At 60.4% G+C, this 53,393-nt stretch carries 60 protein-coding genes (1 of these 60 cut by a window edge); 30 read left to right on the forward strand and 30 right to left on the reverse strand.

The features are described 5' to 3' along the window. Both pgl and M5B97_RS24760 read left to right on the forward strand, forming a co-directional pair. A protein-coding gene (gene pgl / locus M5B97_RS24755) for a 6-phosphogluconolactonase (RefSeq protein WP_248732953.1) crosses the window boundary here: on the forward strand, nucleotides 1-29 show its end. The gene continues 685 nt to the left of window position 1, outside the view; only the last 29 of its 714 coding nucleotides appear in the window; the start codon falls outside the window, past its left edge; its stop codon occupies nucleotides 27-29. A gap of 17 nt (nucleotides 30-46) precedes the next feature. Next, nucleotides 47-712: a bifunctional 4-hydroxy-2-oxoglutarate aldolase/2-dehydro-3-deoxy-phosphogluconate aldolase gene (locus tag M5B97_RS24760; protein WP_248732954.1), complete on the forward strand. Its 666-nt coding sequence runs from the start codon at nucleotides 47-49 to the stop codon at nucleotides 710-712. A 93-nt stretch (nucleotides 713-805) separates the two neighbouring features. Here the strand turns inward: M5B97_RS24760 and M5B97_RS24765 are convergent, their stop codons facing one another. Both M5B97_RS24765 and M5B97_RS24770 read right to left on the reverse strand, forming a co-directional pair. Next, entirely contained in the window at nucleotides 806-1,981 is a 1,176-nt protein-coding gene (locus M5B97_RS24765) for an aminotransferase class V-fold PLP-dependent enzyme (RefSeq protein WP_248732955.1), read from the reverse strand. A 10-nt stretch (nucleotides 1,982-1,991) separates the two neighbouring features. Next, nucleotides 1,992-2,228, reverse strand: a complete 237-nt coding sequence (locus M5B97_RS24770; protein ID WP_017139191.1) for a DUF3820 family protein — start codon at nucleotides 2,226-2,228, stop codon at nucleotides 1,992-1,994. A 217-nt stretch (nucleotides 2,229-2,445) separates the two neighbouring features. On the opposite strand from M5B97_RS24770, the gene M5B97_RS24775 reads away from it, so the two are divergent. Further along, nucleotides 2,446-2,913, forward strand: a complete 468-nt coding sequence (locus M5B97_RS24775) for a PA2169 family four-helix-bundle protein (RefSeq protein WP_248732956.1) — start codon at nucleotides 2,446-2,448, stop codon at nucleotides 2,911-2,913. A gap of 145 nt (nucleotides 2,914-3,058) precedes the next feature. Here the strand turns inward: M5B97_RS24775 and M5B97_RS24780 are convergent, their stop codons facing one another. Continuing rightward, complete coding sequence (locus tag M5B97_RS24780) at nucleotides 3,059-3,529, reverse strand: MaoC family dehydratase (RefSeq protein WP_123715656.1); 471 nt, start codon at nucleotides 3,527-3,529, stop codon at nucleotides 3,059-3,061. Nucleotides 3,530-3,597: 68 nt separating this feature from the next. Next, nucleotides 3,598-4,542 (reverse strand): alpha/beta hydrolase, encoded by a 945-nt coding sequence (locus M5B97_RS24785; protein WP_248732957.1) that lies wholly within the window; start codon nucleotides 4,540-4,542, stop codon nucleotides 3,598-3,600. Between the two features lie 233 nt (nucleotides 4,543-4,775). Between M5B97_RS24785 and fadD2 the strand changes: the two genes are divergently transcribed. Beyond that, nucleotides 4,776-6,464, forward strand: coding sequence for a long-chain-fatty-acid--CoA ligase FadD2 (gene fadD2, locus M5B97_RS24790; protein ID WP_123715653.1), 1,689 nt, complete (start codon nucleotides 4,776-4,778; stop codon nucleotides 6,462-6,464). Nucleotides 6,465-6,918: 454 nt separating this feature from the next. Further along, nucleotides 6,919-8,610 carry a long-chain-fatty-acid--CoA ligase FadD1 gene (gene fadD1 / locus M5B97_RS24795; protein WP_134660077.1) on the forward strand — a complete coding sequence of 564 codons (1,692 nt, stop codon included), beginning with the start codon at nucleotides 6,919-6,921 and terminating at the stop codon, nucleotides 8,608-8,610. A 165-nt stretch (nucleotides 8,611-8,775) separates the two neighbouring features. Here the strand turns inward: fadD1 and M5B97_RS24800 are convergent, their stop codons facing one another. Next, on the reverse strand, nucleotides 8,776-9,153 hold the full coding sequence (locus M5B97_RS24800; protein ID WP_134660076.1) for a hypothetical protein: 378 nt from the start codon (nucleotides 9,151-9,153) through the stop codon (nucleotides 8,776-8,778). A 199-nt stretch (nucleotides 9,154-9,352) separates the two neighbouring features. Between M5B97_RS24800 and M5B97_RS24805 the strand changes: the two genes are divergently transcribed. The 3 genes from M5B97_RS24805 to def all read left to right on the forward strand — a co-directional run bounded on the left by M5B97_RS24805 (nucleotide 9,353) and on the right by def (nucleotide 11,211). Then, the gene (locus M5B97_RS24805; RefSeq protein WP_123715649.1) at nucleotides 9,353-9,538 is read left to right on the forward strand and encodes a CsbD family protein; all 186 of its coding nucleotides are present in this window, start codon (nucleotides 9,353-9,355) and stop codon (nucleotides 9,536-9,538) included. Nucleotides 9,539-9,717: 179 nt separating this feature from the next. After that, nucleotides 9,718-10,668 (forward strand): YihY/virulence factor BrkB family protein, encoded by a 951-nt coding sequence (locus M5B97_RS24810; protein ID WP_123715648.1) that lies wholly within the window; start codon nucleotides 9,718-9,720, stop codon nucleotides 10,666-10,668. 3 nt (nucleotides 10,669-10,671) lie between these two features. Then, nucleotides 10,672-11,211: a peptide deformylase gene (gene def, locus M5B97_RS24815; protein ID WP_123715647.1), complete on the forward strand. Its 540-nt coding sequence runs from the start codon at nucleotides 10,672-10,674 to the stop codon at nucleotides 11,209-11,211. 67 nt (nucleotides 11,212-11,278) lie between these two features. On the opposite strand, the gene M5B97_RS24820 is transcribed toward def, so the two are convergent. Together M5B97_RS24820 and M5B97_RS24825 are read right to left on the reverse strand one after the other, a co-directional pair. Beyond that, a complete protein-coding gene (locus tag M5B97_RS24820) occupies nucleotides 11,279-12,097 on the reverse strand; it encodes a methyltransferase (protein WP_248732958.1) in 819 nt (272 codons plus the stop codon). 59 nt (nucleotides 12,098-12,156) lie between these two features. Beyond that, complete coding sequence (locus M5B97_RS24825; protein ID WP_248732959.1) at nucleotides 12,157-12,585, reverse strand: GNAT family N-acetyltransferase; 429 nt, start codon at nucleotides 12,583-12,585, stop codon at nucleotides 12,157-12,159. Between the two features lie 133 nt (nucleotides 12,586-12,718). Here M5B97_RS24825 and M5B97_RS24830 point away from each other — a divergent pair, with 133 nt between their 5' ends. The 5 genes from M5B97_RS24830 (at nucleotide 12,719) to M5B97_RS24850 (ending at nucleotide 17,125) form a co-directional block, all read left to right on the forward strand. Then, entirely contained in the window at nucleotides 12,719-13,648 is a 930-nt protein-coding gene (locus M5B97_RS24830) for a fatty acid desaturase (RefSeq protein ID WP_248732960.1), read from the forward strand. A 9-nt stretch (nucleotides 13,649-13,657) separates the two neighbouring features. Next, complete coding sequence (locus M5B97_RS24835; RefSeq protein ID WP_248732961.1) at nucleotides 13,658-14,449, forward strand: PhnD/SsuA/transferrin family substrate-binding protein; 792 nt, start codon at nucleotides 13,658-13,660, stop codon at nucleotides 14,447-14,449. A 108-nt stretch (nucleotides 14,450-14,557) separates the two neighbouring features. Further along, a complete protein-coding gene (locus M5B97_RS24840; protein WP_248732962.1) occupies nucleotides 14,558-15,085 on the forward strand; it encodes a sigma-70 family RNA polymerase sigma factor in 528 nt (175 codons plus the stop codon). Between the two features lie 100 nt (nucleotides 15,086-15,185). Then, entirely contained in the window at nucleotides 15,186-16,199 is a 1,014-nt protein-coding gene (locus M5B97_RS24845; RefSeq protein WP_134660070.1) for an ABC transporter substrate-binding protein, read from the forward strand. Continuing rightward, nucleotides 16,199-17,125, forward strand: a complete 927-nt coding sequence (locus M5B97_RS24850; protein ID WP_248732963.1) for an aliphatic sulfonate ABC transporter substrate-binding protein — start codon at nucleotides 16,199-16,201, stop codon at nucleotides 17,123-17,125. Before M5B97_RS24845 ends, M5B97_RS24850 begins: the two co-directional genes overlap by 1 nt. A gap of 129 nt (nucleotides 17,126-17,254) precedes the next feature. Here M5B97_RS24850 and gstA read toward each other — a convergent pair whose 3' ends face one another. Then, nucleotides 17,255-17,857 carry a glutathione transferase GstA gene (gene gstA / locus M5B97_RS24855; protein ID WP_248732964.1) on the reverse strand — a complete coding sequence of 201 codons (603 nt, stop codon included), beginning with the start codon at nucleotides 17,855-17,857 and terminating at the stop codon, nucleotides 17,255-17,257. A gap of 96 nt (nucleotides 17,858-17,953) precedes the next feature. Between gstA and M5B97_RS24860 the strand changes: the two genes are divergently transcribed. Next, a complete protein-coding gene (locus M5B97_RS24860; RefSeq protein WP_248732965.1) occupies nucleotides 17,954-18,823 on the forward strand; it encodes a LysR family transcriptional regulator in 870 nt (289 codons plus the stop codon). A 58-nt stretch (nucleotides 18,824-18,881) separates the two neighbouring features. Here the strand turns inward: M5B97_RS24860 and M5B97_RS24865 are convergent, their stop codons facing one another. The 5 genes from M5B97_RS24865 to M5B97_RS24885 form a co-directional block, all read right to left on the reverse strand. Next, nucleotides 18,882-19,394 carry a hypothetical protein gene (locus tag M5B97_RS24865; protein WP_248732966.1) on the reverse strand — a complete coding sequence of 171 codons (513 nt, stop codon included), beginning with the start codon at nucleotides 19,392-19,394 and terminating at the stop codon, nucleotides 18,882-18,884. 133 nt (nucleotides 19,395-19,527) lie between these two features. Next, nucleotides 19,528-20,937, reverse strand: a complete 1,410-nt coding sequence (locus tag M5B97_RS24870; protein ID WP_248732967.1) for an MFS transporter — start codon at nucleotides 20,935-20,937, stop codon at nucleotides 19,528-19,530. A 33-nt stretch (nucleotides 20,938-20,970) separates the two neighbouring features. Then, nucleotides 20,971-21,603, reverse strand: coding sequence for a glutathione S-transferase (locus M5B97_RS24875; RefSeq protein WP_123715636.1), 633 nt, complete (start codon nucleotides 21,601-21,603; stop codon nucleotides 20,971-20,973). Nucleotides 21,604-21,841: 238 nt separating this feature from the next. Then, nucleotides 21,842-22,081, reverse strand: a complete 240-nt coding sequence (locus tag M5B97_RS24880; RefSeq protein WP_248732968.1) for a DUF6124 family protein — start codon at nucleotides 22,079-22,081, stop codon at nucleotides 21,842-21,844. A gap of 314 nt (nucleotides 22,082-22,395) precedes the next feature. After that, complete coding sequence (locus tag M5B97_RS24885; RefSeq protein ID WP_248733000.1) at nucleotides 22,396-23,427, reverse strand: LacI family DNA-binding transcriptional regulator; 1,032 nt, start codon at nucleotides 23,425-23,427, stop codon at nucleotides 22,396-22,398. Between the two features lie 213 nt (nucleotides 23,428-23,640). Between M5B97_RS24885 and M5B97_RS24890 the strand changes: the two genes are divergently transcribed. Beyond that, complete coding sequence (locus M5B97_RS24890) at nucleotides 23,641-24,174, forward strand: gluconokinase (RefSeq protein ID WP_060754088.1); 534 nt, start codon at nucleotides 23,641-23,643, stop codon at nucleotides 24,172-24,174. Nucleotides 24,175-24,258: 84 nt separating this feature from the next. Next, the gene (locus tag M5B97_RS24895; RefSeq protein ID WP_134660063.1) at nucleotides 24,259-25,611 is read left to right on the forward strand and encodes a GntP family permease; all 1,353 of its coding nucleotides are present in this window, start codon (nucleotides 24,259-24,261) and stop codon (nucleotides 25,609-25,611) included. Between the two features lie 93 nt (nucleotides 25,612-25,704). Here M5B97_RS24895 and alaC read toward each other — a convergent pair whose 3' ends face one another. Further along, nucleotides 25,705-26,916, reverse strand: coding sequence for an alanine transaminase (gene alaC / locus M5B97_RS24900; protein ID WP_123715633.1), 1,212 nt, complete (start codon nucleotides 26,914-26,916; stop codon nucleotides 25,705-25,707). 194 nt (nucleotides 26,917-27,110) lie between these two features. On the opposite strand from alaC, the gene M5B97_RS24905 reads away from it, so the two are divergent. Beyond that, nucleotides 27,111-27,593, forward strand: a complete 483-nt coding sequence (locus tag M5B97_RS24905; RefSeq protein ID WP_248732969.1) for a GyrI-like domain-containing protein — start codon at nucleotides 27,111-27,113, stop codon at nucleotides 27,591-27,593. A 59-nt stretch (nucleotides 27,594-27,652) separates the two neighbouring features. On the opposite strand, the gene M5B97_RS24910 is transcribed toward M5B97_RS24905, so the two are convergent. Next, nucleotides 27,653-28,153, reverse strand: coding sequence for a GNAT family N-acetyltransferase (locus M5B97_RS24910; protein WP_248732970.1), 501 nt, complete (start codon nucleotides 28,151-28,153; stop codon nucleotides 27,653-27,655). 146 nt (nucleotides 28,154-28,299) lie between these two features. Between M5B97_RS24910 and M5B97_RS24915 the strand changes: the two genes are divergently transcribed. From M5B97_RS24915 to M5B97_RS24930, 4 genes are read left to right on the forward strand one after another with little or no spacing between them, the layout of a single operon-like run. Continuing rightward, nucleotides 28,300-28,719 carry a nuclear transport factor 2 family protein gene (locus M5B97_RS24915; RefSeq protein WP_248732971.1) on the forward strand — a complete coding sequence of 140 codons (420 nt, stop codon included), beginning with the start codon at nucleotides 28,300-28,302 and terminating at the stop codon, nucleotides 28,717-28,719. Between the two features lie 42 nt (nucleotides 28,720-28,761). Further along, on the forward strand, nucleotides 28,762-29,106 hold the full coding sequence (locus M5B97_RS24920; protein ID WP_123715629.1) for a YciI family protein: 345 nt from the start codon (nucleotides 28,762-28,764) through the stop codon (nucleotides 29,104-29,106). Nucleotides 29,107-29,140: 34 nt separating this feature from the next. Beyond that, a complete protein-coding gene (locus M5B97_RS24925) occupies nucleotides 29,141-29,614 on the forward strand; it encodes an SRPBCC family protein (RefSeq protein WP_248732972.1) in 474 nt (157 codons plus the stop codon). Further along, on the forward strand, nucleotides 29,611-30,834 hold the full coding sequence (locus M5B97_RS24930; protein ID WP_248732973.1) for an RNA polymerase sigma factor: 1,224 nt from the start codon (nucleotides 29,611-29,613) through the stop codon (nucleotides 30,832-30,834). Before M5B97_RS24925 ends, M5B97_RS24930 begins: the two co-directional genes overlap by 4 nt. A 20-nt stretch (nucleotides 30,835-30,854) precedes the next feature. Here M5B97_RS24930 and M5B97_RS24935 read toward each other — a convergent pair whose 3' ends face one another. Continuing rightward, entirely contained in the window at nucleotides 30,855-31,709 is an 855-nt protein-coding gene (locus M5B97_RS24935) for a LysR family transcriptional regulator (RefSeq protein WP_248732974.1), read from the reverse strand. An 89-nt stretch (nucleotides 31,710-31,798) separates the two neighbouring features. Between M5B97_RS24935 and M5B97_RS24940 the strand changes: the two genes are divergently transcribed. Beyond that, nucleotides 31,799-32,242, forward strand: a complete 444-nt coding sequence (locus M5B97_RS24940; protein ID WP_248733001.1) for a multidrug/biocide efflux PACE transporter — start codon at nucleotides 31,799-31,801, stop codon at nucleotides 32,240-32,242. A gap of 111 nt (nucleotides 32,243-32,353) precedes the next feature. Here the strand turns inward: M5B97_RS24940 and M5B97_RS24945 are convergent, their stop codons facing one another. Continuing rightward, nucleotides 32,354-33,259, reverse strand: a complete 906-nt coding sequence (locus M5B97_RS24945) for a LysR family transcriptional regulator (RefSeq protein ID WP_248732975.1) — start codon at nucleotides 33,257-33,259, stop codon at nucleotides 32,354-32,356. A 112-nt stretch (nucleotides 33,260-33,371) separates the two neighbouring features. Here M5B97_RS24945 and M5B97_RS24950 point away from each other — a divergent pair, with 112 nt between their 5' ends. Further along, nucleotides 33,372-34,223, forward strand: a complete 852-nt coding sequence (locus tag M5B97_RS24950) for an NmrA family NAD(P)-binding protein (protein ID WP_248732976.1) — start codon at nucleotides 33,372-33,374, stop codon at nucleotides 34,221-34,223. A gap of 3 nt (nucleotides 34,224-34,226) precedes the next feature. Here M5B97_RS24950 and M5B97_RS24955 read toward each other — a convergent pair whose 3' ends face one another. Beyond that, nucleotides 34,227-34,985, reverse strand: coding sequence for an SDR family oxidoreductase (locus tag M5B97_RS24955; protein ID WP_248732977.1), 759 nt, complete (start codon nucleotides 34,983-34,985; stop codon nucleotides 34,227-34,229). 111 nt (nucleotides 34,986-35,096) lie between these two features. On the opposite strand from M5B97_RS24955, the gene M5B97_RS24960 reads away from it, so the two are divergent. Then, a complete protein-coding gene (locus M5B97_RS24960; protein WP_123715623.1) occupies nucleotides 35,097-35,993 on the forward strand; it encodes a LysR family transcriptional regulator in 897 nt (298 codons plus the stop codon). On the opposite strand, the gene M5B97_RS24965 is transcribed toward M5B97_RS24960, so the two are convergent. Further along, complete coding sequence (locus M5B97_RS24965; RefSeq protein WP_248732978.1) at nucleotides 35,990-36,907, reverse strand: LysR family transcriptional regulator; 918 nt, start codon at nucleotides 36,905-36,907, stop codon at nucleotides 35,990-35,992. The genes M5B97_RS24960 and M5B97_RS24965 overlap by 4 nt on opposite strands. A gap of 103 nt (nucleotides 36,908-37,010) precedes the next feature. On the opposite strand from M5B97_RS24965, the gene M5B97_RS24970 reads away from it, so the two are divergent. The 3 genes from M5B97_RS24970 to M5B97_RS24980 are packed head-to-tail and all read left to right on the forward strand — an operon-like array spanning nucleotide 37,011 to nucleotide 39,673. Then, nucleotides 37,011-37,769 carry a 5-oxoprolinase subunit PxpA gene (locus M5B97_RS24970; protein WP_123715621.1) on the forward strand — a complete coding sequence of 253 codons (759 nt, stop codon included), beginning with the start codon at nucleotides 37,011-37,013 and terminating at the stop codon, nucleotides 37,767-37,769. A gap of 54 nt (nucleotides 37,770-37,823) precedes the next feature. Further along, entirely contained in the window at nucleotides 37,824-38,690 is an 867-nt protein-coding gene (locus tag M5B97_RS24975) for an allophanate hydrolase subunit 1 (protein WP_248732979.1), read from the forward strand. Between the two features lie 8 nt (nucleotides 38,691-38,698). Then, a complete protein-coding gene (locus M5B97_RS24980) occupies nucleotides 38,699-39,673 on the forward strand; it encodes a biotin-dependent carboxyltransferase family protein (protein ID WP_248732980.1) in 975 nt (324 codons plus the stop codon). Nucleotides 39,674-39,752: 79 nt separating this feature from the next. Here the strand turns inward: M5B97_RS24980 and M5B97_RS24985 are convergent, their stop codons facing one another. From M5B97_RS24985 to M5B97_RS25005, 5 genes are all read right to left on the reverse strand, one after another. Beyond that, nucleotides 39,753-41,369, reverse strand: a complete 1,617-nt coding sequence (locus tag M5B97_RS24985) for an inorganic phosphate transporter (RefSeq protein ID WP_248732981.1) — start codon at nucleotides 41,367-41,369, stop codon at nucleotides 39,753-39,755. A gap of 102 nt (nucleotides 41,370-41,471) precedes the next feature. Further along, nucleotides 41,472-42,494: a transporter gene (locus M5B97_RS24990; protein WP_248732982.1), complete on the reverse strand. Its 1,023-nt coding sequence runs from the start codon at nucleotides 42,492-42,494 to the stop codon at nucleotides 41,472-41,474. 158 nt (nucleotides 42,495-42,652) lie between these two features. After that, complete coding sequence (locus tag M5B97_RS24995) at nucleotides 42,653-43,825, reverse strand: GAF domain-containing sensor histidine kinase (protein ID WP_248732983.1); 1,173 nt, start codon at nucleotides 43,823-43,825, stop codon at nucleotides 42,653-42,655. A gap of 178 nt (nucleotides 43,826-44,003) precedes the next feature. Further along, complete coding sequence (locus tag M5B97_RS25000) at nucleotides 44,004-44,309, reverse strand: PepSY domain-containing protein (RefSeq protein ID WP_123715616.1); 306 nt, start codon at nucleotides 44,307-44,309, stop codon at nucleotides 44,004-44,006. A gap of 83 nt (nucleotides 44,310-44,392) precedes the next feature. Further along, the gene (locus M5B97_RS25005; protein ID WP_248732984.1) at nucleotides 44,393-45,544 is read right to left on the reverse strand and encodes a glycerophosphodiester phosphodiesterase; all 1,152 of its coding nucleotides are present in this window, start codon (nucleotides 45,542-45,544) and stop codon (nucleotides 44,393-44,395) included. A gap of 229 nt (nucleotides 45,545-45,773) precedes the next feature. On the opposite strand from M5B97_RS25005, the gene M5B97_RS25010 reads away from it, so the two are divergent. Further along, nucleotides 45,774-46,097 carry a DUF2025 family protein gene (locus M5B97_RS25010; protein ID WP_248732985.1) on the forward strand — a complete coding sequence of 108 codons (324 nt, stop codon included), beginning with the start codon at nucleotides 45,774-45,776 and terminating at the stop codon, nucleotides 46,095-46,097. Here M5B97_RS25010 and M5B97_RS25015 read toward each other — a convergent pair. Both M5B97_RS25015 and M5B97_RS25020 read right to left on the reverse strand, forming a co-directional pair. Next, nucleotides 46,094-46,417, reverse strand: a complete 324-nt coding sequence (locus M5B97_RS25015; RefSeq protein ID WP_248732986.1) for an antibiotic biosynthesis monooxygenase — start codon at nucleotides 46,415-46,417, stop codon at nucleotides 46,094-46,096. The two genes, M5B97_RS25010 and M5B97_RS25015, sit on opposite strands and share 4 nt — an antisense overlap. Further along, complete coding sequence (locus M5B97_RS25020; RefSeq protein ID WP_248732987.1) at nucleotides 46,414-47,121, reverse strand: CTP synthase; 708 nt, start codon at nucleotides 47,119-47,121, stop codon at nucleotides 46,414-46,416. Before M5B97_RS25020 ends, M5B97_RS25015 begins: the two co-directional genes overlap by 4 nt. Nucleotides 47,122-47,201: 80 nt before the next feature. Here M5B97_RS25020 and M5B97_RS25025 point away from each other — a divergent pair, with 80 nt between their 5' ends. Then, nucleotides 47,202-48,086 (forward strand): LysR family transcriptional regulator, encoded by an 885-nt coding sequence (locus M5B97_RS25025; protein ID WP_248732988.1) that lies wholly within the window; start codon nucleotides 47,202-47,204, stop codon nucleotides 48,084-48,086. Here M5B97_RS25025 and M5B97_RS25030 read toward each other — a convergent pair. The 4 genes from M5B97_RS25030 to M5B97_RS25045 all read right to left on the reverse strand — a co-directional run bounded on the left by M5B97_RS25030 (nucleotide 48,083) and on the right by M5B97_RS25045 (nucleotide 52,135). Next, complete coding sequence (locus M5B97_RS25030) at nucleotides 48,083-48,601, reverse strand: DUF1003 domain-containing protein (RefSeq protein WP_123715610.1); 519 nt, start codon at nucleotides 48,599-48,601, stop codon at nucleotides 48,083-48,085. The genes M5B97_RS25025 and M5B97_RS25030 overlap by 4 nt on opposite strands. Before the next feature lie 75 nt (nucleotides 48,602-48,676). After that, the gene (locus tag M5B97_RS25035) at nucleotides 48,677-49,996 is read right to left on the reverse strand and encodes a PAS domain-containing methyl-accepting chemotaxis protein (RefSeq protein WP_248733002.1); all 1,320 of its coding nucleotides are present in this window, start codon (nucleotides 49,994-49,996) and stop codon (nucleotides 48,677-48,679) included. Nucleotides 49,997-50,259: 263 nt separating this feature from the next. Continuing rightward, complete coding sequence (locus tag M5B97_RS25040) at nucleotides 50,260-51,318, reverse strand: diguanylate cyclase (protein ID WP_123715608.1); 1,059 nt, start codon at nucleotides 51,316-51,318, stop codon at nucleotides 50,260-50,262. Nucleotides 51,319-51,517: 199 nt separating this feature from the next. After that, the gene (locus M5B97_RS25045) at nucleotides 51,518-52,135 is read right to left on the reverse strand and encodes a TetR/AcrR family transcriptional regulator (RefSeq protein WP_123715607.1); all 618 of its coding nucleotides are present in this window, start codon (nucleotides 52,133-52,135) and stop codon (nucleotides 51,518-51,520) included. Between the two features lie 157 nt (nucleotides 52,136-52,292). Between M5B97_RS25045 and M5B97_RS25050 the strand changes: the two genes are divergently transcribed. After that, nucleotides 52,293-53,351: an MBL fold metallo-hydrolase gene (locus M5B97_RS25050; protein ID WP_248732989.1), complete on the forward strand. Its 1,059-nt coding sequence runs from the start codon at nucleotides 52,293-52,295 to the stop codon at nucleotides 53,349-53,351. Nucleotides 53,352-53,393: the final 42 nt, after the last annotated feature.

The raw sequence follows: 53,393 nt of genomic DNA on the forward strand, positions 1-53,393 counted from the left end.
CTACTCTAGAGATTTACTGGTGCCCATGAGCCAAGGATCAGCCGCTATGAACAGCCCTCAACCGACCGTATCCATGGCGGATAAAGTTGCCCTGATCGACAGCCTCTGCGCCAAGGCGCGGATTCTGCCGGTGATCACCATCGCCCGCGAACAGGACATCCTGCCGCTGGCCGATGCCCTGGCCGCCGGTGGTCTGACCGCATTGGAAGTGACCCTGCGTTCCGAGTTCGGCCTCAAGGCCATTCAGGTATTGCGCGAGCAACGCCCTGAACTGTGCACCGGTGCCGGCACCGTACTCGACCGCCATATGCTCGAAGCGGCTGAAGTGGCCGGCTCGCAATTTATCGTCACTCCAGGCATTACCCGCGACCTGCTGGAAGCCTCGGTGCACAGCCCGATCCCGCTGCTGCCAGGCATCAGCAACGCTTCCGGCATCATGGAAGGTTATGGCCTGGGGTATCGCCGCTTCAAGCTGTTCCCGGCCGAAGTCAGCGGTGGCGTTGCCGCCATCAAGGCCCTCGGCGGCCCGTTCAGCGAAGTGAAATTCTGCCCGACCGGCGGTGTAGGCCCGGCCAACATCAAAAACTACATGGCGTTGAAAAACGTGATGTGCGTGGGCGGTAGCTGGATGCTGGACCCGGAGTGGGTCAAGAACGGCGACTGGGCCCGCATCCAGGAAGTTACCGCGCAAGCGCTGGCGCTGCTGGATTGATCTGCTTTTACTGAATCGTTGTTGCTGTGCTTAACGGCATTTTTGCGGTGCACTTGGTCGGTGTACCGCTTTTTTTTGCCTGTAGAAAAATGCCTAGTCGACACTCAGCTCGGTAATCGCGTTGACCAGCACATCGATGTCCGCCGCTGAGGTCGCCAACCCCGGCGTCACGCGAATACAGCTGCCAAATGCCGCCCCTGCACGGGTCGTCGTGAACAGGCCGTAGTCCTTGAGCAAGCGGTCCGCCATCACCTGCTGATCCCGCCCGATGAACTTGAATGCCGTGATCCCGCAATACAGGCGCGGATCGTCCGGCGTCAGCACTTCTATTCCCGGCAAGGTTCGCGCCTGGCTTACCCACCGGTTACGCAGGTAATTGACCCGTGCACCTTTGGCCGCCGAACCTCCTGCTGCACGATGCTCTTGCAGCACCAGCGGCAAGGTCATCAAGGCCGGAAAGTTCGGCGTGCTGTAGGACGTACGCGCGCGCACGTCGGTGGCGGGGTAGTGGAATTCGCCCATGTCCGGGTCGATATCGGCCAGGCGTTCCGGGGCGATGTACAGAAAGCCCAGGGTCAGCGGGGCGCCGATCCATTTATGCAGGTTGAAGCCGGCAAACTGGATGCCCAGTTGCGCGAGGTTGAACTCGATCTGGCCCAAGGCGTGGGCGCCATCGAGGATCACATCGATGCCCTGTTCGCGTGCGGCCATGGCAATGGCCTGGACAGGCATCACCAGGCCGGTACGGTGGGTGACATGGGTCAGGGCCATCAGCTTGAGGCGAGGGTACTGAGTAAACGCTTGTTGATACGTCTGCACCAGGCTGTCGAAACTGGCCGGGTGTGCATGGGACACTTCGATCACTTCCACGCCACGATAACCTGCCAACCAACGCATGGCTCCCTTGACCGTGTCGTACTCCAGGTCGCTGATCAGCACCTGATCGCCCGGTTGCAGGCGATTGTAGTTGCGGATCAGCGACTGCAAGGCTTCTGTTGCATTGCGAGTGAAGGCAATCGAGTCGGGCTCTGCATCGATCAGCCCGGCCAGTTGGCGGCGTATCTCGACATTTTCGCCTTGTTCGAACTGCTGGCGCACATGCAACGAGTTACTGCGGTTGATAAAGGCGACGTGCTCCAGATAGTGCGCGCATACCGCACGGCTCATGCGCCCGAAGTAGCCGTTTTCCAGATTGATCGGGCCGGGTTCCAGCTCATAGCGCTGGGCGATGGTCTGCCAATGGTGTTCGTCGTGCGCAGTATGTGGCATGGCTAGGCTCTTAATGACGAGGGGCGGGTTTACCGTGTTTCACGCGCAGCGGCTCGAGCAATTCGGACAGACCGTTGTGGTCGATTTCCTGCATCAATGCCAGTAAGCCGCCCAGCTCGCCGTGGGGAAAACCCTCACGTGCGAACCAGTTCAAGTAGGGGCCCGGCAGGTCGGCGATGATGCGTCCCTTGTATTTGCCGAAGGGCATTTCACGGGTGATCAGCAGTTCGAGTTTTTCCGGGTTCATGGGCTTCAGGTAATCAAGTCGAGAGCTTGGAAAATACAGGTATTTTGCACGAAGGCAAAATGACAGATCATGCAAACAACCTAGATACAGATGGTTCAATAATTCGTAACTTATTGAAATTTAAAAGAAAAACATTTTTCAAAAACCTGGCACGGGCGATGCAATTACTTAAGCAAGCTTAAACAAGCTTCTTTAAACCTGCCCAAGGAATTGAAAAATGACTGACATCAATAAAGAATCGATCTCTGTACTCAATGACCTGATCGAAACCAGCATCGACGGTCAGAAAGGCTTTAAAGAGTGCGCTGAAGATATCAAGCATCCAGAACTCAAGGCGCTGTTCGCGAAGCGCTCCGCTGACTGCGCCACGGCCGCTGCCGAACTGAAAACTGCCGTGCGTGCCCTGGGCGGTGATCCGGAAGATTCCGGCAGCGTTGCCGGTGCACTGCACCGTGGTTGGGTCGACGTCAAATCGATGCTCACCGGTAAGGATGAAGAGGCGGTACTGAACGAAGCCGAGCGCGGTGAAGATCACGCACTGAAGGCTTACCGGGAAGCGATCGAGAAGATCAACAAGCACAACCTGCTGGGTATCCGTGATCTGGTTGAGCGTCAGTTCCACGGCGCACAACGCAACCACGACCAGGTAAAAGCCTTGCGTAACCAGGCTCGCGCTAAGTCGTAAGTTCTGCCTTGCAATAGCGGTAGAAGGGGGCTTGCTCCCAATAACAGAGGGTCAGTCACTTTATCGGGTGACTGACCCTTTGCTATTAGGGCAAAACCTTGTAGGCGCGAGCAAGCTCGCTCCTACAGACGGCGACTTACGTGTGTCAGCCGATGCTGATCGGCGGCAGTTCGGTCAGCGTCACCACCTGCTGCTTGCGGGGTGCAAGGATTTCCGCCTCGCCATCCACTACCAACTCATCGTTCTGGTTGAAGACGCGCGTGGCGATGCGTACACGGAATTTCGGCAGTTTCTCAAGGATTTCCAGGCGAACGGTCAGGGTGTCGCCGATTTTCACCGGTTTCTGGAAACTCATCTGCTGGCCGATATAGATGGTGCCCGGTCCAGGCAGCTCGCAGGCTACCGCCGCGCTGATCAGGGCGCCGCTGAACATGCCGTGGGCGATGCGCTCCTTGAACATGGTGGCTTTGGCGTACTCGGCATCCAGGTGTACCGGGTTGTGGTCGCCGGACATCGCGGCGAACAACTGGATATCGCGCTCTTCGACGGTCTTGCTGTAGCTGGCGGTCTGGCCGACTTCGAGGGCTTCGTACGGGGTGTTGGTAACCTGGGTCATCTAAAGGTGCATCCTGTGGCTAATCGGTAATTTAACAAATTGATTTTAAACAACTTATTATCAAAAGGTTACTCGCAGCGAGTCGGTCGGCATAACGTCAGGGCCTGGTCGAGCCACGTGAGCACATCCGCGGTGACTTCATTACGGTTGGTTTCATTGAACACTTCATGACGCGCCTGCGGGTAGATATTCAATTGCAGGTGCTGGCAGCCGGCCTCGCGCAGCGCATGGGCCAGGCTTTTGAGACGCTTGCCTTCACTCACCGGATCACATTCGCCGCCCATCACCAGAATCGGCAGGCCCGGGTCGATCTGGGCGAGATTGGACGCTTTGCTGATTTGCTGCAAGCCGCCCAGCAGGTCGACCCACAGCTGGTTGGTGCAACGGAAACCACACAGCGGGTCGTTGATGTACTTATCGACTTCATCCGGGTCCCGGCTGAGCCAGTCAAATGCGGTGCGGTTGGGCTTGAATGCCTTGTTGAATGAACCGAACGATAAAAACTCGATCAGTGCACTGCGCCCTCGCAAACCCTGGCGCGCCCGCTCGATGCGCGCAATCACCGCTGCGGCACGGTACAAGGCCACCGGCTGGAAATTCGATCCGCTGAGGATGGCCCCATCCAGGCTGGCACTGTGGTGCAGCAGGTACGCCTGGGCGATGTAGCTGCCCATGCTGTGGCCCAGCAAAATGATCGGCAGCCCCGGCTGTTGATGGGCGATATGCTGATTGAGACTGGCGAGATCACCGACGACTTTGTTCCAGCCGTCGTGCTCGGCGTACAACCCCAAGGTGCCTTCATCGGCCGTACGGCCATGGCCACGCTGGTCAGGCGCATACAAACCGTAACCGGCTGCGCACAAGGCTTGGGCCAGGCGTGCGTAGCGACCACTGTGCTCGGCCATGCCATGGGACAGCATGATTATGGCCTTGGCGGGGCCGTCCGGCAGCCATTGATTGACGTACAGGCGGCTGTGGTCATTCGCGGTCAGCCAGAAGGTGCTGTGGTTCATGGCGCTTCCTTTGCTCGGGATCGATGCAATGTATAGCTCATTCCCCGAGGGTGGGACATCTGCCTACGCCTCAGAGACAAGATTCATACAATCAATGAAACGGTTTGGCATATTTGCCGGATTGGCCATAGCTGCTAACGTCCCCGAAGCTCCGCTTTTTATAGCAGCCTGCTTTTTATAACTGCAGTTATCGCTACAGCGGCCAGACACACTCAGGTAAGAGGACAAGAATAATGCAACCTGATTTCTGGAATGACAAACGTGCGGCGGGCGTTCCCAATGACATCGACCTCACCACCTACAAATCGGTGATCGAAGTCTTTGAACGTTCCTGCAAAGCCTTTGCCGACCGTCCTGCGTTCAGCAACATGGGCATTACCCTGACCTACGCCGAGCTTGAGCGCCAGAGTGCGGCGTTCGCCGGTTACCTGCAACAGCATACCGACCTCAAGCCTGGCGAGCGCATCGCGGTGCAGATGCCCAACGTGTTGCATTACCCCATCGCCGTGTTCGGCGCGCTGCGCGCCGGGCTGATCGTGGTCAACACCAACCCGCTCTACACTCCGCGCGAGATGCGCCACCAGTTCAAGGACGCCGGCGTGCGTGCGCTGGTCTACCTCAACCTGTTCGGCTCGCGGGTGCAGGAAGTGTGCGGCGACACCGAGATCGACTACCTGATTGAAGCCAGGATGGGCGACTTCATGCCCGCCGCCAAAGGCTGGCTGGTCAACACCGTGGTCGACAAGGTCAAGAAGATGGTCCCGGCCTACAGCCTGCCACGGGCCGTGTCCTTCAAGCGGGCTCTGCGCATGGGCGCGGGCCTGGGCGTGACGCGCCATCCGGTGAGCCTGGACGACATCGCCGTGCTGCAATACACCGGTGGCACCACCGGCCTGGCCAAGGGCGCGATGCTCACCCATGGCAACCTGGTGGCGAACATGCAACAGGTGCGGGCATGCATGTCCCAGGTCACTGATGACGGCCAGCCACTGGTGAAGGAAGGGCAGGAAGTGATGATCGCTCCTCTGCCGCTCTACCATATCTATGCCTTTACGGCGAACTGCATGTGCATGATGGTGACCGGTAACCACAATGTGCTGATCACCAACCCACGGGACATCGGCGGCTTCATCAAGGAACTGAAGAAGTGGCGATTCTCCTGCCTGCTGGGGCTCAACACGCTGTTTGTGGCATTGATGGACCACCCGGACTTCAAGACCCTGGACTTCTCGCACCTCAAGATCACCAATTCCGGCGGTACCGCCCTGGTCAAGGCCACGGCCGAGCGCTGGAAGGCGCTTACCGGGTGCTCTATCGGCGAAGGCTATGGCCTGACCGAAACCTCACCCGTAGCGAGCACCAATCCCTATGGCAGCCATTCGCGACTGGGCACCGTGGGAATCCCGGTGCCGGGTACCGCAATGAAGGTCATCGACGATGAAGGCCGTGAATTGCCATTGGGCGAACGGGGCGAGTTGTGCATCAAGGGGCCGCAGGTGATGAAAGGCTACTGGCAACAGCCGGTGGCCACTGCCGAGACCCTGGACGCCGAGGGTTGGCTCAAGACCGGCGACATTGCGGTAATCGACATCGATGGTTTCGTCAGCATCGTCGACCGCAAGAAAGACCTGATTATCGTCTCGGGTTTCAACGTCTATCCCAACGAGATCGAAGACGTGGTGATGGCGCATCCTGCGGTGGCCAACTGTGCAGTGATCGGCGTGCCGGATGAACGTACGGGGGAGGCCGTGAAACTGTTTGTGGTCGCACGGGCCCAGGGCGTGAGCCTTGAAGAGTTGAAGGCGTACTGCAAGACCAACTTCACGGGGTACAAGGTGCCCAAGCATATTGTGCTGCGGGAGTCGTTGCCGATGACGCCGGTGGGCAAGATTTTACGGCGCGAGCTTCGCGACATCGCCTGACTTGAAATGGCTCTATGTGGAGGTGGGCTTGCTGTGGCGAGCAAGCTTGCTTGCGCTGGGGGGCGAAGCGCCCCCCCATAAAGCCGGAGACTGCTGCGCAGTCAACGGGAGCAAGCTCCCTCGCCACAGCAAGCTCCCTCGCCACAGCAATCTCCCTCGCCACAGCAAGCCCCCTTCCATATTGTTTTTATTTGCCCTGAGAGGCCTATTCCAGAGCCTTTCTCTGAAGTATGCGGTCACTATTTCAAATGTGACTAAATATTGTAGGACAGTCGTGTTTATGACTGTAGGACTCTCTTTTGGCTCTAGGCGGCCCTTGGCAAAGCTGCTACTCTCGGCGCGCTTTGTGACTTCTCGGCCTGCTTGAAAGCGCCAGACTCACCTAAAAAACATACACCAATAATAATCGCATCAAATGCGATGATGAATTCGCGTCGCTGAGGAGTGGGCTTCCATGAACGAAGACTTTTGGAAGGATAAGTACCCCGCCGGGATTGCTGCAGAAATCAATCCAGACGAGTATCAGAATATTCAGGCGGTACTGAAACAGTCCTGCCAGCGCTTCGCCGACAAACCGGCTTTCAGCAACCTGGGCAAGACCATCACCTACGGTGAATTGTACGAATTGTCCGGTGCCTTCGCCGCCTACCTGCAACAGCACACCGACTTGAAGCCCGGCGATCGAATCGCCGTGCAACTGCCCAACGTCCTGCAATACCCGGTCGCGGTATTCGGCGCCATCCGTGCCGGCCTGATCGTGGTCAACACCAACCCGCTGTACACCGCGCGGGAAATGGAACACCAATTCAATGATTCCGGGGCCAAGGCCCTGGTCTGCCTGGCCAACATGGCCCACCTGGCGGAAAAGGTCGTACCCAAGACCTCCGTCAAGCACGTGATCGTCACTGAAGTCGCTGACCTGCTGTCGCCATTCAAGCGCCTGCTGATCAACAGCGTCATCAAGTACGTGAAGAAGATGGTCCCTGCCTATCACTTGCCCAAGGCGATCAAGTTCAATGACGTGCTGGCCAAGGGGCAGGGGCAACCGGTCAATGACGTCAGCCCGGCCAGCGGCGACGTGGCGGTCTTGCAATACACCGGCGGCACCACCGGCGTGGCCAAGGGCGCGATGCTGACCCACCGTAACCTGGTCGCCAACATGCTGCAGTGCAAGGCGCTGATGGGCTCCAACCTCAACGAGGGCTGCGAGATCCTGATCACGCCGCTGCCGCTGTACCACATCTACGCGTTCACCTTTCATTGCATGGCGATGATGTTGATCGGCAACCACAACATCCTGATCAGCAACCCGCGCGACTTGCCGGCAATGGTCAAGGAACTGTCGAAGTGGAAGTTCAGTGGTTTTGTCGGGCTGAATACCCTGTTCGTGGCGCTGTGCAACAACGAAGGCTTCCGCAAGCTGGACTTCTCTGCGCTGAAAGTCACCCTGTCGGGCGGCATGGCCTTGCAACTTGCCGCTGCCGAACGCTGGAAGGCCGTCACCGGCTGCAACATCTGCGAAGGTTACGGCATGACCGAAACCAGCCCGGTGGCCACGGTCAACCCGAGCCAGAGCATTCAGATCGGCACTATCGGTATTCCGGTACCGTCGACGGTATGCAAGGTCATCGCCGATGACGGCACCGAGCTGCCGTTGGGCGAAACCGGCGAGCTGTGCATCAAGGGCCCGCAGGTCATGAAGGGCTACTGGCAACGCGAAGACGCCACTGCCGAGATCCTCGACAGCGAAGGCTGGCTGAAGACCGGTGATATCGCGATCATCCAGCAAGACGGCTACATGCGCATCGTGGACCGCAAGAAGGACATGATTCTGGTCTCCGGTTTCAACGTCTACCCCAATGAGCTGGAAGACGTGCTGGCGGCCCTGCCGGGCGTGCTGCAATGCGCGGCCATCGGTGTGCCTGACGAGAAGTCCGGGGAACACATCAAGATCTTCATCGTGGTCAAGCCGGGGGCCACCCTGACCAAGGACCAGGTGATGGAACACATGCGCGCCAACGTCACCGGCTACAAGGTGCCCAAGGCCGTGGAGTTCCGCGATGCGTTGCCGACCACCAACGTGGGCAAGATCCTGCGTCGTGAGTTGCGCGATGAAGAACTGAAGAAACTCGGCCTCAAAAAGTAAGCAGTCCAGCGGTTTCAACCAAGCCCGTACTTCGATGAAGTACGGGTTTTTTATTGGCTGCTATTTAATGTGATGCGTGTTTACGTTGATTGCATATAGCCATTGCTGTGGAAGAAATATGCACAATATGGCTTTTTTACGCGCCCTTACTTAAATGGCGAGCCATTAGCAGGCGAACTGCGCGAAGCTCACACCCGCACCCGCCGGGCGTACATCCTTCAGGAACGAATCCTTGTCCGCGCTCAGTTCCAGGGTGATCTCCGGCTTGCGCTTGCCCGCGTTGCGCACCACCAGCCCTTCGAGCTTCTCGCGCAGGAACGCCGTCGGTACCTTCAGGTGCAGCAACTGGTCGGTCTCGGCGTTGTGCATCAGCAGGTGAATCCACTCGTACTGGCCCACGGCAATGCGGCCTACCGGCAGGTCGAACCACCAGATGTTGCGCTTGCGGTCCAGGTCGGTGAAGTGGCAGTTGTTGACGCCGAGTACGGCACCGCCCAGTTCGGTGTTTCGGCGGGCGATGGCCTGTGCTTTATTGAGTTTCATAACCTTCCTACGGGATCTGTTATTCAGCGTTATAGCCTGAATGTGCCGGGCATTCTCGTGGGTTGGTCGCAAAACATAAAGTCAAACCTGCCGCTTTCGATGAAATGCGCATCGAAAAATAATTGAAACTCTGCCGTACCGCTTCGGGTCAATCTTCAGGCAATGCCCAAAACACCTGATTGTTCTTCGGAGAAATACCATGAGCAGCACATCGGATAAGGCAAAAGGTTTGAAAGACGAGGTCGTCGGCAACGTCAAGCAAGGCGTCGGCAAGGTCACCGGCAACGACAAACTGCGCGCTGAAGGCGTCGTGCAGGAAAAGAAAGGCCAGGTCGAAAAAGCCGTCGGTGATACCAAGGACGCGGTCAAGAAAGCGACCAAGTAGTCCTGAATCGCTGGCGGGTTATCGCAGCTCGACGGCCATCCACGGATGGCCGTTTTTGTGTCACGTGATGCGTTTAAAGTTTCGAAATTGTTTCAGGGTCGCCAAATGGGCTACCTTGATGTAGAAAACGGCCCCTGAGTCGCCCACGAACTCAACTTTTTGCGGCGAAAGGAGACGCTATGATTTTTCCGGTACTAAATGGTCTCAAGCTCCACAAAGTGCTGGTGCGCACCGTGACGGAATTCGTCGATGACGAAATGCCTACGTACGCCTCGGCACTGGCCTATCAGATGCTGTTTTCACTGTTCCCCTTCCTGCTGTTCCTGATAGCCCTGATCGGTTTCCTGCACCTGCCGGACTTCTTCAGCTGGCTGCGCCTGCAGTCGGAGCTGGTGTTGCCGCCCCAGGCGCTGGAGCAGGTCAACCCGGTGATCGACCAGTTGCAGCAGTCCAAAGGTGGCTTGCTCTCGGTGGGTATCGTGATCGCCTTGTGGACCGCCTCGGCCGGCGTGCGCCTGATGATGAGCGCGATGAACGCCGCCTACGACGTTGTCGAAGGCCGGCCGATCTGGAAGCGTTTCCCTCTGTCGATTCTCTACACCGTTGGCATCGCCGGCATGCTCCTCGCCGCCGCCGCGTTGATGGTGCTGGGCCCGCAAGTGATGGAGTGGGTCGCCGGGCAGATCGGCATGGAGGAGTTCGTGGTCACCCTGTGGACCATCCTGCGCTGGCCGGTGATCGTGATCCTGCTGATGTTCGCCGTGGCCCTCATGTATTACGTGATGCCCGATGTGCAGCAGAAATTTCGTTTCATCACCCCAGGCTCGGTACTGGCCGTCGTGGTGTGGATTGTCGCTTCGCTGGGCTTTGGCTATTACGTGAAAACCTTCGCCGACTACAACGCCATGTATGGCAGTATCGGTGCGATCATCGTCCTGCTCCTGTACTTCTACATTTCTGCCGCCGTGCTATTGCTGGGCGCGGAGATGAACGCGGTGATCGAGCACATGTCGGCCGAAGGCAAGGATCCTGGGGAAAAGCAGTTCGATGGGCAGACTCACACGGATGAAAAACAGCATGTCTCAGGCCTGGGCCGGGACCACTCCAAACCCACTACCGACGAAGTCTGATCGATGATCCGTGAAATCCTGAAAATGGGCGACGAGCGCCTGCTGCGTATCGCGCAACCGGTTCCGCCGGAAATGTTCGACAGCCCCGAGCTGTGGCAACTGATCGACGACATGTTCCAGACCATGGAACACGTTGGCGGTGTCGGCCTGGCCGCGCCGCAGATTGGCGTTGATCTGCAACTGGTGATCTTTGGTTTCGAGGCCAGTGAACGCTACCCGGACGCGCCGCCGGTGCCGCAGACCATCCTGATCAATCCGTTGATTACACCGCTCAGCCCGGTTCTGGAAGAAGGTTATGAAGGCTGCCTGTCCGTACCTGGCCTGCGTGGTGCGGTGAACCGTTACCAACAGATTCGCTACGAAGGTTTCGACCCCAAGGGCGAGCCGATTGTGCGGTTTGCCGACGGATTCCACGCGCGGGTGGTGCAGCATGAATGCGATCACCTGATCGGTCGGCTTTACCCGTCTCGGATTACCGACTTCAGCAAATTCGGTTTTATCGAGGTGATGTTTCCTGAGATGGACCCCGCAGCCGACGACTGACGGCAGCCTCGTTGAGATCAACTTGTGGGAGGGGCCGCCTCCCACATGCATGGCCTCTCAAGTCGGATTATTTGGCGGGTTTGACGAACCGCAACGTCATCCGATCCGACTCCCCGATTGCCAGATACCTGGCTTTGTCCTGCTCGCCCAATTTCAACGTCGGCGGCAAGGTCCACACGCCATCGGGGTAGTCCTTGGTGTCCTTCGGGTTGGCATTCACTTCACTTTGCCCCGCCAGTTGGAACCCGGCATCTGTCGCCAGCTTCACCACCTGTGCGGTCGTCAGGTAACCACTGTTCTTGATCGCCTCTAGGTCCGCTCCATCCTTGGCCCGGTGATCCTCCACACCCAGCACACCGCCCGGTTTCAGCACTTTATAGAACGCACTGAAGGTCGCTGCCGCCGTGTCGGCCGCTACCCAGTTATGCACATTGCGAAAGGTCAGCACCGCATCGGCCGAGGCTGGTTTGCCGAAGACCGGTGCCTTGGGGTCGAACTCGACCACCGCGGCCTTGCCGTAGCGTGCTGGGTCGGCTGTGAATTTCTTCTTCAGGTTTTCTTCGGATATGCGCGCATAGGCACTGCTGCTCGCCGCCTGTACGGCTGCGATGTACTGCCCGTGATCCTTGAGCAGCGGCGCCAGCACTTCGCTGTACCAGCCGCTCCCTGGGGTGATTTCGATCACCCTCTGGTTGGCGCGCAAGCCGAAGAACTCCAGGGTCTGCTGAGGATGGCGATAGCCGTCGCGCGCGCTGTTGGCCGGGTCGCGCCAACTGCCGGCGAGCACGCTGGAATATTGCCGGGCACTGATCTGAGCATCGGCTGCCTGGCTCACGACCGGCAAGAGGAGGGCGGTGAGGGAAAGAATTGCGAGCGTCGTTTTCATGATCATCCTGTGAAGAGCCACTGTGCCCTCGAGGCTAGCACGGGCCCTGCATGCACTGATCACACATTATCCGAGGTCGACCTCACCAAACGATCTAAGCCCATCGCGATCATCGGTTTGTTGCGCTTGTAGCGCACCAACCGTTCGCTGAGGGACTGCGGCAGCAGCGTGTCCTGGGTGAACCCCATGCGTTGATAGAACCCTTCGAGGTCCGGATGACACAGCAACCACACAGTGCCTTCGCAAGCCGCCACCGCTTGAAGAATCAGCTTCGCCGCCAACCCCTGGCCACGATACGCCGGGTCCACGAACACGCCGGTCAGCCATTGCCCGCCGACCACCGGCGACAGGCACAAGCCGGCGACGATTTCGCTCTCCCGCGCCACCCATAAGCGCCCGCCCTTGAGCGCCTTCATCGATGAATTGTGGCTGCGATAAAACTTGTTCAGCAGAGGCCACAGAGGTTCTGCCAGCAATTGGATAAGCATGTTCAAACCAGTGAGAGGGCGAGGGCGGCCATTGTAGCGGTTGATGCATGTGCTTCTAAGCTCAGCACCAAACGATCTACAAGATTTTCGCGCCTCGTTGCACAGAGCAGGAAACACCTGCTGTGAGCTGCCGATGGCCAATTACCTTGATCCGATCCAACGCCGGGAAATCGAAGCCCTGGCCACGACCTTTACTGCAAGAACCGAATGGCCGACCTGGCTGCTGTTGATCGGCGTGTATGCCGGCTGGTTCGCCGTGATACTTGGCAGCCGCTGGTTGGGCGTGTGGTTGAGCACGCTGTTGCTGATCCCGATCGTGACGTTGTGGCTGTCGGTGCAACATGAACTGCTGCATGGCCATCCCACCCGTTCGGCGCTGTTCAATAAAATCCTCGGCTATGCGCCATTCGCCGTGTGGTACCCCTACACGCTGTATCGCGACAGCCACTTGCTGCACCACAACGATGAAGACCTGACGTTGCCAGGTATCGACCCGGAAAGCCGCTACCTTAACCAGCAGCAATGGGACAACAGCTCACTGTTCGAACGTGGTGTGCATTGGCTGACCAAGACCGTGCTCGGCCGCTTCCTGCTGGCAGCGCCCTTGGCGATTGGCCGTCTGGCCCGCCATGAGTGCCGGCGCCTGCCCCAGGTCTGGACGATGTGGCTGGCCCACGGCGCGGTTACCGTGCTGATGCTGAGTTTCGTCGCCCACTGCAGCGCGCTGTCGGTGTGGCACTACCTGCTGCTGGTCAGCGTACCGGCCTTGTCCCTGGCGTCGATTCGTTCCTACTATGAACATCGCCCGCACCCGCAACCGGAGCAACGCACCGTGCTCAATGAAGCGTCCTGGCCGTGGACCTGGCTGTTTCTCAACAACAACCTGCACCTGGTGCACCACGACTTGCCCAAATTGCCCTGGTACTTGCTGCCCACGGTCTACCGCGCCCGGCGTAAGCAGTGGGTGGCGCGCAGCGGTGGTTTCCTGGTGCAAGGCTACGGCCAGTTGATCAGCCGCCACGGTCTCAAGGCCATCGACAGTCCCCGGCACCCTTTTGCGTGAGAGCTGACCATGAGTGACCACTATGCCGAGCTGCTGATGTATGTCGCGCCCGAGCCGATCCGGCAGGCCAGCCACCAATGGCTGACGCGCATCCTCGAACGCCTGGGGCTGCGCCGTCTCAACGCCGATCACCTGGACTTGCCCGGCCTGTGGCTCGCGCCCGAGTTGCTGGTGACTCAAACCTGCGGCTATCCACTGATGACGCAATTGCGCGGCCATGTCCGTGTGATCGGCCGCCCCCGCTATGAGTTGCCCCACAGCAGTCAGGGCGAACACTGCAGCCTTCTGCTGACCCGGGACGACAACCCGCGCCACACGTTGGCGGACTTTTACGACAGCCGTGGCGTGATCAACGGCCACGACTCCAACAGCGGCATGAACCTACTGCGCCAACGCCTGGCACCGCTGCAGCGCAATGGGCGTTTCTTCGCCAGCGTGGACATCAGCGGCGCCCATCGCGAGAGCCTGCGCCGGCTGCGGGAAGATCGCGCCGACCTCGCCGCCGTCGACAGCGTCACCTACGACTACCTTGCCCGCTTTGCGCCGCAGGAAGTGGCGGGGCTGCGCATCGTGACCCGCAGCGCGCCGAGCCCGACCTTGCCCTATATCGGCCCATTGGGCTTGAGCGATGAACAGGTTATTCAGATCCGTCAGGCAATGAACCAGGCGCTGCAGGATTTACCCCAGGTGGCCGAAACACTGGGCCTGCAGGAGGTGCTTGCCGCTAGTGAAGACGACTACAGAATGCTTTTGGACTACCAGCAAGAGGCCGTCAGCGCCGGCTACGCTGAGCTTCGATAAGGTTATATAAAAATACCTTTTAGATATTATTAAAGAATAAGCAGCCTTGCTAGGATCGCTTCACCGGAACACCGGACATAACGTGCAACCTACTCAGATGGAGCCACTATGTCCGGCGCCGACACTACTCACCGCGATTACGTGGGCGGATTGTTCCGCAGTCATTACGACTGGCTGTGCAACCGTCTGCACCGTCACCTCGATTCGCGCGCCCACGCCGAAGACATTGCCGCCGATACCTTTGTCCAGTTGCTGAGTGCGCCGGGTGCAGGCCCCATCCGCCAGCCTCGCGCGTTGCTTACCACTATCGCCCAGCGCCTGATGTACCAGCTGTGGCGTCGCCGTGACCTGGAGCGCGCCTACCTTGAAGCGCTCGACAGCGAAGAAACCTGCAGCGCGCCGTCTGCGCAAGAGCTGGCGCAGATGCTCGAGGCGCTGCAAGCCATCGACCAATTGCTCGACGGCTTGCCGGCCAAGGTCAAGGCGACCTTTCTACTGTCGCAGCTCAATGGCCTGACCTACCCGGAAATCGCCACCGAACTGGGGATTTCCCGGCGCTCGGTCAGTGACTACATGACCCGTGCCTTCAATCGCTGCCTGCGGTTCCACCACACGCGGCCCAGTTATGACTTTTAACCCCTCTTGAATACCGCAGAGATCAAATGTGGGAGCGGGCAAGCCCGTTCCGACACTGGGTCTTCTGTGTTCCAGGAAATGATTAGCCACGAGGTTCTGCATGAAAAGACTTAAAACCCTGCTGGGTGGCTCGCTGCTGGCACTGGCCGCTTTATCGCAGCCAACAACGGCCGCCGAAACCGTCAAACCCATCCATTTCGGTGACATCACCTGGGAAAGCGGCAGCCTGATCACCGAGGTGCTGCGCCTGATCGTCGAGAAAGGCTATGGCCTGCCCACCGACACCTTGCCCGGCAGTACCGTCAGCCTGGAAGCCGCCCTGGCCAAGGATGATATCCAAGTGATCGGTGAAGAGTGGGCCGGGCGCAGTCCGGCGTGGGTCAAGGCGGAAAACGAAGGCAAAGTGTTCGGCCTTGGCGACACCGTAAAAGGTGCCACCGAAGGCTGGTGGGTGCCGGAGTTCGTGATCAAGGGCGATGCCGAGCGCGGCATCAAACCCCTGGCGCCGGACCTGAAGTCAGTGGCCGACCTGCCGCGCTACAAGGACGTGTTCCGCGACCCTGAAGACCCGACCCGTGGGCGCTTCCTCAACAGCCCTACCGGCTGGACCTCGGAGATCGTCAACAGCCAGAAACTCAAGGCTTACAAACTGACCGACAGTTTCGTCAACTTCCGCAGCGGCTCCGGCGCGGCGCTGGATGCGGAAGTCGCGTCGTCGATCCGTCGTGGCAAGCCGGTGTTGTTCTACTACTGGTCGCCGACACCGCTGCTGGGCCGTTTCAAGCTGGTCAAGCTGGAGGAACCGCCGTTCAACGCCGAAGCCTGGAAAACCCTGTCCGACGCGAAAAACCCGAACCCCATCGGTACCCGCTCGATGCCGGCCCGCCTGGCGATTGGCGTGTCGGCACCCTTCAAAGCGCAGTATCCGCAACTGGTCAGCGTGTTTGAAAAGGTCGACCTACCCATTGATTTGCTCAACGGCATCCTCGGTGAAATGAGCGAGAAGCGCACACCGCCACGTCAGGTGGCTCAAGCGTTCCTCAAGGACCATCCACAGGTATGGCAGCAATGGGTGCCGGCGGATGTGGCGGCCAAGGTCAAGGGGGCGCTCTGATGCTTAAAGTCTTCGCTGCCGTGGTTCTTTCGCTGGTGGTCGGCCAGGTGCTGGCGGCCGACCCTCCCACCTTGCGCATCGGTTACCAGAAAAGCTCCGTGAGCATGGTACTGGCCCGTGAGCACAAACTCTTCGAAGAAGCGCTGCCCGGCACGCAGGTGCAGTGGACCGAATTCCTCGGCGGCCCACCGCTGATCGAAGCGCTCAACGGCGGCAGCCTGGATATCGGTAACATCGGCGACATCCCGCCGATCTTCGCCCAGGCGGCCGGCATCGACTTGCAGTACTTTGCGGTGGAGCCCAACGAGGGCAAGACCGAAGCGGTGCTGGTACCCACGGCCAGCAGTGTGCAGAGCGTGGCGGAGCTCAAGGGCAAGCGCGTGGCACTGCTCAAGGGCTCCAGTGCCCACAACCTGTTCCTCAAAAGCCTGCTGCGCGCGGGCTTGCAATGGAAGGATGTGAACGTGGTGTACCTGTCGCCATCCGACGGGCGCGCTGCGTTTGAACAAGGCAAGGTCGACGCGTGGGTGGTATGGGATCCGTACTACTCCGCCGCCGTGATCGACGGGGCCGCCCGTGTGCTGGGCGACGGCCAGGGTCTCAACCCGGCGGGCAGTTTCTTCGTGGTCAGCAGCCCGTTTGCCAAGCAATACCCGCAGTCCGTCGGTGCGATCATCAAGACACTGGCCAAGGCGCAGCGCCTGTCCCTCGACCAACCTGAGGAGAGCATCGCGTTAATGGCCAAGACCCTGGGCCTGCAACCGGCGGTGGTCAAAAGCTATTTCGAACACCGCTCGCCTGCGCCGATTCGTCCGCTGCAAGCCGTGGACATCGGCAACCAGCAACGCACCGCCGACCTGTTCTTTGCCAATGGCCTGATCCCGAAAAAGGTCGATGTACAGCAAGCTGTCTTCAAGGCCCCATGACCCTGCAACGATCTACATCGGGCAGGGCACTCGGCAACTCCACGAGGCGGTGCGCAGCCAGGTAGCCCATCTGGATCTGGATCGCACAGGCTCGGTGGAGGTGCTGGCGTTGAGTGCTTTCACTTCAACTTATGGATTCTCGACCGCCAGTGCGGCGGCGACCTCTGGGCGCTGCCCCACCCGCTGCATAAACGCATCCAGTGCCGGCCACTCAGCCAGGTCGATAGCGTGGAAGGCGGCCCAACGCAGCACCACGAACAGGTAGGCATCGGCGACCGAGAATTGCGAACCCAGCAGGTAATCCTGACGCTCCAGGGTCTGCACCAGGATCGCAAAGCGCTTGAACAGCGTGGCCTTGAACAGCGCCTTCACGTCATCCGGGATCGCGCTGTTGAAGAACACCCCCAGCCCGCCATGGATTTCGCTGGCGACAAAGTTCAACCATTCCTGCAAACGCACGCGCTCCCAGCTGCCATTGGTGGGGGCCAGGCCGGCTGCGGGTTTCAGGTCGGCCAGGTATTGCAGAATCGCACTGGCTTCCGTCAGTACCTGGCCGTTGTCCAGTTGCAGCGCGGCGACGTAGCCCTTGGGATTGATCTGCAGGAAGTCCTCGCCATTGGCGGTGGTCTTGGCCTTGTTGTCGACCCGCACCAACTCGAACGGCAGCGCCAATTCACGCAATACGATATGGGGGGCAAGTGAGCAGGCGTTGGGCGCGTAATACAATTTCATCAGGGACAGCTCCATGGAATTTGCGCCAGTTTCTCGGGCATGGCACCGTGCGTAAAATTAAACCTTCAGACCCCTGCCATAAGGACAGCTACTGTCATGATGAACCTGATGCACTGGCGCTTGCTGGTAGCCGTCGCCGACCATGGCAGCATCACCGCCGCTGCCGAGTGCGTGGGCATGACCCAGTCCGCCGCCAGCCAGGCCATGGCCGGAATGGAAGCGACATTGGGTGCGCAACTGTTTACCCGTGAGCCGCGCAAGACCCTGCCCACTGCCCTGGGGCTGAATGTGATCGAACAGGCGCGAGTCATGATGGGCGCGCTGCAGGCCATTCGCAGCACCGTCGATGAGGCCAGGCCCATGTTGCGCGGGACGTTGCGCATCGCCAGCTTTCCCTTCGTGCTGGATACCTTTCTCCGCCCGTTGTTGCAGCGTTTCAAGCAACTGTATCCCGGCATCGAGGTCACCACGCTGCAAGTCACCGATAACGAAGTGGAGACCCTGCTGGGTGCCGAACTGATCGACCTGGGCGTGGTGCTCAACCCCAAGCCCGGGCGCAATGCCACAGTGTTGGGACGCGACAATTGGGTAGCGGTGGTGCCCGCGCAGCATGCACTGGCCCAGCGCCCGGCCGGGGCTGCAGTGACATTGGCGGAGTTGTTGGAACAACCCTTCGTACTCGCCACCGGCGGCTGCACCGCCAACGCCAGGAGCCTGAGCGCCGACGCCGGGTTGGCGCTGCGGGATGTCCGCGTGGAAGTGCGCGAATGGAACAGCGCCTTCAGCCTGGTGCGCGAAGGCATTGGTGTCACGCTGGTGCCGGAAATGACCCTGCCGGCGCAGCGACAAGGGCTGCGCGTGATGCCGCTCAGTACCCCTGTACACCGCGAGTTCTGCCTGGTGGGTTCGCCGAACCATGGGCCCGGCGTCGCTGCCCAGGCATTGTTAAAAATGCTGGCTGATTAATGGCCTTGCACAGTGCCAGCTCCTGGCCCGCTGCTCCCACATTTCCCTACGCTGTGGCTTAGATCGCGGCCAGGGTTTCTTTTACCGCCTGCACCTGCGGATCGACGGTTTTTGCCGCTACCTGTTGGTCCTGTTGCTGCTTGAGGCGCTCAGCCACTTCCTTGGAAATCGCGTCCTGCTTTTCCTGCGGCAGCTTCTGCACATCCTCTTCAGTCAAACCCTGCTCCTTGAGCAGCTGGTCGCGAATGCGTTCGGCTGGGGATTTGCTCATGTAATCGGTGAAGTCTTCACGGGCGCTCTTGCCGGTCGACCCGGTGGCCGGCACGTCAGACGTCGCGCTCGTCGCTGCCGTAGAGGCCTGCAACTGCACGCGGGTCTTGGCGAAGGCCTCGTCGATACGGTCGTTGGCCTTGTCCAGGTCCTTCTGCGCGGCCGGCACCGTGACGCTTTGCTGCGCCGTTTGCAGGGCGCCGCTGTACAGCGTGCTGGCGGCAGCGTTGGCGGGGTCCATGTCGGGACGCTTGATGTGTTGGATCGTCGACACGGCTTGGGTGTTGTTGTTAACCAGCATGATCGCTCACCTGTGGAAATGTTCGGTGCCACAGCTGGAGCAAATAGTGTGCCGGGGGCTGATCCCCCGATTTTATTGAGGAGGGAGCGGTCGTCGCGGCAAACATTGTCCCGCCGGCGGCCAATCGTTGCCGTCAGTGAGCAATATTCTCCAGCGCCAGGTTACGCGTACGCGGGCCGAACCAACCGATGGTGATCATCACGATCAGCATGCTGCTGGCGATAAATGCGAGCACTCCCGGTGTGCCCAGGTGTTCGAGGATAAAACCGATCAACAGGCTGCTGAACACCGTCGACAAGCGGCTGAACGAATAACAGAAGCCCACTGCCCGTGCGCGGATGTTGGTTGGGAACAGTTCGCTCTGGTAGGAGTGATAACTGAAACTCAGCCACGCATTGCAGAAGGTGATCATCACCCCGCAGAGCACCAGCCCTGTCGCCGTGGTCTGCAGGGCGAACAGGCTGCCGAAGATCATCGCGCCCAGGGCCGAGCCGACGATCTGCCATTTGTTTTCAAAGCGGTTGGCCACCTTCACGAACAGCAAGGGCCCCAGCGGGTAGGCGAGGGTGATGATGAAGGCGTACATCAGGCTGTGGGTCACGCTGACACCCTGGCCCGAGAGCAGCGCCGGCAGCCAGTTGCCGAAACCAAAAAAGCCGATGGCCTGGAACACATGAAACACAATCAGCATCAACGCACGGCGGCGATAAGGCGGTTGCCATATATCGGCAAAGCGCCCGCTGCCCTGCACGCTGACGGCCTCCGGCTCGGGCTGGTCCAGCGGTTTGCCATGGTCTTTCTGGCAGCGTGCCTCCAGGCTCTGCATGATGGTATCGGCTTCATCGAAGCGGCCTTTTTGTGCGAGCCAGCGCGGCGATTCCGGTAAGCGTTTGCGCAGCCACCAGATAAACAGCGCAAACACCGCGCTCGACAACACCACCCAGCGCCAACCGGATACGCCGAACGGCGCCTGGGGCACCAGCCACCACGACATCAAGGCCACCGCCGGCACTGACAGGAACTGGATAAAAAATGCAAAGGCAAACGCCGAACTGCGCATGCGTTTGGGCACCAGTTCCGACAGGTAGGCGTCGATGGTCACCAGCTCGATGCCAAGACCGATGCCCACCAGAAAGCGCATGCAGATGATGCCCAGCGCAGACGTCTGAATGCCCATCAATACTGTGGCGACGGTGTACCAGATCAACGCAAAGGTGAAGATTGCCCGCCGCCCGAAGCGGTCAGCGATAGGGCTGAGCAGGCTGGCGCCGAGAAACAGGCCCAGGAAGGTCGCCGAGGCGAACGCGGCCTGGTCGGAAAAACCGAACACACCGCCGCTACCGGTAGCAAACAGGCCGTCCTTGATCAGGCCGGGGCTGATATAGGCGGTCTGGAACAAGTCATACAGCTCGAAAAAGCCACCGATCGACAGTAACGCCACCAGGCGCCAGACGCTGGCCACGGCAGGCAGGCGGTCAATGCGCGCGCTGATGTGGGCGGCCCGGATCGGGTCGATGCCGTCAAGGGTGGAGGGTGAGGGCATGGGCGCAGTTCCGGGCGTAATGGCGTTATTGATTTAGTTATGACCGTCGAGCGCAAAGGCCTGGAAGCCCGGGCGCTGGCTGAGCCGCTGGTAATAGGCCTCGACTGCCGGGTAAGGCGGGTGGTCCAGCGGCGCGTTCCGCCAGCGGTGCACCGAGAGGCCGACGAGGATATCGGCCAGGGTGAATTCATCACCGGCCACGTAGGCGCCGGTTTTGGCCAGCTGTTGTTCGAGTAGCCCCATTTTGTCATTCCACGCCTGCACGCCGGCGCGCAGGCGCTGCGGGTCCTGGTAATCCGGGTTTTTGCGCACCAGCGCATGGAACGCATAACCCCAGGATGGATTGAGTTCGGTGGCTTGCCAGTCCATCCATTGCTCCACCTTGGATCGGGGCGCGGGTTCGGCGGGAAGCAAGTCGTGACGTTGGTACAGGCCGACGAGGTAGCGGCAGATGGTGTTGGATTCCCACAGCACGCCGTGGTCATCGATCAGCACCGGCACCTGGGCGTTGGGGTTCAGGGCAAGGAATTCGGCGGCTTGAGTGGGTTTGAAGCCAATGCCCCAGTCTTCACGTACGTAGTCGATGCCCAGTTCCTGGCAGGTCCACAGTACTTTGCGCACGTTGATGGAGGACGTGCGGCCGAGGATTTTCAGTGAGTGTCCCATGGTGCTTCCCTTGCAGTGGAGAGTGGCCAATCTAGCACGACGAAACAATTTGTAAGCAATGCCCTGTAGGAGCGAGCTTGTCGTGGCGAGGGAGCTTGCTCCCGCTGGGCTGCGAAGCGGCCCCAAACCGTGCGATCGATATGGGTCAGATACACTTCGTCAACCGGTCTGGGAGTGCTTCGCACTCCAGCGGGAGCAAGCTCCCTCGCCACGCAAGCTCACTCCTGCGCAGGGCGTGTCAGTAGCGGGGCGTGTGCTGGTCCATGGCTTTGCCCACCAGCAACACACTCAGTTCGCTGAGCTGGTGGATGGCCAGGGCGACATCGCGGTGTTTGCCTGTAAGGTCATCGGACAGGTCAAGCAGCAAGGTGCTGACGGAGCACAGGGTTTCGTAGCTGTTGATCAGCAGGGTTTCGGTCGGGACATCGGGGATGAGGGTGAAGAGGGTGGTTGGCGGCGTGTCGATTTCTTTGATCATTGGATAGTCCAGGAATTGGCCACCGCCTCTTCGCTACTAAACGAGGGTGGCAGCTGTACGCAGGTTAGTAGACCGGTGGACTCCAAAGCCGGCGCACCCAAGGGTGCCCTACGCACAGCCGCCATCAAACATTTCGCTTGGGCTTGTGCACTGAGAAGTCCGAACATGGGCTACTAAACCCGGTCACCGAGAAATTCAGCGACCGGCAAACCTTAGAGACCCCCTTCCAGGCGCACAAGCCGGCGGATTCTGACGTAAGCGTAGGCAGCCGGGCAAGGCGCTGATCGCAATGTCAGCCGCGTCCTACAGTCGTCCTACGTGCTTTCCCGCACCTGCAATTCAAACCCCATATCCACCACGGGTTTGGCGATTTTGTTGCCCGCCATGATGCTCAACAAATGTTCCGCCGCACGTCGCCCAATGGCCTCACGCGGGGTGCTGATGCTGCTCAGGCGCGGCACCATGAAGGACGACGCCGGCAAGTCGTTGAAGCCCAGCACCGCTACGCGTTCCGGCACATTGATGTTGTGGCGCAGGGCTTCCAGCAGTGCGCCCTGGGCCAAGTCGTCGTTGCCGAAGAAGATCGCGTCCACATCGGGATGGCTTGCCAGCATCTGCAGGAACAGCTCGCCGCCCAGGCCCACGGAGGAGGGGCGTGGTGTCAGCAACTCCAGCGCCGGGTCGTACATGCCTGCCTGTTGCAGTGCGCGGCGGAAGCCTTCACCGCGCAGTAACGTGCGTTGGTCCAGTTGCGCGCCGATGTAAGCCAGGCGCTTGCGCCCACGTGACAGCAAATGTGCGGCCGCCGTTTCACCGGCCGCCAACTGTGAAAAACCCACGCAGTTCACGCCGGCGTTGGGGTCCAGGTCCATCATGTAGACGCAGGGCACATTGCTGGCCTCGACCATTCGTCGCGCACTTTCAGTCCGATCAAAGCCGGTCAGCAGCAAGCCTCGTGGCTGATACGCCATATAGTTGCGCAGCAGGTTTTCTTCTTCATCGCGCGAATAATGGGAATTGCCGATCAGCACTTCAAAGCCCTTGGGGCGCAGCACTTGGTGGATGGCTTCGAGGGTTTCGATAAACAGCAGGTTGGACAGCGATGGCACCAGCACCACCACCGAGTGGCTTTGCGCCGAGGCCAGGGCGCGGGCGGCGGGATTGACGACGTAATTCAGTTCACTGGCGGCGTGTTGCACTTTTTCCACCAGCTCGGTGGCCACGGTGCTGATGCCGCGCAGGGCGCGAGAGGCGGTAATCGGGCTGACGCCAGCCAGGCGGGCAACTTCGTTGAGGGTCGGGCGACCCGTGGTGCGCAATTTTTTATCGTTCTTGGAGGTCATCAGGCGGCTTGCCAAACAAAAATCGAGGCACTAAGGTAGCGCTGTCTCCAAAAGGCTGCAAATGCTTGAACGTAGGGTTGCCTGATCCCGTTCAAATCGCTGGAGAGGATGCACGCGTCACTCCATAAAAAAAGACAAGACGGCGCGGGAAAAGCCTGTTTTTGCACTAGCCTTACAGCGTGCAAAGGTAGCGCTATCTGCGTCCTGAGGTGTTTCATGAGTCAACCTGTTACCGCCCTGGTCATCATGGGTGTTTCCGGCTGTGGCAAGTCCAGTGTCAGCGAGGCCCTGTGCCGCCTGAACGGCGCCACCGCCATTGAAGGCGACAGCTTTCACCCCGCCGCCAACATCGAGAAGATGAGTGCCGGCCACCCTCTCAACGACGACGACCGCGCCGGTTGGCTCGACATCCTCTGCGATGAACTGCGCCGCGCGCTCAAGGCCGGCGAGCATCCCGTGCTCACCTGTTCGGCGCTCAAGAAGAAATACCGCGACCACCTGCGTGAAGCCGCACCGGGCCTGGGTTTCGTGTTCCTGGAACTGACCCGGGCCGTGGCCGCCGACCGCGTGTCCCATCGCCCCGGCCATTTCATGCCGGCAAGCCTGATCGACAGCCAGTTCGCCACCCTTGAATCGCCGAAGGGCGAGCCGCTGACCCTGGCGCTCAACGCCAGCGAAGACAGCGTCGAGGCCCTGGCCAGGCAGACTCATGCCTGGTGGCTGCAACACGGCTTTGAACCTACTCATTAATTTTTTGCCGGAAAAGATAGCGCTATCCCCGACAGGAAATTCAACACCCGCTTTAATAACAACAACAAACAGGAGAGACCCCCCATGTTTGGCATGTCCCACGAGTCCTACCTGCTGCTAGATGCAGTGGTCACCATTATCGGACTGATCGTCTTGATCACCCGGTTCAAAGTTCACCCCTTTATCGCGCTGATCATCGCCGCAGGTTTTCTCGGCCTGACCTCGGGCATGCCCGTCGACAAAATCATCAAGGCGTTCCAGGACGGCTTCGGCGGGGTGCTCGGCTTTGTCGGCATCATCCTCGCCCTGGGCACGATGCTCGGTAAGATGATGGCCGAATCCGGCGGTGCCGATCAGATCGCCCAGACCCTGATTCGAGCCTTCGGCAAGGAGAAGGTGCAGTGGGCCATGATGTTCGCCGCATTCCTGGTGGGCATCCCGCTGTTCTTCGAGATCGGCTTTGTGTTGCTGATCCCGCTGGTGTTTATCGTCGCGCGGCGCACCGGTGTGTCGCTGATCAAGATCGGCATCCCACTGCTCGCCGGCCTGTCGGCGGTGCACGGCCTGGTGCCACCGCACCCGGGCCCGCTGCTGGCTATCGGCGTGTTTGGCGCGGACATCGGCAAGACCATCCTGTACGGCCTGATCGTCGCACTGCCGACCGCCATCATTGCCGGCCCGATCTTCGGTACGTTTATCGCCAAGTACATCCCCGGCAATCCGTCCCAGGAGTTGGTGGACCAACTGGCCCGCGAGACTGAAAACAAGTCGCTGCCCAGCTTCAGCGTAACGCTGATCACCGTGCTGCTGCCGGTGTTCCTGATGCTGCTCAAAACCTTCGCCGACATTGCCCTGCCGGACGGCCATGGCATTCGCAACTGGATGGACATGATCGGCCACCCGATCACTGCACTGCTGCTGGCGTTGCTGCTGTCGCTGTACACCTTCGGCCATCGTCAGGGCATCGGTTCCAAGCAGATCCTCAAGTTGCTCGACGCGAGCCTTGCGCCGACTGCCGCGATCATCCTGATCATCGGTGCCGGTGGTGGTTTCAAGCAGATGCTGGTGACCAGCGGCGTGGGTGACGTGATCGGCCATATGGCGGTGACCGCGCAGATCAACCCGATTTTGCTGGCGTGGCTGGTGGCGGCGGTGATTCGTGTGGCGACCGGTTCGGCGACCGTGGCGACTATCACCGGCGCGGGCATCGTGGTGCCGGTGGTGGGGATGATCCCCGGGGTCAATCGTGAACTGCTGGTGTTGGCGACGGGGGCGGGGTCGTTGATTTTGTCTCACGTCAACGATGCCGGGTTCTGGCTGGTGAAGCAGTACTTCAATATGACCGTGGCCGAGACCTTCAAGACCTGGACGGCCATGGAGACCATCCTGTCGGTGGTGGCGTTGATCTTCATCATGCTGTTGTCGCTGGTGGTCTGACCCGCACACGGCACAACCCAGCAACACCCGGTCAAAAAGGTGGGAGGAGGCTTGCCCCCCCTCCCACACTTGACCACATTCCCATGAGTTGGATCAGGCTTTGGTGACAAGCCCATCCGCGCGGAACATCCCGCGAATCCCCCGCACCGCCTGGCGAATCCGATCCTGGTTCTCGATCAGCGCAAAGCGCACGTGATCATCCCCATACTCGCCAAACCCGATGCCCGGCGACACGCATACCTTCGCTTCCAGCAGCAGCTTCTTGGCAAACTCCAGCGAGCCCATGGCGGCATACGCTTCGGGAATCTTTGCCCAGACATACATCGACGCCTTCGGGTTTTCCACCATCCAGCCCAATTCATGCAGGCCCTTGACCAGCACGTTGCGGCGTTGGCGATACTGCTCGGCAATGTCCTTGACGCACTGCTGGTCACCTTCGAGCGCTGCAATGGCCGCCACTTGCAGCGGGGTGAACGTGCCGTAGTCGTGGTAGCTCTTGATACGCGCCAGGGCGCTGACCAATTCCGGGTTGCCCACCATGAAACCAATGCGCCAGCCGGCCATGTTGTAGCTCTTGGACAAGGTGAAAAACTCCACCGCAATGTCCTTGGCGCCCGGTACCTGCATGATCGACGGGGCCTTCCAGCCGTCGTAGACGATGTCGGCATAGGCCAGGTCGTGGACCACCAGCACGTCGTACTGCTTGGCCAGGGCGATCACGCGTTCGAAGAAGTCCAGCTCCACGCACTGTGCGGTGGGGTTGGACGGAAAGCCCAGGATCATCATTTTTGGCTTGGGGATCGAGCCGCGAATCGCCCGTTCCAGTTCGGCGAAGAAATCCACGCCGGGCACCAGCGGCACTGATCGCACCTGGGCGCCGGCAATCACGGCGCCGTAGATATGGATCGGGTAACTGGGGTTGGGCACCAGCACGGTATCGCCCTGGTCCAGGGTGGCCAGCATCAAGTGCGCCAGGCCCTCTTTGGAACCGATGGTGACGATGGCTTCCGACTCGGGGTCGATGTCCACTTCATAGCGGTCCTTGTACCAGCGTGAAATGGCGCGGCGCAGGCGCGGAATGCCTTTGGAGGTGGAGTAGCCGTGGGTGTCTTCACGCTGGGCGACGGTGACCAGTTTTTCCACGATGTGCGGTGGAGTGGGACCGTCTGGGTTACCCATGCTCAAGTCGATGATGTCTTCGCCGCGCCGACGCGCAGCCATCTTCAGCTCGGCAGTGATATTGAATACGTAAGGGGGGAGTCGATCTATGCGCGCAAAGCGGCGCGGCGAACCTTGGTCTGCCATTGTTGCCTCGAGGTACGTAAGCGCCCGGAACCGTCCGAGCGACGTTGGCCACTGCGGTGGCCTGCGGGCAGACAATACGGTCGATGATGGCCAGATGTCCATATGTGTAGGAAATTTTTCTGCATGGTGTGCGGCGCAGATATACCCCTATACTCGATGCGGGCTTGTTCCCTCATAAGAAGGAGACTGTTCGTATGGATCAGCAGACGAAACAACCGTTGGAACCACGCTTGGAAGACGGCAAGGCGCTGGTGATTGCGGGTGTGCAAGGGCGCTATTCGAAGGCCACCGTGGGCGATATTCCCAAGTTGTGGGAGCTATTTGATACCTGCGTCAAGGACATCAAGAAGCGCGTTGGCGGTTTGACCTATGGGGTGTGTCATAACCCCAGCCACGGCGAGTTCGATTACATGGCCGGGGTGGAAGTCGCGTCCAAGGGCGACGCGCCGAGCAACTTCGAAACCATCGAAATTCATGCACATCGCTACGCCGTGTTCCCGCACCATGGCCCGGTGCAGGCGCTTGAACAGACTTACGAGCGCATCATGTTCGAGTGGTTGCCGCACTCGGGCTACAAAGTGGCCGGAGCGGATTTCGAACGCTACAGCGCCGATTTTGATGGGCGCAAGGGCACCGGCACGGTGGAAATCTGGTTGCCAATCGAAGCCAAGGCCTGAAACGGCTGCGGGCCGATGTCACGTAAACATGACATAACCGTCAAACAGTCATGTTTACGTTACATCGACGGGCTGAACCTCCACCGCAACCTCCGTTCATAGTCAGTCCTGCCCTGGTAGGCCTCCCCGCTGTCCACCCACCCGGTCGCCAGATACAACCCCATCGCCGCTACATTGTCCCTGTCCACCGACAGCTCCAAACCCTTGATCTGCGGCCAGGCCTGCATCGCCGCTGCCGGCAGCGCCAGCAGGCATGCCTTGCCGAACCCGCGCCCTTGCTGCGTGCGGTCTACTTGCAAAGCGTGCAGCGAGGCGCTGTGTTCATCGGCCCAATGGGGCAGGCATGGCGGGCGCTTGAGCAGCAGGAAGGCCACGGGCCGGTCTTCGGCGAGCAGGGCGAAGCCTTTGACGGCGGCGGGGTTGGGATTGACCAGCAGGCTGTTCAGCGCGCAGTCGATATCGCCGGAAAATGCCCGTTGCTCGGGGTGCACTTGCAGGGTCTCGAGCTGCTGTTTTTGCACAAGGCTCAGCGTCTCATAGGGGACGAGGCGGGTTTCCATTGGCGGTGAATCTCAATCCTGCACGGGGACGCGGATTCTAGCGGGTTTGCAGGCGGCTGAATTATTTTTCAGCGTTGTGTCGATTGAGCCGGCGGCGATTCGACCAGGGGTGTCCTTCGTGATTTTTACCCCAAAGGAGTATCGTTATGAGCACTGCCATCAACTCTCTGATCGACCAATGGAAGCACGCTGTGCTTGCCCGGGATATCGACAGGATTGTCAGCTTTTACGCCGACGATATCGTCTCGTTCGACGCCGTTGCCGCGCTGCAATTCAAGGGCAAGGCGGCCTACCGCGCCCACTGGGAAGCGTGCATGGAACACTGTCCGGGCCCGGGTATTTTCGAGTTCCATGAACTGCGCATTGTAGACGCCCCGGAAAGCGCATTTGCCCATTGGCTGGCCCATTGCGGCGGTGCCGGCCCGGATGGCGTGGTGAAGTCGTGCTGGATGCGGGTGACGGCCGGTTATGCGCGCATCAATGGCCAATGGAAGGTCGTGCACGAGCATTGGTCGGCGCCCTTCGATATGCAAACCGGCGTCGCCTTGTTCGAGCTGAAACCTTGAGCGCAGCGAACTATAGTCATTAGTCCGAAAACGGAGACGCACATGAAATACCTCTGCCTGATCTACAGCAACGAGCAGGTGCTGCACACCTCGCCGGACAGCCCCCAAGACCCGGAGTGTTTCGCCTACGCGCAGTCCATCCAGGCCAGCGGCCGCATGCTGGCCGCCGAGCCGCTGGAGTCGGTGACCACCGCCACCACTGTGCGCATGCGCAATGGCAAGTTGTCGATCACCGATGGGCCGTTTGCTGAAACCAAGGAGCAGTTGGCCGGTTTTTACCTGATCGAGGCCAAGGACCTGAACGACGCAATCCAGGTAGCCGGCGGCATTCCAGCGGCGCGGGTCGGCAGTGTGGAAGTGCGTCCCGTACGTGAATTGAATCTCTGAGCATCACAATCATAAGAACTCAAGAGGATTGACGATGAATACCCAAGCTCCCTTCGAACTGTCCATCAGCCGCTTGATCGACGCCCCGCGCAGCCGTGTCTTTCGCGCCTGGACCACGCCCGAGCTATTGCAACAATGGTGGGGCCCCCATGGCATGACCACCCCCGAGTGCGAAATGAACCTGTGGGTCGGTGGCCTGTTTCGCACCCTCATGCGCGCCCCCGACGGCGGCGAATATCCAACCCAGGGCGTGTTCCTGGAAATCGATGCGCCCAACCGGCTGGTGTTCACCGATGCTTTTGCGCCTGGCTGGATCCCTTCAGGCAAGCCCTTCATGACCGCTGAGGTGACTTTCGAAGAGGTCGACGGTAAAACCCGCTACACCGCGCGCGCCATGCATTGGAATGCTGAAGACAAACAGGCCCACGAGGCCATGGGGTTTCACGATGGCTGGGGGCAGAGCCTGGACCGCCTGGTGACGCTGGTGACCCAAGGCATGGCCGATTGACGCTGCCGATTGAGGCGATCTACCGCAGCGAATCACGGCGCGTACTCGCGACGCTGATTCGCTTGCTCGGTGATTTCGACCTGGCCGAAGAAGCCCTGCACGAAGCGTTTTTCGTTGCCGTGCAGCGCTGGCCACAGGACGGCGTGCCGAACAATCCCCGGGCCTGGCTGGTCTCCACCGGCCGCTTCAAAGCCATCGACCGTCTGCGCCGCCAAGCCCGATTCAGCCCATTACTGCAGGAGCAGGCCGATGCGCTGGAGGCGGTCGACTGGAATGAGGAAGACGTGGAAGACGACCGTCTGCGCCTGATCTTCACCTGCTGCCACCCGGCGCTGGCCGCCGACGCCCAGGCGGCGTTGACGTTGCGTGAGATCTGCGACCTCACCACCGAGGAAATCGCCCGTGCTTTTCTGGCTTCGCCCACCACCATCGCCCAGCGCATCGTGCGCGCCAAGGGCAAGATCCGTGAAGCGAAAATCCCCTATCAGGTGCCGTCCCTGGCGGAGTTGCCTGAACGTCTCGACAGCGTATTGCGTGTGGTTTACCTGGTGTTCAACGAGGGCTATTCGGCGTCTATGGGGGCAGACCTCACCCGGGAAGACCTGACCCGCGAAGCCATCCGCCTGGCCCGCTTGCTGGCGCAGCTGTTGCCGGAGCCTGAGGTCATGGGCTTGCTGGCGTTGATGCTGTTGCACGAATCCCGTCGCGCCGCGCGTACTTCGGCCGCTGGTGAGTTGGTGCTGTTGCAGGAGCAGGACCGTGGTTTGTGGGACGCATCCTTGATCGCTGAAGGCTGCGCGTTGGTAGAACAGGTATTGACCGCGGGGCGTTTCGGCCCGTATTGCCTGCAAGCGGCGATTGCGGCGGTGCACGCCGAGGCAGCCAGCGCCGAGGACACCGATTGGTTGCAGATTGTCGGGCTTTACGACGTGTTGCTTCGGGAAGTGCCGTCGCCGGTGATCGAATTGAACCGCGCCGTGGCGGTGGCGATGTGGCAAGGACCGCTGGCGGGGTTGGCGCTGGTCGAGGGCATTTTGTTGCGTGGTGAGTTGCTGGATTATCACTTGGCGCATGCGGCGCGAGGGGAGTTTTGCCGCCAGTTGGGGCGCACCGAAGAAGCTTGTGCGGCTTACGCAAAAGCCCTGTCACTGACCCGGCAAACGCCAGAAAAACGCTTCATCGAACGACGCCTCACCGAACTCAACCAACCCAGGCAATGAGGCGGGAAGCGGCTTGAGGGCTATTCGAGAATTTTCTGCAGCATCCAACTGCCTGCCGGGCCCGGTGGGTGTTGGCGCGACCACAGTGCATCCACCGTCACCGAGCGTGGCCAACTGCGCACGGTGAGTTCAACCAGCCCGGCATTGCCAAAGCGTTCCACCATCCAGCGGGGCAGCGCCGCCCAACCGAAACCGAGTTGGGCCATCTCCATCAGCATCAGAAAGCTCGGCGCTGACCACACGCGGCCCGTGGCGCGGGTTTCATTGGGGTTGATAATGCTCGCCAGGCGTAATTCCCGATGTTGCTGCAACGACCGCTGGTCAATGTTCTCCAGCTTGGCCAGTGGATGGGTGGGCGCCACGAACAGAGCGATCTCTGCGCGCTCCGCGACGGGAGCACGGCTCAGGTCGGGCGGATAAACCTCCTGGGCTTCAATGAACGCGATCTGTGCCCGGCCACTTTGCACAAGGTCGATCAGGTCTTCGCACTCGGCAATCAGCCATTCCAGCTCCAGCTCCGGGTAGCGTTGCTCGAAGGCTTTCAGGACGATTTCGAAACGCTCGGACTGGTACGTATCGGACATGGCGATACTCAGCTTCGGTTCCAACCCCCGGGCCAGCTGGTTGGCCGCCATCTCCAGGCGGCTGCTGGCCTCCAGCACCTGCTCGGCCCGTTGCAACAGCACATGGCCGGCGGGTGTGAGCGTCGGCTTGCGGCTGCTGCGATCGAACAGCGCCACATCCAGATCAATTTCCAGGCTAGCGACGGCCGCGCTGACGGTGGATTGGCTCTTGCCCAGCTTACGCGCCGCAGCGGAGAACGAGCCTTGGGTAGCTGCCTGCACAAACGCTTGCAGCACTTCGTTGGACGCCATGACTATCGCCTTTGTCGATGGTTATTGGTTATGAAGTATCGATTCAAAGGGTAATCATGGCAACCATCGTCATTCATGGAGCGCAGGTGATGCACCCTACCAAGTCGATTACTGAACGTGTTGGTCAAGCCCTGGGTTTTGAGGGGTTGGCTTTGTTGATCTGTACACCGCTGCTGGTGTGGATCACTGGCCGGCCGGTCCTGGAAATGGGCGCGGTGACCTTGGCCCTCAGCCTGTTGGCGCTGACCTGGAACATCATTTTCAACAGCCTGTTCGACCGCCTGAAGGTCCGCCTGCAATTGACCGGCGGCGCGTGGACGCGGGTAGTGCACGCGTTGCTGTTTGAGGGCGGGCTGATTCTCGTCGCCGTGCCGTTGATCGCGGCGTGGCTGAATATCAGCCTGATGCAGGCGTTTATGCTCGACATCGGCGTACTGCTGTTTTTCCTGCCGTACACCTATGTGTATCACTGGGGGTATGACGTTATCCGGGAAAAAATCGTCAGCAAAAACGCTATCCAGTGCAGGAGCTAGCATGCTGTGGCGAGGGGGCTTGCTCCCGTGCGACAGCGCAGCTGGCGCACGCTTTCAGGGGCGCTTCGCACCCCAGCGCAAGCAAGCTTGCTCGCCACAACAAGCGAGCGCCTACAGACAGGTGAGCGAGCTTACAAAATCCAGGAACGCCCGCACCTTGGCGGCAGGTAAATGCCGTGACGGATAGTAGGCGTACAGCGGAAAGCGCTCGTCGGGCCAGTCGGGAAACAACTCCACCAAACTGCCGGCCTTGAGTGCCGGGGCCAGGCCCAGGTCGAGCATCTGGGCCACCGCATGGCCGTGCTCGCACACGCTGTATAACGTGCTGGCGTCGTTGACCACCAGGCGGCCATCGGTACGTACGATCAGTCGTTCACCGGGGCGATGGAATTCCCAGGCAAATGGACGGCCGGTTTGGGAATCGCGAAAATCCAGGCACATATGCCCGTGTTCCAGATCCTGAGGCACTGCGGGTTGGCCGTATTGTTCAAGGTAAGCGGGGGCGGCCACGGTGAGCACCCGCACGTCCATCAACTGACGGGCGATCAGCGAGGAGGATTGCGGGATGCCGAAGCGAATCGCCAGGTCGAAACCATCGGCCACCAGGTCACCGAGTTGGTCACGGGTGTGCAGGTCCAACTGCAATTGCGGATAGCGGCGCATGAAGTCGCCCAGCACCGGGCCCAGCACCAGCCGCGAAAAATACGGATCGATATTCACCCGCAGGCGCCCGCGCACGGTCAGGGCGCTGTCGGCCGCCGAACTGGCAGCCTCTTCAAGGCCCGCCAGCAGGGGCGCGATGTGTTGATAGAACCGGCGCCCCTCGTCAGTCAATTGCACCGACCTGGTGGTGCGGTCGAACAGGCGGATACCCAGGCGTTTCTCCAGGCGCGAAATCGCCCGGCTGACACCGGACGCCGTCATGTCCAAGCTGTCGGCAGCACGGGCAAAGCTGCCGCTGTCGACCACCGCCGCCAATACGCCCATGCCACCGGCCAAGCTCGGGTCAAAGCTCATTGATGATTTTCCGTCAGGTATGCAATGACACTGATGCTATCGAAGAATCCTTGGGCTGCGCAGGATAATTTCCCCATCGCGACGCAAGTCGCCTTTGCAAGGGAGAACGTTGATGTATGCAGTCACAGGTATCACTGGAAAAGTCGGTGGCGCCGTTGCCCGCGCTCTGCTCGCGGCTGGGCAGCCGGTACGCGCCGTGGTGCGCAGCGTCGACAAAGGCGTGAGTTGGGCCGCGCGTGGGTGTGAGGTGGCAGTGGCGGAGGTGGATGATCCCCAAGCCATGGCTGAAGCCTTCGCGGGTGTGAAGGGCGTGTTCATCATGATGCCGTCGAACTTCGATCCGTCGCCGGGCTTTCCGGAAGCCCGGCGGGTGGTGGAAAACATCCGTCAGGCCCTGGCGTGTGCGCGCCCTGGCAAGGTGGTGTGCCTCTCCACCATCGGCGCTCAGGCCGTGCAACCGAACCTGCTCAACCAACTGCACCTGCTGGAGGAAGCTGTGGGCAGCCTGGAATTGCCGGTGACGTTTTTGCGGCCCGGCTGGTTCATGGAAAACGCCCTGTGGGATGTAGCGTCGGCGGTTGCAGGGCGGATCTCAAGTTTCCTGCAACCCTTGGACAAATCGGTGCCGATGGTTGCTACGGCGGATGTCGGACGTGTGGCCGCCGAACTGCTGCTGGAGCCCAGCCCGCGTATCGTGGAACTGGAAGGGGCACAACGCATTACCCCTAACCAATTGGCCGCCGAGTTTGCCCGCGTGCTCGGTAAACCGGTCGCCGTCGACGAGATCCCCCAGGAGACCTGGCATGGGCTGTTCAGCGGCCAAGGCATGCGCAACCCGCTGCCGCGGATTCAGATGATCAACGGCTTTAACGAAGGGTGGATCGAATTCGAAGGCACCCCTCGCAAAGGCACGGTCGAACTGGGCACTGTGCTTCGCGAGTTGGTGCAACGCAGCGGCGCTTGAGCCTTACAAAAACATGCCGCCCGAGGCCTCGATACGCTGGCCGGTGATCCAGTTGCTGCCATCGGCCAGCAAGATGGAAATAGCCCCGCCGATATCGTCCGGCAAACCGGCGCGGCCCAGAGCGGTGTTATTGGCGACCATCGCGTTCAGATCCTGATTGTCGCGCACGGCACCACCGCCGAAATCGGTTTCGATGGCGCCGGGCGCCAGGATGTTCACGGTGATGCCGCGCCCACCCAATTCCTTGGCCTGATAGCGGGTGAGGACTTCCATCGCGCCTTTCATGGCGGCATACGCCGCATATCCCGGCAGGCTGAATCGCGCCAGGCCGCTGGAGATATTGATGATGCGGCCGCCGTCGCGGATCAGCGGCAAAAGCTTCTGGGTCAGGAAAAACGGCCCCTTGAATTGGATCGCCACCAATTGATCGAACTGTGCTTCGGTGGTGTCGGCAAAGCTGGCGTGGGTACCAATGCCGGCGTTGTTGATCAGAAAATCGAAGTGATCCTGTGCGAAAACATCTTTGAGCACTGTGGTGATTTCGCTGACGAAGCCATCAAACGTGTCGCTGCGGCTGACATCCAGTTGCAGCATGGCGGCGCGGCCACCCAAGGCTTGAACCTGCTCGACCACGGCTTGGGCTTCACCGGCGGCGCTATGGTAGGTGCCGATGATGTCGATGCCTTGTGCGGCCAGGTGCAGCGCGGCGCTTTTGCCCAGGCCGCGACTGGCGCCGGTAATCAGTGCGATTTTACGCGTCATGATGGGAGTTCCTTGTGATTGGTTGGATGTGGCACTGAGTGTATTTGTCCGCTCACAACGTGATAAACAGGGCTTTATCGGAATCACTGGCCGGATAAGGCGAACAATCCCATGAACAAGCTTGAGTTGCTGCGCACCTTCGTGCGCGTTACCGAACTGTCGAGTTTCACCCAGGCGGGCGAGAGCCTGGGCCTGCCGCGCTCCACCGTCTCCGAGCATGTGCAGGCGCTGGAGGAACTGCTCGGCGCCCGTTTGCTGCAGCGCACCACGCGCAAGGTGCAGGCGACTCAGGACGGCCGCGTTTTGTATGAACGCAGCAAGGATCTGCTGGCCCATATGGAGGAACTGGAAGGCTTGTTCCGCCAGGACGAAACCCAACTGGCCGGGCGTATCCGAGTGGACCTGCCCAACGTGATGGCGCGGGACATGCTCCTGCCGCACCTGCCGACTTTCATGGAGCGTCACCCGCTGATCGAGATGGAAATCAGCAGTACGGACCGCCAGGTAGACCTGATCGCTGAAGGCTTTGATTGTGTGCTGCGGGTGGGCGCCCAGCCCGACCAGACCGTGGTGGCGCGCCGCGTGTGCAGCATGCCGATGGTCAATTGCGTCAGCCCTGCGTACCTGCAACGTCATGGCATGCCCGAGACCCTGGCTGACCTGGCTCATCATCAATTGGTGCATTACGTGAGGCCCTTGGGCGCGCGCTCGGCAGGTTTTGAATATCAGCAGGGCAGCAAAGTGGAGCGTGTGGCAATGGCCGGGCGCGTCACCGTCAACAGCACCGATGCGTACCAGGCCGCGTGCCTGGGCGGATTTGGCATCATCCAGGTGCCGCAGCTGGGTATTGGCGACTTATTGGCCAGTGGGAAATTGGTGGCGGTGCTGCCGGATTACCCGGCGCCGCCGCTGGACGTGTCCTTGTTGTACGCCGGCCAGCGCCATTTGCCTCTGCGCGTGCGGGTGTTCATGGACTGGATGGCGGCCATTCTGCAAGCCCGTCATTAACGGCGTGCCGATAATTGCTGCGGCGCCAGGAAGGCGTCGTGGAAGTAATCGCGGAACGCCTGCATTGCCGGGGTGAACGCACGTTCGCGGTGCCACGCCAGGCCGACGCTCATGGGCGTGACCGGGTCGGTGACGGTCAGGGTTTCGATACGCTTGCCTTCCAGGGACCAGGGCCGGTGCACCAGGTCCGACAGAATCGCCACACCGCTGCCGTTGGCGACCATGCTGCGCACCGCCTCCACCGAACTGGTGCGCAGCCGCACCCTGGGTGTTTGCCCGGCCTGCTCCCAGTAACGCATCGCGCTGTGTTCGGCCTCGTCGACGGTGAGCAGAATGTAGGGTTCCTGCGCTACATCCGCGAGGCTCACGGCACTGCGTTCGCACAGCGGGTGATGGCTGGGCAGCCACAGTCGGCGTTCGGAGTTGAACAGGATCTCGGAAACGATGGCCGGATGGGTGAGGTTGGCGGTGAGCACCACGGCCATGTCGAACTGGCCGTCGAGCAGGCCCTGTTCGATGGCCTGGCGTTCCTGCTCGAAGACCTCGATGGTCACGTCCGGGTGCCAGTGTTCCATGCGTTGCAGGTGATGCGGCAGGAAATAACCCAGTACCGTGTAGCTGGCGGCTACCCGCAACACCCCGCTGGCGCGGTAGTCGGGCAATGGGCTGTTCAGTGCGTCGTCGACGCTGCGCAGGATCACGTAGGCGCGGTTGAGAAAGTGCCGGCCGGCGTCGGTCAGGTTCATGCCCTGGGCCGAGCGCACGAATAACTGCACGCCAAGCATGGCCTCCAGTTCCTTGATCGCCGTAGTGACCGCCGACTGGGAGATGTTCAAGTGAATCGCCGCCTGGGAAATCTGGCCGATCTCGGCGGTGGCGACGAAGTAGCGGACTTGGCGCAACGTCAGGGACATGGCGGTATCTGTTTTTCAGAAGATGGGTCATCTGATAATAGATCTTCCCAAGGGGTCAAGCCCGGGCCTACTTTCCAGCATCACCTTGAAGGGAGCGACCTTGATGCAGGCAGTGGATTTCAACTCGGACATGGGCGAAGGCTTCGGCCCCTGGACCATTGGCGATGGTGTCGATGCGCAACTGATGGCCTACATCAGCTCGGCGAATATCGCCACCGGCTTTCACGCCGGCGACCCCGGCACCATGCGCCGTACCGTTGAGCGCGCCAAGCAACTGGGCGTTGCCATCGGTGCCCATCCGGGGTTCCGCGACTTGGTGGGGTTCGGTCGCCGGCATATCAACGCACCGGCCCAGGAGCTGGTGGACGACATGCTCTATCAGCTGGGCGCCTTGCGCGAAATCGCCCGCGTCCAGGGGCTGACGCTGCAACATATCAAGCCCCACGGCGCGCTCTATATGCACCTGGCCCGTGACGAAGAAGCGGCGCGGCTGCTGGTGCAAAACCTGCAGATCATTGAGCCGACCCTGCTGTTGTACTGCATGCCTAACTCAGTGATCTGGCGAGTGGCCAAGGAGCTGGGGCAACCCGTGGTGCGGGAGTTTTATGCCGATCGTGAATACGATCTCAGCGGCTCCATCGTGTTTACCCGCCATGTGCGTGCGCTCGACCCTGCAACGGTTGCGGCACGGGTACTGCGCGCCTGTCAGACCAACTTGGTGCGGACCGTAGAAGGTGAGGATCTGTTTATCGAGTTCGACTCCATCTGCCTGCACAGCGACACGCCTGGCGCCCTGGAATTGGTGGAAGCCACTCGCGAAGCCTTGGACCGGGCCGGCATCGAAGTCAGAACACCCCAATAAGATCGAACCTCCATTTTTGCCTGCCTTTCTACAATGATTCCAAGAGGAACAGACATGGCTGAAACGTCCCCCATCCGCTACAGCTTCGGCGGTGATGAACACCTGTTTGCCGAGGTCAGCGACAGCATGTCCCTGCAGGCATTTTTCAAAGGCATGGCCGTGACCCGCGCCGTGGAGCGCCTGGCCCTGGAGGGCGTGCTGGATGTATGCCTGGCCAATGCGTCTTTCCAGATCCGCTTCGACCCCGACCGCATCGCGCCCCATGTGCTGCTCGATGCGGTGCAAAGCGCCGAAGCCCAGGCCGTGGCCGAACGCACCTTGCACACGCGCATCATCGAAATCCCGGTGCTTTACAACGATCCCTGGACCCATGAAACCCTGATGCGTTTTCGCGACCGTCATCAAGACCCGGGTAGCACCGATCTGGAGTACGCCGCACGTATCAATGGCCTGGCTGACGTGGATGCGTTTATTGCTGCCCACAGTGGCGCGCCATGGTTTGTGTCGATGGTGGGATTTGTCGCGGGCTTGCCGTTCATGTTCCAGATGGTCGAGCGTGAGCGCCAGCTGCAGGTGCCCAAGTACCTGCGCCCGCGCACCGACACGCCGAAACTTACCCTGGGCCATGGCGGTTGCTTTGGCTGCATCTACTCGGTGCGCGGCGCCGGCGGTTACCAGATGTTCGGCGTGACGCCGGCGCCGATCTATGACCCGGCGCAGCAGTTGGCCTACCTCAAGGAACACATGGTGTTCTTCCGCCCGGGTGACATCGTGCAGTTCAGACCCATGGACCGCGAAGCCTACGACCTGGCCGTCGCCGAGGTGGAGGCCGGCCGTTTCGACCTGCGCATCCGCCCAGTGGAATTTTCCCTCGACGCGTTTCTCGCCGACCCCGTCGGCTACCCGAAAACCCTGCAGTAGGCATTGGCATGATCAAGGTGCTCAAACCCGGCCTGGCCACCTCCGTGCAGGACCTTGGCCGTGAAGGTTATTACCACTTGGGCATCCCGCCGTCGGGTGCGTTGGACCAATATGCGTTGAGCGCGGCCAACCATCTGGTGGGCAACCCGATCGGTGCGGCGGGGCTGGAGTGCACATTGATCGGCCCGCAGCTTGAGTTTCGACAGGACGCGCTGGTGGCGCTCAGCGGTGCGCTGATGTCGCCGCGCCTGGATGGCGAAGTGGTGCACCAGGACACCGCGTTCCAGGTGCGTGCCGGGCAGGTGTTGAGCTTTGAATTTCCCATGGCCGGCGCGCGGACTTATCTGGCGGTGGCCGGGGGCATTGATGTGCCGCTGGTGCTAGGCAGCCGTTCGACCTACACCCTTGGCGGGCTCGGTGGGTTTGAGGGGCGACGTTTGCAGGAAGGCGATGAACTGCCGATTGGCCAGGCCAGTGGACGCGGGCGGGCGGGCAATAGTTTGCCGATGGCCCTGCGTCGGTCGGTCGGCGGTGATGTGACATTGCGGGTGGTGCCGGGGTTGTATTACGAGCGGCTGGCCGACGCGGCAAAAAGCAGCTTTTTTGCCGAGCCCTGGACCGTGGGGTCCGAGGCGGACCGTATCGGCTATCGCTTCAAGGGCGGCAGTGCGTTGAGCTTTCAGCCGCGGGAGCAACCCTTTGGTGCCGGGTCCGATCCGTCCAATATCGTCGACAGTTGCTACCCGATTGGCTCGATCCAGGTACCGGCCGGGTTGGAACCGATTGTGCTGCATCGGGATGCGGTGTCGGGGGGTGGCTACGCGATGATCGGCACGGTGATCAGCGCCGACCTGGATTTGATCGGGCAGATGCAACCGAACCAGCGCGCGGGGTTTATGGCGGTAACGTTGGAGGAGGCGTTGGAGGCGCGGCGGGTCTATAAAAAACGCCTGCAAATAATGCGTGGGCTGTTCACTGCCTGAAAAATGCAGAGGACCGAATGGGGGAGGGGCAAGCCCCTTACACAGTCAGTCCTCTGTTCATATCGGGTTTTGTGGTGGGTCAGAACAGTTGGGTGAACAACCAGTAGAGGCTGCCTGAAAGCAGGATTGCCGCGGGCAATGTCAGCACCCATGCCATTGCCAGGTTACGGATAGTGCGCATCTGCAACCCACCGCCATTGGCCACCATGGTCCCGGCCACACCCGAGGACAACACATGGGTGGTCGACACCGGCAGCCCATACATATCCGCCGCACCGATGGTCAGCATCGCAACCATTTCCGCTGAGGCGCCTTGGGCATAGGTCAGGTGAGTCTTGCCGATCTTCTCGCCCACCGTTACCACAATGCGCTTCCAGCCGACCATGGTACCCAGCCCCAGGGCGATAGCCACGGCGATCTTCACCCACAGCGGAATAAAGCGCGTGGAGTTGTCGATCTGGTCTTTGAACAGCTTCAGTTTGTTCTGGGTATCGGCATCGAAATTGCCGACCTTGCCTTTGTCCATCAAGCGAATGGTCTCGCTGGTCAGGTACATGTCGTTACGCACGTTGCCTACGGCTTCGGCAGGGACTTTGGCCAGGGAGCCGTAGCCTTTGACTTCGTCGCCGATCTGGCCGGCGAGGGCGGCGAGGGCGGGCACCAGTTCCGGGGTGGCTTCCTTGGTGCGTACATAGGTCGAGAGGATCGGCCGTGGGTCACCCGGCAATGCCTGTGGTGCAGCTTTCACCAATGCCACTTGGGTCACCTCGGCCACCGCTGCGAACTGCAACGATTGCTCGGCGGGCATGGTGCGGTTCAGCGCATAAGCCATGGGCAAGGTGCCCACCAGGATCAGCATGATCAAGCCCATGCCCTTCTGGCCGTCGTTGGAACCGTGGGCGAAGGACACACCGGTGCAGGTGGCGATCAGCATGCTACGAATCCACCAAGGTGGCGGGGTGTCGCCCTTCGGGGCCTTGTACAGCGCGCGGTTTTTCACAAAGGCGCGCAGGGCCAGGAGCAGCATTGCGGCAAAAGCGAAGCCGATCAGCGGCGACAGCAGCAATGCGTAACCGATCTTGATCGCCTGGCTCCAATCCACACCGCTGGTGCCGTCACGCCCGTGCATCAGCGCATTGGCCACGCCGACGCCGATGATCGAGCCGATCAAGGTGTGGGATGACGACGCCGGCAACCCCAGCCACCAGGTGCCGAGGTTCCACAGGATCGCCGCGATCAGCAGGGCGAAGATCATCGCGAAACCGGCCGACGAACCCACCTGCAAAATCAACTCGACCGGCAACAACGCGATGATGCCGAACGCTACCGCACCGCTGGAGAGCAGCACGCCGAGGAAGTTGAAAAAGCCCGACCAGACCACCGCAAAATGCGGCGGCATTGAGTTGGTGTAGATCACTGTGGCGACGGCATTGGCGGTGTCGTGAAAGCCGTTGACGAATTCAAAACCCAGGGCGATCAACAACGCCACACCCAGCAACAGGAAGGGTGTCCAGGTGGTGACCACCGTGCCCAGTTCGTGCATGTCGTGCATCAGGCTGTAGGCGGTGAACAACAGGCCCATGGCGAGCACCGCGAAGAAAATGATCACGGTCACCAGGCCGGGTTTCTTGTCCAGCCTGGGTTTGGGGTTTGTGTGTGACGCGGTGGTGGAGGCAGTCAGGGAAGGGGTGGCCATGCCGGAGCATCCAGTGTGAGGAGGATGCCGTTCATGATCATTGCAGAATGTTACAGAGATGCTGCCATACGTCAGTGTTTGGCAGATTGAGTGAGCCGCTGGTCAGTAATCGTTGCGCTTTCTGAACGCCCAGCGCCCGGCAATCAAGGTAAACGTTACCACCAAGGCCACCAGGATCCAGAACCCCTGCGGGTCCGTGGAAAGCGGCACGCCGCCCACGTTCATGCCGAAAAAGCCGGCAATAATGTTGATCGGCAGGGCCAGCACCGTCACCACGGTGAGGGTGAACAGCGTGCGGTTGCTTTGTTCGTTGAGGTTGGCCGCGATCTCTTCCTGCAACAGCTTGATGCGTTCACCCAGGGCCGTCAGGTCATTGATGATCAGCGCAAATTCCTCGGTGGACTTGCGCAGCTCCTTCACGTCTTCCTTTTGCAGCCATTGCGGCGGGCGATTGAGCAGGCGCAGCAGCGAGCCCGGCTCCAGCGCCAGCAGGCGTTGCAGGCGCACCAGCACGCGGCGCGCGGCGCCCAGTTCGGCGCGGTTGGTGGACAAGCGCGAGGACAGCAACTGATCCTCGACCTGGTCGACGCTGAGGCTGGTCTTGCGCACGATCTGCGTCAGCACTTCGCCTTGATCGCGCAGCAGATGCACCAGCAACTCCAGAGGGGAGCGGAACTGTTCGCCGGCCTTTACCGACGAGCGCAGTTTGTCCACCGAGTGCAACGGCTGCAGGCGTGCGCTCACCAGCAAGCGGCTACGGGCGCACACCCACAATGTGGAGATATCCGATGAGACCATGCTGCTGAAGTTGAACACCACGTCGTTGACCACCGCCAGCAGCGCGGAGTCGACGTGCTCGATACGCGTGGAGCGTGAACCTTCGTGCAGGGCCTCGAAAAACTCTTCGGGTAATGACAGATGCGCCTGCATCCACCGTTGGCAGGCCGCATGGGCAAGGTTCAGGTGCAGCCACAGGAACTCCTGTGGATCGGAAGGTTCCTGCAGGGCCTTGAGCGCGGTGGCCGAATCAATCTGCTCGCCTTTTTCGCCAGGTCGAAACCGAAAACCGTAAAGCAGGCCAAACAGATCGGAATCCTGATGGCTGTGGTCGATGCTGTGGTTCATGGAGGCTCGCAGAGAAAGCGCCTGTAGGACGTTTCACAGGTTCGCGTGGTCGAATCATTGCAAGGATATTTGACAATTTTGTGACCGTTTAAGGCGTTGGCGGCATTTCAAGACACTGACGCGGCCATTCGCGCCGCGATCGGGCAGCAGCCCCCGGATCAGAGCAGGGACAGGCGGAAGCTGAATTGGGTGCCGTATTGTTCATGGCTGGTCACGCTCAACTCACCGCCATGGGCATCGGCAATCTGCCTGGCGATATACAAACCCAGGCCCAGGCCGGTCTCGAGCGTGCCGGGAAGCGGGCGTGAGAAAGGCTGGAACAGGCGTGGCAAGGTCTGTTCAGCGATCTGCCCGGCGTTTTTCACTGCCACCGTCAAGTGAGCGTGCTCGATCTCAGCCGTGACGTATACCGGGCTGTTCCGGTTACCGTGATGGAGGGCGTTGACGAGCAGAATGGAGAGCAATTGCGCCAGGCGTTCGCGGTCGCCGTACACGTTGTGCAGGTCGCCGATATCGGCGTGGATCAGCCGTAGCGGGTGCAGGCCATGCACTTCGGCCACCACCTGGCGCAAAGCATCCTGCAAATCCGCGCAATGGGTGAGGCGCAGGGCCATGCCACTGCCCATCCGGCCACGGGCGAGGTCCATTACGTCCTCGACCCGTTGTGACGCGCGGCGCCCGCAGGTGAGGATATGGCGCACCAGTGGGTCGCTCACAGGGCTGGGATGTTTGCGCAGTAACCGCTCGGCACTGAAGTTGATGGCAAACAGCGGGTTGCGCAGATCATGTCCCAGCGCGGCGATGAATTGCTCGCGCAGCTCGGCGGTACCCCGTTCTTCCTGCCAATCGGCGTCGGTCCGTTGCTGGCTTTCCTGGGCTTCGATTTGCAGCGAGAGCACCCGGGCAAACGACTCCATGGTCGACTGGATAGGGCTGCCACGCAGGGCTGTGGGGATAGGGTCGAGCGCGCAGATCGTGCCGAAGAAACGCCCATCCGTACGGAACACCGGCACGCAAATATAGCTTTCGAACACGTAGATGCGTGGCGTGTGGTGGTTGCGGTAGATCGGGTCTTCACTGGCCTTGTCGATCACGACGGCCTCATGTGAACGGTGGATTTCGTGGCAAATCGTGGTGGTGAGGTCCAACTCCGAGCCCACGCCGACGCCGTAATCGAGTTGGTCGAGCACGGCGCAGGCGGTCCAGTTGTCGTCGGTCACCCGCGCGACGGCAGCAAAACGCAGGCCGGTCGTGTCGCAGATGACTTTGAGCATCGCGGGTACGACGCTGATTCGGCCAATCATGGCGATGTCGGCGATCCTTTGCTCCATGCTGCACTCTCGAACCGTTGGGCGCCGGGCGTTGTGCCCTGGCCAGACAGTGAGAGTCTACCGACCTTGCACGATTAAGGTGCATCCGAGGGTCGGAAATAGACGTTGCTCCAGACGTTCAAACGCCCATAAAAAAACCGCGTCACCCGAAGGTGACGCGGTTTTTCATAAGCCCGATTCACGTGTCTTGCTTGTCTTCCAGCACGGCGCCGGTCTTGGCATCGAGCTTGACGTCAAACTTCTTGCCGGTGGTGTCGGTAACGTCTACCTCATACACCAGCACACCGTTTTTGTGATCCAGCTCGGTATCGGTGATGGTCGCGCCAGGGTGTTTGGCCAGGGCGGCGGCGTTGAGTTTTTCGAATGCCATTACCTCGCCAGACTTGAGCAGGCTGGGAATCTGGTCCGGGCGAACATCGGCTTGGGCCAGGCCGGCAGCCAGGGTCAGGGCGGTGGCGGCGAACAGGGTGGTCAGGGTTTTCATGGTCAATGTCCTTCTAGGGTTAGCTGCTTAAGTGGCGCCAGATTAACCGGCGCAACTTAATTCATCCTTAATGGCGCTTTGACTCAGTAACCGTGGTCTGCCAGCAACTGCTTGACGTTCGACGACGGGAAGCGATTGTAGAACTTCAACAGTTCAGCGGCGCGGTTGGTGAAGATGCCATCGACACCGGCGTCCATGACTTTCTTGAAATCCACCGGCTCATCCACGGTGTAGACATGCACCAGCAGGCCCTTGTCGTGGGTCAGCTTGTTCATTTCAGGCTTGACCAGGTCCGTGTAGCTCTGGTCGCCATGGTTGGTCAGCTCGGCCGAGGGACCGGTGCCGATAGCGCCGAGGCTTTTGGCTTCGTCGACCCATTTTTCGAACTCGGCGGCGTCTTTCGGTTCTTGCTTGGCGTAGTAGGCGGCTTTGGTCGGTGCGCCGGACTCAGCGAAGGTCTGCGTGGATTTGGGCTCAATGCTACCGGCGCCGACCCACAACAGCAGGATTTTCGGGGTGTTGGGCATTTCCTTCTGCAGCTCTTTCAAGCTGTCTTTTTCAAACGTCTGCAATACCACGCGGCCTTTACCCTGGCCGACGCCGGTGTTGCTCTTGCCCAGCTTGGAGCCGGCGGAACTCAGCCAGCCTTTATCCAGCAGCTTGTTTTTCAGGTCGGCTTCGATTCCCGGGAATTGCTTGGGCTCTTTGGTCTCGATGTACAGGCCGGGTTTGTGCTGTGGGTTGCCTTCGGCGATCTTGATGATGTCGTCCAGGCTCTGGATTTTCAGGCCCACGAAACCTGGGCGGGCGCGGTCCGGGTAGGCGGCGTTGAACCAGCTGCCGGCGTCCAGGGTACGCAGTTCGGCCCAAGTGAATTCATTGGCCGGGGCGTCTTTGCGCTCGGGGAATTTGGTGGCCACGTCGGTGGTGCGTTGCAGGTTGTTGTCGTGCAGGGCGAACAGGACGCCATCCTTGCTGCGCTGCAGGTCCATTTCCAGGTAGTCGGCGCCCAGGTCGCGTGCGACCTTGTAAGCGGCAGCGGTGGACTCCGGGGCGTCGTAGGAGGCGCCACGGTGGGCGATGACCGCGGGGTACGGAATGCCTTCGTTTGTCGCCAATTCAGCCGGGCTGATCGGTTCGGCAGCCTGTGCAGAGCCGAGGCCGAGCATCAGCGTGAGCAGCAGGGCACTCCCGACAGTGGTGGGCACCGAGCCGTTGGAAAACGTGACAGGCATATGCGAAGTCCTTTCGTGGAGGTAACTTTGAGAAGGCGTCCTTTTTAACAATTGATTGCGAATGGCGCTATCACCAAACCGACATTAACGTGCGCACGGGCCAATTTTTGGGTTTTTTTGTGCAGTCTTGCAGTACTCTTGCCCCAATGCTCCGTTAGAGGGCGGTCATTTGTGCCACGCGTGTAAACCATCTTTCCAGTCCCTGTGGGACTTTTCAGTGAGGTTTACCATGCGCATCACCTCCGAGCTTATCTGCCAGGCCGCCGACCAACTTCATGGTTTTGTCGGCCTGAACCGCAAAACCGGCCAGTACATCGTGCGTTTCAGCGAAGATGCCTTCGGCATGGACGTGGCCGACGACGGCATCATCCCCACGGCCGAATTTGTCTGGCTGCCTGCAGCCGACCACACCATGACGTTGTCCCGCGAGCGGATTCAGTTGCTGCTGGATCAAAATATCGATGATCGCCTCAACATCACCGAACCGCTGCGTGTGTATATGCGCCGGGTGGAGATCCCGCAGATCAGTGCGTTGCGCAGTCTGGTCAGTTAATTGCGATCAAAACCGTAGGCCCGCTCCACCTTGCACACCCGCGTATGAAACGCCGAGTACCAGGTGGCGCGGCCTTGTTCGCGCACCTGGCAATGTTCCGCTTGCTGCTTCCAGGCCCGGATGGCTGACTCGCTGCTCCAGTAGGACACGGTGATCCCCAGGCCGTCTTCGCGCGCCGACTCCACCCCGAGAAACCCGGGTTGTTCACGTGCCAGTTCCAGCATGCGCGCGGCGGCCTGGCCGTAGCCTTGATCGCCCTCGGTGCGCAGCGAGCTGAAAATCACCGCGTAGTAGGGCGGGGAAGGGGTGTTGGCGATCATCGTGATAGTCCTTGGCAAGCCTGCAGCAGCGCGATCGCCAGTGGCGGCGTAGTGCCTGCGAGTGCTGCCCGTTCCGGCTGGAACAGGGTGGCGACGAAAAACGGATGCTCCAAGAGCTCCACGGCGCGCAGATCGCCCGCCGAGTCATGGCCACTGGGAATCAGGTCGCCTTCCAGCAGTGCGTTGGCGAACTCGGGGTTGATGCCATAACGGCAGCGATAGCCTTCATGGATATCCAGGGTGCCGTAGGCCTCGGCAATTCGGGTGTACGGCGCCAGGCGCACGGTGTCGCTCGCCTCTACCAATGCACAGCTCAGGGGGGTGATGACGGCGCGTTTGGCGTCGGGCGCCAGTTCGCCGTGTTCGGCATCCGCCCAGCCCAGTACATGGCGGGCATATTCGAGTACTGCGTGTTGAAAACCGCCGCAGGTGCCGAGGAAAGGGCGTTTTTGCTCGCGGGCAAATCGAATTGCCCGCAAGGCGCCGTCGGTGTCGCGGTAGGGGCTGGCAGGCACGCACCAGAAGCCGTCGAAGCTGTGCAGGTCCGTGTCCGGTGTGAGTGAGTCCGTATCGAGCCACTGCACGTGAACGTTCAGGTTCAAGGTGTCGGCCGCTTGTTGCAGGGCGACGGGAATGGCCTGGTGAGCGATCACCTCGGGGTTGTAGTCGCCGATCAGGGCGAGGTGCAGCGCGGTGGTTTTCATCGTGTACGGCCCATGGCTTGTGGTGTCCTGAGACCCACTATAGATTGGCGTTCGCGCAATCAATATTGGCGTTTACCCACATGCTCAATGCAGCAACGCACTATTCAGTCGACTATCCCGACCTGTCACTGATTCTCGCTCTGGTACGCGGTGGCACTCTGGCGCGGGCGGCGACATTGCTGCGGGTGGATGTGTCCACGGTGTTCCGCGCAGTCCGCCGGTTGGAAGCGGCCCTTGGCCAGACACTGTTTGAAAAAAGCCGCAGCGGTTATCTGCCGACCAGCCTGGCGAGCCACCTGGCGCAACAGGCCGAACGCGCCGAGCAAGCCCTTGAGGCTGCGCGCATCAGCGTGGAGCAGGGCGGTGAAGTGATCAGCGGTACGGTGCGCCTGACCTGTACCGACTCGGTATTGCAAGGCTTGCTGCTGCCGGCCCTGGCGCAGTTCATGCCCGAATACCCGGCGCTGACTCTGGAGTTGAGCACCTCCAATGACTTCGCCAACCTTAGTCGGCGTGACGCGGATATCGCCCTGCGCCTTACCAGGACGCCGCCGGAGCATCTTGTCGGCCGCTGCCTGGGCAGTGTCAGCTATCAGGTGTTTGCCAGCGCCGATTACGTGCGCCAGCACGAAGGTCGTGAATTGGCCGATCTGGCCTGGATCGCCCCAGATGACTTTCTGCCAGATCACCCCACCGTGACCTGGCGCCGCGAGCACTTGCCGGGCGTGCGCCCCAGTTACCGCTGCAACAGCATGTTGTCGGTCACCGAACTGGTGCGCACCGGATTGGGCGTTGCGGCGCTGCCGGATTTTCTATTGGAGGATGGACTGCAACCCCTGAGCCCTGCATTGGCCGGGCGTGACACCGCGCTATGGCTGCTGACGCGCCCGGATTGCCGGGCACTGCGCTCGGTGGTGACGTTGTTTGATGAGTTGGGGCGACATGTGCGTTGGCCGCGTCGTTAGGTTTTTCGCACAAACTGCTCATGCATTTCGCACGTCAGGGTTTCGATACGCTCGGTCAACTGCTTGGTCATTTCCGTCAGTCGGGTGTTTTGCTCCAGTAGTTCCAGCAGTTGTCGGGTAGTCTGCGCGGCCTGGGCCTGGCGTTCGGTATTGGCGATGGCCAGGGCTTCGCGGTGTTGCGCATCGGCGTCGGACTGGGCTTTGTCCCGTGCAGCCTGGCGTGTCTGGGCCAGCAGGATCAGCGGTGCGGCATAGGCCGATTGCAGGCTGAAAGCCAGGTTGAGCAGGATGAATGGGTACACGTCGAAGTGGGTGACACCGCTTATGTTCAGCACCACCCACAACACGACGATTGCGGTTTGTGCGCCGAGGAAGGTCGGTGTGCCAAAGAAGCGCGCGAAGGCTTCGGCCTTGAGGGCAAAGGTGTCGTTGCCGAAGGTCGGCGCGAGGTGGGCGTGGCCTCGGTGAAAGCGCAGGTGATCGACGGGGTCGGCTTCAGGTTTGTCTGGGGTCATGGCGGGGGCGAATCCTTAGCGTGAGGACAGTCAGCACTATAGACCGCCCACCCGGGCAGACACATGAAGAACCAGTCAGTTCTGGCCCCGTTCATTGGCAAACGCGCTGACCGCCTGCACCGCCTCGCCGGTGCCTTCGCGAATCTGCAGGATTACCGTGCCGGCCTGGTTGGCCAGCTCCACGCCCTGAGCGGCACGGTCACGGGTAGTGTCCATGCTCTCGATGGCTTGACGGGTTTCTTCCTGGATCATGGCAATCATGCTGGAGATCTCCGTCGTTGAGCCGCTGGTGCGTGCCGCCAGTTGCCGCACTTCATCGGCCACCACGGCAAAACCACGGCCTTGCTCACCGGCGCGTGCGGCTTCGATGGCGGCGTTGAGGGCCAGCAGGTTGGTTTGGTCGGCGATACCGCGAATGGTGTTGACGATGGCCGTGATCTGCTGCGAACGCTCGCCGAGCTTGGCGATCAGTTGCGAAGAGGCGTCAATGTTCACGGCAATTTCACGCATACCCGTGGCGGTCTTCTGAATCACTTCAGCGCCTTTTTCCGCCATGTCCTGGGTGTTCAGGGACAGGTGATAGGCCTGTGCAGCGCTTTGCGCATCGGCGGCATGTTGTAGCACTCGGGAGGTTACGTCCGAGGCGAACTTGACCACTTTGCACAGGCGTCCACTGGCGTCGTACACCGGGTTGTAGTTGGCTTCAAGCCACAGGGTCTGGCCGTGTTTATCGATGCGCTCGAACTGGCCGTTGAAGAGTTCGCCCTGGTTCAGACGTTTCCAGAATTCGGCGTACGCCGAGCTGTTGGCCAACTCCGGTTTGCAGAACAGCCGGTGATGCTTGCCCTGGATCTGCGCCAGGGTGTAGCCCATGCGCTGCAGGAAGTTTGCATTGGCGGTAATGATGGTGCCGTCGAGGTTGAACTCGATCATCGCCATGGCGCGGTCGATGGCTTCCAGCTTGGCATTGGCTTCGCTCTCGGCCTGCAGGCGCGGCGTGACGTCCATGGCGTACTTCACCACTTTGATCACGGTGCCGGCTTCATCGCGTACCGGGTTATAGCTGGCCTCCAGCCACACCGATTGCCCATCGCCCGCCACCCGCTCAAAAGTGCCGGATTGGAACTGGCCGTTGCGCAGTTGCGTCCATAGCTGGTTGTACTCGGCACTGCGGGCGAACGCTGGCGTGCAAAACATCCGGTGGGGCTGGCCCAGGATCTGCTCCGCGCGGTAGTTCATGGTTTTGAGGAAGTTGTCGTTGGCCCGCAGCACCCGGCCTTGCAGGTCGAATTCGATCACTGCCATGGAGCGCTCGATGGCGTCCAGCAGGCTGGCTTGCTGGGCATTGGTGTGTTGCAGGGCAGTGATGGTTTTTTTATGGGCGTTGAATAGCATGTTGGGGGGCTCGGGCAAGCATGCGTATGAGGTATCCATGTATATGCGCCTGACCCCGTAGGGCGCGGAGCCTCACGGTTGACGTGCTCATTGCCAGCTTCCTTGTGCTGACAGAGGGGGTGGAACAACGGATTCAGAGTCGTCGGCCTGCCGAGAAGTTCGCCAGGAAGCGGGACCATTATTGGGGTAGCCGACCAATGGAGGCATTATGCTATTGCGTCGGGGCTGCGCCAGAAGATTCAGACGAAATGTTGTAGGACGACTTAGGCGGAATGAGCGACTGCGTTATGGCTGAGTTTGACCCGGTTGCGCCCGGTGTCCTTGGCCGCGTACAGCGCGCGGTCAGCGGCATTGAGCCACATGGCGGCATCGCTGAAGACGGGCTGGAAGTCCGCCAGGCCGATGCTCAGGCTCACGCGTAATTCGGGAATCTGAGGGTTGCGATAGTTACTGAAGATTTCGCGCATGCGCTCCATCACCAGCGCTGCTTCCTGCAAGGGCATTTGTGGAAGGATCACGCAGAATTCATCGCCGCCGTAACGTCCCGCCAAGTCGTTTTCCCGCAGGTGTTGGCGCAACAGCTGACTCAGTTGGCGCAACACTGTGTCACCGACGATGTGCCCGTGGGTGTCGTTGATTCGCTTGAAGTGATCGATATCGATCAATGCGATGGTGGCTTGGCCTTTTTGCTGCTGGCACTTATGGAACTTGAGGTTCAGCAAGTCTTTCCACGAGCCATGATTGAGCAGGCCGGTCAGGCTGTCGATTCGACTCAGGGCGCTGAGGGTGCGTTTATGCTCCGACAGTTTGATCGCCAACTGGTAACAGACCATGCCGATAGCCATCGGGTAGAGGGTCAGCATAGGCAGGCAGGTATAGACCTGGAGGGGGCCGACGTGTGGGTTGAACTTGATCCCGAACAACCACCATGCCACGCCAACGCCGCCTGCCTGCGCCACCAGACCGCGCAGGAACAAGCGCTTGCCGCCTGCTGCAACGTTGTTCATGGTCATCATCGACAGGATGGTCACCGCTGACAGCGGCGTGAATTGGCTGGCAGCGGCCCAGAAGCCGCCGAGCAGCGAATCATAGAGCAGGTTGCGTTGTTCGGCTTGATAGGGGAAGGGAGAGCGGGTTGAAAGCAGGTACGCCACATGCGGCCAGGCATAGCCGTTGAACAGCAGCAAAGCCCAGACCCAGCCGGGCATCGATAAAGGGTACAACGCACCGATTACGCTGATGCAGCCGATACCCAGGCCGATGATCCTTGGCTTGTAGATACGCCTGGCAAATGAAAGCCCTTTGCCTCGTCTGTTTTCCATAATGTTTTGGGTCAGCTCTTTTTTGCAGAGGCGGCAGCCAGTGTCAGCGGGTAAAACCGTTGATCGGTTAAGAAGTGTAAATATTGTCAGTTATTCGCGGGGGAATAATCAGTGTCCTTCCAAGCCATTTGTGCCGGTGTGCGAGCGAATACGCCAAAAGCGACCAAGAGTGTCGTTCTCGCAACAGGTTCAGTGCAGGTCAGGGGGAAGGGATTTCATAACCCGCCAGGAACAAGTCGATTGCAGAGTCGATAACATCGGCCTGGGCCGCGGCGTCGAGGGTCGGTTGGCCGAGGGTGATCTGTGGCCAGAACGCAAAGGCCTTGAGCAGACTCTGGATCTGATGGGCCGCAAAAGCCGGGTCGCTGCAGGACAGGCGGCCATCGTCCCGGGCTGCGCGCACCCACTGGGTAAAGCCTTCTTCACGCTGGCTCAGACGGTTGACCATATCCTGCGCACGTTCCGGCGAATGGATGGTGGCGGCAATGGCGACACGGGCCAGGTCGAGGAAGTTGGCGTCCGACATCATTTTCATCTTCGCTTCCAGCAGCCCGCGCAATTGGTCGCGCAGAGGACGATCGCCGGTGTAGACCACATCCAGTTGGGCCGCGGTGCTGGCCCAGAGTTGGTGAAGGATCTCTGCGAACAACTCTTCCTTACTGGGGAAATGGTTGTACACCGTGCGCTTGGAAACGCCGGCGGTGGCGGCGATCTTGTCCATGCTGGTGACCTCGAACCCATTTGCCCGGAACTCGGCGATGGCAGCCGCAATGATGGCTTCGCGTTTGCGGTCGGTAAGGCGTTGGGGGGCAGTCATGGATAGCATTCGGCTCTGAGGGAAAATTACACCCGGTAGTTTACTTGCTCTCGGTTTTGTTGCAATCTAGAAACTACACTGTGCAGTGTAGCTTATGAGTGCGTTGTCATTCGTTAGCGCAGTGTAATTATGAGCCGACCCCAGGAGTCACTCTGCAATGGCCACGATTTCAACCCGCCTCGACCCGGCGCCCACCGCGCTCAAGCCTGCCGAGCAGGACCAGGGACACTTCAGCAACGATGCTCCGGTTCAGCACGGTGGCTTTGGTAAAACGTTGCGTATCTTCTGGAACATGCTGTTCAACAAACCGCGCAGCACGCGCCCGGTGGGCGCGATCCCTGTGCAGCCGTTGACCCGCGAGCAATTGCTGGCAGCCCCAGACCACAGTGTGTTCCGCCTGGGACACTCCACCGTGCTACTGAAAATGCGCGGTAAGTTCTGGATGACCGACCCGGTGTTTGCCGAGCGCGCCTCACCGTTCAGTTGGGCCGGCCCCAAGCGTTTCCACCAGCCACCTATCTGTCTCGAAGAGCTGCCACCATTGGAGGCGGTGATTCTTTCCCACAATCACTACGACCACCTTGACCGCAAGGCAGTCGTTCAACTGGCCGACAAAACGCGATACTTCCTCGCGCCATTGGGCGTGGGTGACACCCTGATCAAGTGGGGCGTCGACGCCAGCAAAGTACGTCAGTTGGACTGGTGGCAGGGCACCGAGGTGGATGGCATCCGTTTTGTCGCCACGCCTGCGCAACATTTTTCCGGGCGCGGCCTGTTCGATGCCAACCAGACGCTGTGGTGTTCATGGGTGATGATCGATGGGGCGCGGCGGATCTTCTTCAGCGGCGACACCGGCTATTTCGATGGCTTCAAACGTATCGGCGAGCAGTACGGCCCTTTCGACCTGACGCTGATGGAAACAGGTGCCTACAACGTCGATTGGCCCCACGTGCACATGCAGCCGGAGCAAACCCTGCAAGCGCATATCGACCTCAAGGGCCGCTGGTTGCTGCCCATCCACAATGGCACCTTTGACCTGGCATTCCATGCCTGGCACGAGCCGTTCGACCGCATCATGGCGCTGGCCTGGGAGCGCAATGTGTCGATCACCACACCGGCGATGGGGCAGATGTTCAACCTGAACCAGCCAGAGCGGGGGCATGCGTGGTGGTTGGAAGTGGAAACCCAAGGCGCGCAAGCGCCGCTTGCGAGCTGAATACCACGGTAATGGAAAAAGGAGTTTTCAGCGTGTTTCAGC

It is taken from the genome of Pseudomonas sp. MWU13-2517, assembly GCF_023242545.1.
Taxonomy (GTDB): Bacteria; Pseudomonadota; Gammaproteobacteria; order Pseudomonadales; family Pseudomonadaceae; genus Aquipseudomonas.

What these genes read in the sequence shown, in the direction of transcription:
- fadD1 (WP_134660077.1), top strand. Translation starts at nt 6,919, where the DNA reads ATGAACGAAGACTTTTGGAAGGATAAGTACCCCGCCGGGATTGCTGCA.
- M5B97_RS24835 (WP_248732961.1), top strand. Translation starts at nt 13,658, where the DNA reads ATGAGTGACCACTATGCCGAGCTGCTGATGTATGTCGCGCCCGAGCCG.
- M5B97_RS25040 (WP_123715608.1), bottom strand. Translation starts at nt 51,318, where the DNA reads ATGGAAAACAGACGAGGCAAAGGGCTTTCATTTGCCAGGCGTATCTAC.
- M5B97_RS24875 (WP_123715636.1), bottom strand. Translation starts at nt 21,603, where the DNA reads ATGGGACACTCACTGAAAATCCTCGGCCGCACGTCCTCCATCAACGTG.
- M5B97_RS25030 (WP_123715610.1), bottom strand. Translation starts at nt 48,601, where the DNA reads ATGACCCCAGACAAACCTGAAGCCGACCCCGTCGATCACCTGCGCTTT.
- M5B97_RS24825 (WP_248732959.1), bottom strand. Translation starts at nt 12,585, where the DNA reads ATGCTTATCCAATTGCTGGCAGAACCTCTGTGGCCTCTGCTGAACAAG.
- M5B97_RS24935 (WP_248732974.1), bottom strand. Translation starts at nt 31,709, where the DNA reads ATGGCGTCCAACGAAGTGCTGCAAGCGTTTGTGCAGGCAGCTACCCAA.
- M5B97_RS24925 (WP_248732972.1), top strand. Translation starts at nt 29,141, where the DNA reads ATGAATACCCAAGCTCCCTTCGAACTGTCCATCAGCCGCTTGATCGAC.
- M5B97_RS25025 (WP_248732988.1), top strand. Translation starts at nt 47,202, where the DNA reads ATGCTCAATGCAGCAACGCACTATTCAGTCGACTATCCCGACCTGTCA.
- fadD2 (WP_123715653.1), top strand. Translation starts at nt 4,776, where the DNA reads ATGCAACCTGATTTCTGGAATGACAAACGTGCGGCGGGCGTTCCCAAT.
- M5B97_RS24945 (WP_248732975.1), bottom strand. Translation starts at nt 33,259, where the DNA reads ATGAGCTTTGACCCGAGCTTGGCCGGTGGCATGGGCGTATTGGCGGCG.
- M5B97_RS25045 (WP_123715607.1), bottom strand. Translation starts at nt 52,135, where the DNA reads ATGACTGCCCCCCAACGCCTTACCGACCGCAAACGCGAAGCCATCATT.
- M5B97_RS25035 (WP_248733002.1), bottom strand. Translation starts at nt 49,996, where the DNA reads ATGCTATTCAACGCCCATAAAAAAACCATCACTGCCCTGCAACACACC.
- M5B97_RS24915 (WP_248732971.1), top strand. Translation starts at nt 28,300, where the DNA reads ATGAGCACTGCCATCAACTCTCTGATCGACCAATGGAAGCACGCTGTG.
- M5B97_RS24975 (WP_248732979.1), top strand. Translation starts at nt 37,824, where the DNA reads ATGGCTGAAACGTCCCCCATCCGCTACAGCTTCGGCGGTGATGAACAC.
- M5B97_RS24865 (WP_248732966.1), bottom strand. Translation starts at nt 19,394, where the DNA reads ATGCTGGTTAACAACAACACCCAAGCCGTGTCGACGATCCAACACATC.
- M5B97_RS24800 (WP_134660076.1), bottom strand. Translation starts at nt 9,153, where the DNA reads ATGAAACTCAATAAAGCACAGGCCATCGCCCGCCGAAACACCGAACTG.
- M5B97_RS24980 (WP_248732980.1), top strand. Translation starts at nt 38,699, where the DNA reads ATGATCAAGGTGCTCAAACCCGGCCTGGCCACCTCCGTGCAGGACCTT.
- M5B97_RS24965 (WP_248732978.1), bottom strand. Translation starts at nt 36,907, where the DNA reads ATGTCCCTGACGTTGCGCCAAGTCCGCTACTTCGTCGCCACCGCCGAG.
- M5B97_RS24860 (WP_248732965.1), top strand. Translation starts at nt 17,954, where the DNA reads ATGATGAACCTGATGCACTGGCGCTTGCTGGTAGCCGTCGCCGACCAT.
- M5B97_RS24830 (WP_248732960.1), top strand. Translation starts at nt 12,719, where the DNA reads ATGGCCAATTACCTTGATCCGATCCAACGCCGGGAAATCGAAGCCCTG.
- M5B97_RS25005 (WP_248732984.1), bottom strand. Translation starts at nt 45,544, where the DNA reads ATGCCTGTCACGTTTTCCAACGGCTCGGTGCCCACCACTGTCGGGAGT.
- M5B97_RS24850 (WP_248732963.1), top strand. Translation starts at nt 16,199, where the DNA reads ATGCTTAAAGTCTTCGCTGCCGTGGTTCTTTCGCTGGTGGTCGGCCAG.
- M5B97_RS24780 (WP_123715656.1), bottom strand. Translation starts at nt 3,529, where the DNA reads ATGACCCAGGTTACCAACACCCCGTACGAAGCCCTCGAAGTCGGCCAG.
- M5B97_RS24985 (WP_248732981.1), bottom strand. Translation starts at nt 41,369, where the DNA reads ATGGCCACCCCTTCCCTGACTGCCTCCACCACCGCGTCACACACAAAC.
- M5B97_RS24990 (WP_248732982.1), bottom strand. Translation starts at nt 42,494, where the DNA reads ATGAACCACAGCATCGACCACAGCCATCAGGATTCCGATCTGTTTGGC.
- M5B97_RS24895 (WP_134660063.1), top strand. Translation starts at nt 24,259, where the DNA reads ATGTTTGGCATGTCCCACGAGTCCTACCTGCTGCTAGATGCAGTGGTC.
- M5B97_RS24820 (WP_248732958.1), bottom strand. Translation starts at nt 12,097, where the DNA reads ATGAAAACGACGCTCGCAATTCTTTCCCTCACCGCCCTCCTCTTGCCG.
- M5B97_RS24955 (WP_248732977.1), bottom strand. Translation starts at nt 34,985, where the DNA reads ATGACGCGTAAAATCGCACTGATTACCGGCGCCAGTCGCGGCCTGGGC.
- M5B97_RS25010 (WP_248732985.1), top strand. Translation starts at nt 45,774, where the DNA reads ATGCGCATCACCTCCGAGCTTATCTGCCAGGCCGCCGACCAACTTCAT.
- M5B97_RS24960 (WP_123715623.1), top strand. Translation starts at nt 35,097, where the DNA reads ATGAACAAGCTTGAGTTGCTGCGCACCTTCGTGCGCGTTACCGAACTG.
- M5B97_RS24940 (WP_248733001.1), top strand. Translation starts at nt 31,799, where the DNA reads ATGCACCCTACCAAGTCGATTACTGAACGTGTTGGTCAAGCCCTGGGT.
- M5B97_RS24840 (WP_248732962.1), top strand. Translation starts at nt 14,558, where the DNA reads ATGTCCGGCGCCGACACTACTCACCGCGATTACGTGGGCGGATTGTTC.
- alaC (WP_123715633.1), bottom strand. Translation starts at nt 26,916, where the DNA reads ATGGCAGACCAAGGTTCGCCGCGCCGCTTTGCGCGCATAGATCGACTC.
- M5B97_RS25050 (WP_248732989.1), top strand. Translation starts at nt 52,293, where the DNA reads ATGGCCACGATTTCAACCCGCCTCGACCCGGCGCCCACCGCGCTCAAG.
- M5B97_RS24890 (WP_060754088.1), top strand. Translation starts at nt 23,641, where the DNA reads ATGAGTCAACCTGTTACCGCCCTGGTCATCATGGGTGTTTCCGGCTGT.
- M5B97_RS24765 (WP_248732955.1), bottom strand. Translation starts at nt 1,981, where the DNA reads ATGCCACATACTGCGCACGACGAACACCATTGGCAGACCATCGCCCAG.
- M5B97_RS25020 (WP_248732987.1), bottom strand. Translation starts at nt 47,121, where the DNA reads ATGAAAACCACCGCGCTGCACCTCGCCCTGATCGGCGACTACAACCCC.
- M5B97_RS24775 (WP_248732956.1), top strand. Translation starts at nt 2,446, where the DNA reads ATGACTGACATCAATAAAGAATCGATCTCTGTACTCAATGACCTGATC.
- M5B97_RS24760 (WP_248732954.1), top strand. Translation starts at nt 47, where the DNA reads ATGAACAGCCCTCAACCGACCGTATCCATGGCGGATAAAGTTGCCCTG.
- M5B97_RS24770 (WP_017139191.1), bottom strand. Translation starts at nt 2,228, where the DNA reads ATGAACCCGGAAAAACTCGAACTGCTGATCACCCGTGAAATGCCCTTC.
- M5B97_RS24995 (WP_248732983.1), bottom strand. Translation starts at nt 43,825, where the DNA reads ATGGAGCAAAGGATCGCCGACATCGCCATGATTGGCCGAATCAGCGTC.
- def (WP_123715647.1), top strand. Translation starts at nt 10,672, where the DNA reads ATGATCCGTGAAATCCTGAAAATGGGCGACGAGCGCCTGCTGCGTATC.
- M5B97_RS25015 (WP_248732986.1), bottom strand. Translation starts at nt 46,417, where the DNA reads ATGATCGCCAACACCCCTTCCCCGCCCTACTACGCGGTGATTTTCAGC.
- M5B97_RS24880 (WP_248732968.1), bottom strand. Translation starts at nt 22,081, where the DNA reads ATGATCAAAGAAATCGACACGCCGCCAACCACCCTCTTCACCCTCATC.
- M5B97_RS24805 (WP_123715649.1), top strand. Translation starts at nt 9,353, where the DNA reads ATGAGCAGCACATCGGATAAGGCAAAAGGTTTGAAAGACGAGGTCGTC.
- M5B97_RS24870 (WP_248732967.1), bottom strand. Translation starts at nt 20,937, where the DNA reads ATGCCCTCACCCTCCACCCTTGACGGCATCGACCCGATCCGGGCCGCC.
- M5B97_RS24810 (WP_123715648.1), top strand. Translation starts at nt 9,718, where the DNA reads ATGATTTTTCCGGTACTAAATGGTCTCAAGCTCCACAAAGTGCTGGTG.
- M5B97_RS24910 (WP_248732970.1), bottom strand. Translation starts at nt 28,153, where the DNA reads ATGGAAACCCGCCTCGTCCCCTATGAGACGCTGAGCCTTGTGCAAAAA.
- gstA (WP_248732964.1), bottom strand. Translation starts at nt 17,857, where the DNA reads ATGAAATTGTATTACGCGCCCAACGCCTGCTCACTTGCCCCCCATATC.
- M5B97_RS24970 (WP_123715621.1), top strand. Translation starts at nt 37,011, where the DNA reads ATGCAGGCAGTGGATTTCAACTCGGACATGGGCGAAGGCTTCGGCCCC.
- M5B97_RS24950 (WP_248732976.1), top strand. Translation starts at nt 33,372, where the DNA reads ATGTATGCAGTCACAGGTATCACTGGAAAAGTCGGTGGCGCCGTTGCC.
- M5B97_RS24920 (WP_123715629.1), top strand. Translation starts at nt 28,762, where the DNA reads ATGAAATACCTCTGCCTGATCTACAGCAACGAGCAGGTGCTGCACACC.
- M5B97_RS24785 (WP_248732957.1), bottom strand. Translation starts at nt 4,542, where the DNA reads ATGAACCACAGCACCTTCTGGCTGACCGCGAATGACCACAGCCGCCTG.
- M5B97_RS25000 (WP_123715616.1), bottom strand. Translation starts at nt 44,309, where the DNA reads ATGAAAACCCTGACCACCCTGTTCGCCGCCACCGCCCTGACCCTGGCT.
- M5B97_RS24845 (WP_134660070.1), top strand. Translation starts at nt 15,186, where the DNA reads ATGAAAAGACTTAAAACCCTGCTGGGTGGCTCGCTGCTGGCACTGGCC.
- M5B97_RS24905 (WP_248732969.1), top strand. Translation starts at nt 27,111, where the DNA reads ATGGATCAGCAGACGAAACAACCGTTGGAACCACGCTTGGAAGACGGC.